Genomic DNA, 57,671 nt, shown 5'->3' with positions numbered 1-57,671 from the left:
CAGCATCAGTCCAGCCTTCATCCGCATCGTTGATGCCATCACCGTCGGAATCTGTTGAGCCATTGAGCGCAACTCGCTCGCTGATCACCGGAATAATAATATTGGCAATACTTGACAGCGCAGGGCTGCCATTGTCAGTAACCGTCACGGTTAAATCGATAGGTCCTAACGGTAAGCCAATCGCGCTGATACCAATCGCTTTACCATTTTCATCTTCAACAATAGTAATCCCTTCAGGAACCTCCCATTGAATAGTGTGAATATCGCCCGGATCGGTAATGTCTAGGTTAACCACCAAAATACCATCTTCAGGCGTGACGACCGCCGCAGGTGAACCGTCTACAAAGGTTGATAATCTCAGTTGTGGGGCTGCATTGGTTTCAACGATATCCAGCGTAATGTCAGGTTTCACCCCTACGTTATGGCGGTTATCTAAAGCCAGGGTTAGCGTGTCAACATTTTCGCCAAGTCCGTCGTCAGTCAAATCGATATCAATGGTTGCGGTGGCGCCAGAGGTTATAGTAAATGATTGTGCTGACAGCTCGTAGTCTTCACCTTCTGCGGTTCCGCTCACGGTAAAGTTATAAGTAGCAGGATACTCAGGCAATTCGCCATTTAAAATCAGGGTTACCGTAGCTACAGCACCTTCTTTCACCTGTACATCACGACTTAATGAAGCTTGCGGGTAAATATCGACAATCTGTTCAATCTCGCCCACATTGCCTTCAGCATCGACGGCTTTCCAGGTAAGAATATGCCGACCGGGTCTGAATTGTGTACCCTCTGCTTCCAGTCCAACTAATTCTGGCTTACAGCAGTCAGCATCCAGAGCACTGGTTACCGACACCTCAATCGCCTCTTCAATCATTTGCGCAGTAATACGGGTAAAGGTACCGGTGGCGTCGATTATAAAGGGCGCTACCGGGGCGAAGACCGGTCCACGCTCATCAGTGAAGGGGTCACTATTTTGCAAAAACTCTTCGCTGTTGATCGTGCCATCACCGTCTAAATCCTGACGACCATCACTGGCATCTAAGGAGTCAAATCCTTGCTCCGCTTCATAAGAATCTGGCATCCCATCGCCATCATCATCGGTGTCTGCATTATTGCCAATACCGTCGTTATCTGTGTCCAGCGTTTCTTTCGGATCTAATGGAAAGGCGTCCCGACGATCTTCAACATTATCGTTGTCATCATCCGTGTCGGCATTATTACCAATGCCATCGGCATCCGTATCAAGAGACTCGGTGGGATCTAGCGGGAACACATCGACCCTATCGGCCACTTTATCGCCATCATCATCGGTGTCTGCATTATTACCGATACCGTCGTTGTCAGTGTCCAGAGTTTCGGTAGGGTCTAACGGAAACGCATCCCGGCTATCTTCCACAGCATCATTATCATCGTTGGTGTCGGCATTATTGCCAATCCCATCCAGATCGGTATCCACCCATTCAGCAGCATCAAGGGGAAATGCATCTTCTGAATTCAGGAAACCATCACCGTCGGTATCCGGGTCGGTATTATCCGGCTCCCCATCACCGTCGGAGTCTTTGAGTACAAATAGCGCAAAGGTGGCGTCGACGGCGCTGCCATCCGGATCGCTCGCTGCTATCGTGACATTGAACCCACCCACATCGCCTGGCCCCGGGGTACCGGTTAGTGTGGCCCCATCAAAGCTAATCCAGGCCGGTAGTGCAGAGGTAACCTGCAGGGTCAGCACATCTTCTTCTATGTCGCTGAAGGCCGTATCAGGCACCGTGTAACTAAACGCCACCCCTTCGATAGCGTTTTGATCTTCAAGACCTTGATTGATTTCAGGGGTATCATTGACCGGTGCTACCCGAATCGCAAAGTCAGTAACTTCGGCAACAAAGCCACCAAAGCCATCGCTAAGGGTGAAGAAGAATGTATCAGTAGGATCTTCTGAGCCATCATGACGATATTCAACCACATTCATCTCATCAATATCCAGCTGCGTGAAGGAGTCACCTACATTTAACAGCGCATCATTTTTATATAAGGCGCCTGCTGCAGGAAGCTGGGTAATGGTGTAAACCAAGTCTACCGGCAGCTGCTCGTGGTCCATATAATGCAGTGAATTATGCATAAAAAACGCATTGCTGTTTTCGTTAACATCCAGACCCTCGAAGTGGTGTCGCATCGGGTTGGTATTGGTGCCGGTGATAGTCAGGGTATAGTCCTGAAAGACACTTTCACCGGCATCATCCTTGGCAATAACACGAATATCAAAGGTCCCCCGGTCGTACCAGTCATGCACATAGGTGAATGTCCGGTCGGCCGAATTCAATGAGATAAAGTCAGGTAGGGGAGCACCATCTGTCAGTTCGGCCGTAAACGTCAGACTATCGGCCTGCCCCTGGTTCATATCTTCATCAGAAAAGGAATTGGCCGCGAACTGATAAGTCGCCGGGCTGGTGGTAATGTCTGTGGTCTGATTAACAAGGGCAGCACCTGCTGTCGGAGCATCATTGGTATTGGTTACTGACAATCTGAATCCTGTTGAAGCGCTTTCGCCAGAAGTATCGGTAGCGGTAATAGTTACCTCATTGTCTCCTGGCGTCGTCGGCGTTCCGGAAATTTCCAGCGTATGACTGTCAAAGCTTACTCCATCTGGTAAATCTGTTACCACAATATCCAGAGCTTTGCCTTCCGGGTCGTTAAAAACGCTCCCCACATTGATTGTGGTCATTAGCTGATCTTCAGCAATATGGGTGTTAGGGATAGTATTGTTGACCGTAGGGGCCGTATTCGCGTTAATGTACAGGGTAAATTGTGCTGTGGCGGTCCCCCCTTTACCATCCTGGGCACTGACTAGTACCGTATGCTGACCAATCACCGATGTGGGGCCGGTAAAAGATTGCGAAGCCCCGTCAAAGGTAACCCCGGCGGGTAGCCCACTTACTGAATAACTTATTGTATCGCCGTCACTGTCGGTGAAAAAGTTGGTCGGTATGGCAAAGGAAAAGGGTTCTTTTTCCAAAAAGGTCTGATTGGACAAGGTGCCATTGGCTTGCGGGGCATCATTCGCCAGCGAACCCAGGGTCACACTGGTATTAAACAGGTTACTTTTTTGAGCTTCATCACTTAACACTAAAGATAAGGTGCGAAGGCCATCGGTAGGTGTAGCCGCTGTATTTTCATAGGTCAATGCCCGCACGAGCGCTTCAGCCGCATCTAACGAAGTACTACCGGTAAAGTCGATAACCAGCGGCCCTCCCGCACCATTTTGAGAGCTACTGATAGTCGCAAAATCAACGCCCTGATAAGCAATAGTTCCTGCAGGATCATTAACCAGGATTTCTCCTGGACCAGTACCCGCGCTGTCGACGCTGAGTATTTCATTCGCACCGTCAATTCTGGTGGTGTCGATTCGCAGTTTACCCCCTTGCAGGTCGGCGGAGTCGGCATCGGTAAGAAATCCATCACGCCCCACATCCACAAAGGTTCTGGCACCATCGAGTGAATAGGCCCCGTCACCAGGGTAGTAGGTCAGCTGTGGACCAAGCGGGTCTGGCACTACAAAGTTAATGGTCTGATACGCTTTAACCTTACCATTTTCTTCAATTTGAAATGTAATCGGGTAGGTACCAGAGGTCAGCCCATTCGCATCGAACTGATACTGCCCAGAGTCCAATGTAGAAAGGGCTAGATCCCCATTTTCGTTTCGGACATTACCCAAATTGGTACTGGTTACCGTCGAGCCGCTCACCTCGTCTATAGAAAAAAGCAACGGTGTATCTGGCGACACGATAGCAGTTTTTGTTTCCTGTGGAATATCTTCTGAAAATTCAAACTTCTCGGTAGCCGGGCCATTAATCAGATATAAAATGATGTCAAAGTGAGCTTTTGATTTTACAGACCCCGATGCGTCAACATCTTCAGCCACGAAACCGGCAGAATACAAGCCGGCAGTACGTGTGCCAGAGCCAGTCCAGGTGATTAAACCGGTGGTCTGGTCTATATCAATCCCCGGCGGATTGGCCGATGAACCGCCGCCTAGCTCTTCAAGACTCGCCAGCCGATACTTAATTTCATCTCCATTGGGGTCCACCACATTAGTTTGGTAGGTCCAGTTAGTTAACACACTGCCATCGCCATTTTGCTTAGGGACTTCAAAAACAATAGGTAAATCTAACCCTGCCTGCTTGTTACCCTCGCCGGTATACACCAGGGTCTGGATGTCCCATCGGCCATTCGCATTATTGTTTAATCCACCTATTCTGTTGCCACCGTCGTATTGGACCTGGTACGACACCGCAGGATCCACATCGTACATTTCAAATACCTGGGTCAACAGGTCATATTCACCATCAGCGTCCGGATCATTGATTGTTTTTAACACCGCCTGACTGGTTATTTCCACCGGGGTGATGGTGGCATTGGTAAGCTCTGCTCTTCCAGAAAGTTCTGACTTTCCCACAGCCCAGGCGGTGGTCATATACAAGCGCACATCATCTACCTGACCATCGCCGTCGGCATCTACCGGGATCCATTTGATGCCACCGCCCCGAAAATGGGAAAGATAACCGTTATATTGGGATAACAGTGATTGCTGGGCGAAAAGCCCTTCATCAATGTCGCCGACGGTGTACTCTAAAGTCCAGTTGGCTGCATATTTGTCACCACCCGTGGTATCAGAAGACGCCGCCACGTCAACCTGCATGGCATCGGCTAACTGCTTGACAAAATATTCACCCGAATCTGTTCTGGCAATGTCACAGCCATACAGTTTTACATCGGCCCCGGGGGCAAAGAATTGCTGCAATGCGCTCATTTTCGCCATGGAAGCGCTGTTTGCTTCAAGGATATCTGACCCCAGAAAAACCTGGCCGTCAGCCCCGTGGGAAATAAGGTGAAGATCACGTATTTGACCGCCGTTGGAGGCTAACGCAGACTGTAACTGCTCAATACCTGAAGTTTCTGAATTTAATATGACAGCTTGATGGCCATTTTTAACGGCGGTGGCATAAAGCCAGGCCGCATCAGGCGCGGTGCTGTCTATGACCACCAACGAATGCGATGCTTGCTGAGCACTTTGGCTAGCGTGGGCATTGAGTGAAAAACCTGCCAGTGCTAATGCAACAAAAGGGGCAGAACGAATACATTGCGAAGTCATACGAGCTACATCGATACGGGCTAGAATCATTTACACAATTACTTATTTTGCGAATAACTGCGCGAACCATAAGCGAGCCAGTAAAATAGTCTATTAGCCTTTTTGATAATTTGGGGGTCAAAGCTGATTTTCAGGCTTAAAGTGGATAGACAATATATTTTGCAAACCATTTGCAAAAATCCCTTAATAACAACAAGATAAAGACTACACCTGGGGCATTGGTAGGTGGTGAGAGCGCCCATTCTTGCAGAATGATCCGGCAGGTTTTTGGTTTTATACCTAAGTTCATAAATGCATAATCTTACATATCTTTTAGAAAAAAGTGCTTGCAATACGCTAAAAAAGACTTTGGTTTCTTTAAAAAAATAGGGGCTTTGGCGCAGCCTTTAATAACAGTATTTTGCTGACCACGGCCCGCAAACTGGAGTTTTACCGCTGGCCTCCCTTAGCATCAACTTGTGCCTTTTTCGAACGGCAAGGCGGTATTCATGACATTTCTATCTGTGCCAGTTACTACCTCAATCAGCCGGTCGCTGGCTTTGAAGGCGGGGGCGCTCAAATAAGAGATGCAGTGGGCGTGGGCAATTCGGAAGTTATGACTTTACTCATTGCTGATGGCTGCAGTGATTTTTTTTCTGGGAAAGAGACAGGATAGTAGAAACAAAAAAGCCCTCGCATTGCTGCAAGGGCTTCTAAGCATGGTGCCTCGACCCGGGATCGCAACGCGCGGGGCTACCGCAGGGACACGCCAGCGTGTTCCCAAAGCTAATAAAGCAACAGATACAAAAAAGCCCTCGCATTGCTGCAAGGGCTTCTAAGAATGGTGCCTCGACCCGGGTTCGCAACGCGCGGGGCTACCGCAGGGACACGCCATTATCTTCCCGGGTTTTTACAACCGTTAAGATCAAAAAAGCCCCGAACATTTCTGTTCAGGGCTCTTCGAATAATGGTGCCTCGACCCGGGATCGAACCAGGGACACGCGGATTTTCAATCCGCTGCTCTACCAACTGAGCTATCGAGGCAAAACTGGTTAGCGTTTTGGCATCACTGCCTCTCTCGCTGTGGGTGTGCATTAAACGGATTTCCGGCCTTCAAGTCAACCGTTTTTTTAAAAGTTTTTACCGTTTGCACACATTCTGTTCGATAGCGGCTATTTTGCTTATTTTTCAGGCGGAACATAGCCTTCAATGGTCGGTTCCTCACCCCGAAACAAAAACCCTTCCATTTGTTCTTCTAAAAATTTACGGGCATTCGGTTCCATCATATTGAGTTTATTTTCATTAATCAGCATGGTTTGCTTTTTTTGCCAGTCAGCCCAGGCTTCTTTAGAAATATTATCAAAGATACGTTTGCCCAGTTCGCCGGGGTAAAGCTGAAAATCCAGTCCTTCGGCTTCTTTGTTCAGGCGCTGACAATGTACGGTTCTGCTCATGGCGGATTCCTTTTAGGCGATTAAAGTGCGAATTTACAGCATACGCTGAATTTGTTCGATTATTTTCTTGGTGGGGGCGGCCAATCCTACTTCAACCGGTTCGTGTAAGGGGAACCAGCGCGATGAGCCGTCTTCTTTCACCTGATGGGCGTGGGTCTGCTGTGCTATCAACAGCACCGGGGTAATATCCAGATGAAAATGACTGAATGTATGTCTGAAGCTGTTCAGGGTGTGTTGATTAAAATCGCTAAGCCCGTATTGCTGCGCAATCACCTCAACCGGCTGCTCGGTTTCGATAAAGCCATACAAGCCCCCCATAAGCCCGATAGTGGTCGCTGTACCAAATAAATCTGGCCATCGGTCAGTAGCGCCACCAGGTTTGTGGTTTTCACCGGCTTGTCTTTTTTTGGTTTTTTGCCTGAATAGTCTGTTTGCTTGCCCTGAGCATAAGCCAGGCAATCGCTCTGTAGCGGACACTCATCACATTTTGGTCGGCTGCGGGTACACACCATCGCGCCCAAATCCATCATCGCCTGGGTATAATTTTTACAGCGCTGCTGCGGAAGGTTCTGTTCGGCTAGTGACCATAAGGTGTTTTCTACCGCTTTTTGGCCAGGCCACCCGTCTATGGCGTAATAACGCGCCAGCACGCGCTTGACGTTGCCATCTAAAATCGCGTGGCGCTGTTCACAGGCCAGCGACAGCACCGCGCCGGCGGTGGAACGACCAATTCCCGGCAACGCCATTACCTGCTCCAGGGTTTGCGGAAATTTACCATCGTGGTGTTCCACCATCGCTTTGGCCGCTTTGTGCAGATTGCGCGCCCGCGCATAATACCCCAGTCCCGTCCAGTGATGCAGAACCTCATCCACCGGCGCCCCGGCCAATGCCTGTACATCGGCAAAAGAGTCCATAAAGCGCTGATAGTAAGGGATAACCGTTGTGACCTGGGTTTGCTGGAGCATGATTTCCGATATCCACACGCGATACGGTGTGGCCTGCTGTTGCCAGGGCAGATGTTTCCGCCCGTGTTGGTCGTACCAATTGAGTACTCGGTTTGCAAAGGAGTCTGTCATTAAGCCATATCGTTGAGTCTGAAACGCTGATGGCTATGATATCATGCCTGTCTATTGTGTCAGGAGATATGGAGGGCGCGTGACAGACGCACCGGTTTTATTTTTACCAGGAATGTTATGTGATGAGCGAATCTGGCTGCCGGTCTGGCGGCAATTAGCCTTACCGCAACGCCGCTATGTGCCCTTGCAATGGGCCAGCAGTTTCGATGATATGCTGGCGCTTACCGGAGACCGGGTGCTGCCGGATGAAAAAGTCCATGTCATTGGCTTTTCTATGGGCGGTTATGTGGCCGCTACCTGGGCCCTGCAAAACCCGGGGCGGGTAGCGTCGCTCACCCTGATAGGCTATAACCCTGAAGGTCTGGGAACCGACGAATTGAAACGCCGCAAGGAGCTTGTTTCAGCCTTACAAAAAGGTCAGCCGGTCACGCAAACCCCGGCCTACACTGCGCAATTTGTGGCCCCTGATTTTGTGCAGGAGCCACTGGTCGCCGGCGTGATGCAACAGATGGCGCAGGATCTTGGCAGTAGCACACTACTGGCTCACATCCAAAGTACCACGCCCCGCCAGGATCTGACCCCACAGCTGCGACAAGCAGCCTTTCCCATTAACCTGATTGCGGCTCGTCAGGATCTTATTGCCCGGTATGAGCTTATCAGTGCCATTACCCCTAACCTGAATAATTGCACCTTATATTCAATTGAACAGGCTGCCCACATGATGCTGCTGGAGCGTCCTGATGAAGTAAGCTCTGCCCTGGGACAAATTCTGGCCTAAGCTAAGTGGCGCCGGCTAGATTACTCAGGCACTGCCCGCCACTGCCCCCATGCGCAGAGCAGGATAACTGCAATGTTCTTGCATTGTCCCGGCCAGGCTGGATAATGCGCTACATTCACACTTTTATGCCATCGTACAGTCATTATGGGTCAATACAAAAACGAACAGGAAGCCGCCGCTGCCGGGGTTTATGTCAGCAAAGTCAGAAGCTTTGTTAAGCGCGAAGGCCGCTTAACCCGGGGCCAGGCGAAAGCGCTGGAAGATCACTGGCCTACTATGGGCATCGAATACACCGGTGAGCCGATTGATTTGACCGAGGTTTTTGGCCGCGACGCCCCTGTGGTGCTGGAAATTGGTTTTGGTATGGGTAAGTCTCTGGTAGAGATGGCCGCCAACGCTCCTGAACAAAATTTTATCGGAATTGAAGTGCATCGACCTGGCGTAGGCGCGGCCCTGGCCGAAGCCGGCGAACGCGGGCTCACCAACCTGCGGGTGATGGAGCACGACGCGGTGGAAGTTCTTAAACACATGTTACCGCCTGGGTCTTTAAGTCGGCTGCAATTGTACTTTCCCGATCCCTGGCACAAAAAACGTCACCACAAACGGCGTATCGTGCAACCTGAATTTGTAGAGACGGTTCGCACCCGGCTGACCATGGGCGGCCATTTTCATATGGCCACTGACTGGGAAAACTATGCCCAGCATATGGCCGAAGTAATGAATCAGGCTGAAGGCTATACCAATACCGCTGAAAGCGGCGATTATGTGCCTCGCCCTGAATACCGCCCGATTACCAAATTCGAAGTACGCGGCCAAAAGCTTGGCCACGGCGTATGGGATCTGATTTACGAGCGTAACGCCTGATGTTAAGTGCACAAAGTCAGTTACTGGAAAGAAACCTCGAGCTGTTTGATGAAGGTGAGTGGTTACTTATTAACCCGGCGGATGCGTACTTTACCGATCTTCTTACCCACCGACCGCTAGCAATCCTGCATCAGTATTTTGATGTTTTTTCAGAAAGCGCCGGCTCGATTGCCGCCCAGTCACTTGATAGCCGCGATGTAGCCACAAGTGACGTAGGATTTTGTTTACAACAGCAAGTTGGTAAGCATTTACATTTGTTCACGCCCTTTGTGGACAAGAAAAAATCTTTTACCGATGTGCTTATTTATTTGCCTAAGGCCAAAGCACAGTTGGCGATGCTGCTACAAATGGCGGCCAGTGTGTTAACCCCGGGCGGACGCATTCATCTGGTGGGCGAAAATAAAGGCGGTATCAAAAGCGCAGATAAACTGACGCAGCGCTATGGTACTACCGAAAAAGTGGATTCTGCGCGTCATTGCAGCCTGCTCACCACCCATCTTGAAAACCCGGTGGCGTTTGCACCCACAGACTGGATTGAGTCCAATACCTTCACCATTGCTGACACCGAATTAGACGTCGTCTCCATGCCCGGCGTGTTCAGTCACAACGAACTGGACGACGGTACCGAACTGCTGCTGCACAAACTGCCCTCTTCCTTACGCAACAAGGTACTGGACTTTGCCTGTGGTGCCGGGGTAATCGGCGCGCATTTAAAACAACAGTATCCTCATTTTGATGTGACGCTGCTGGATGTCAGTGCCCTGGCGCTTTATTGCGCGGCGCGCACCCTGAAAGCCAATCAACTCACCGGCACCCTGATTGCAGCAAATGGTTTGCACGGGGTAGATAGCCAGTTTAATCATATAATCACTAACCCGCCCTTTCATACGGGGATAAAAACAGATTATAGTATCACTAAGCGCTTTATCAGTGACTCGCGCCGAATACTGGCAAAATCCGGCTCACTGTATATGGTTGCGAATCGTTTTCTTCCCTATCCTGGTTTACTGGCTGAGCAATTCTCGCAGGTACGCACATTAGCCCAGACCTCCCGATTTTCGGTTTATCTGGTGTTAGCTTAGCAGTTTGCTCCCGGCGCAGCCTGAATCAGATAAGGAAGAATAGCGAAAAAGTGAGCAGGTTTTCCTGCACCTTTAGTAACCCGGCTCAGTAATGTTGGGTTACTGTCGCTTTCCTGGTTGAGGTTTGTGTTGTGAAAATAATTTTTACGATTTCAGAGGTAGAAGAGCTGGTTAAAACCGGCGGACTGGCTGATGTGGGCAAGGCGCTGCCCCTGGCGTTAAAGGCAGCGGGCCACGACGTGGCAATTGTCATGCCCTACTATCAAAGTATCCGGCAACAGTTTGATTTAGCGACCGCCTGTCCTCAGCAAACCCTGTTTGCAGAAAGCACGGTGTATCATTTTGATATTCGGCAGCTCAACTGGAACGGTATTGATGTGTACTTTATCGATTATCCGCCTTATTTCGATCGCGCTGATCTGTACAGCAATACCTACGAAGCTTACTCTGACAATGGTGAGCGTTTCAGCTTTTTTTGTGGTGCTGCGTTAATGGCAATGCAGTCCCTGGCGTTAGCCCCGGATATTATACATTGTCATGACTGGCATACAGCGATGTTGCCGTTTTTGTTAAAGCACGACGGTACGGGTGAATTTGCCAATACCAAAAGTGTGTTCACCATCCATAATGCTGCCTTTCAGGGTGTGCACCGGCTGGAGACAATTCCTTTTTTACGTCACCACCGTGGGATCCTGTCGCAGGTTCATGGCGGTTACATCAATATGCTGCAAACCGGTATTGAGTTTGCCGATAAAATTACTACGGTGAGCCCCAATTACGCCCAGGAACTGCTGACCGACTTAGGCAGTCATGGGCTGCATCACCGTCTGGTCACCCGCCAGCAGGATTTATCTGGCATCCTGAACGGCTGCGACTATACCCAGTGGAATCCGGCTACCGATCCCTTTTTGCCAAAAAATTACAGCGCCGATGATGTTGGCCCTAAACAGCACTGCAAGCAGGTGTTACAGCACAAAACCGGCCTGGCCGAAAAATCCGGCACGCCCCTCATCGGCATGGTCTGCCGACTCACCGAGCAAAAAGGATTTGGTTATTTGTTACCGGTGTTAGATGAGTTGATGGACCACAATGTACAGCTGGTGATTGTAGGTACCGGTGATCCGAAAGTGTGTATGGATTTGGGCGAGTACGCCCAGAATCATCCGACTCAGTTTGCTTTTATTAATGGCTTTAGCACCGAGTATGCTCACCTGGTCGAAGCTGGTGCGGATTTCTTTTTGATGCCATCCCAGTTTGAGCCATGTGGATTGAATCAGATGTACAGCCTGGCTTATGGCACATTACCTATTGTGCGTGCCGTAGGGGGGCTTAAAGACACCGTTATCGACCCCAAGGACGATGCTGCTAATGCCACCGGATTTGTGTTCTCCCTGCCCTCGCCTGAAGGCTTGCTGGCCTGTATCCGCCGGGCGTTACTATTTTACTATGAGCATCCTGAACGCTTTCGGCAAATGCAGCAGCGGGCCATGCATACCCGGTTTACCTGGCAAACGGCTGCCAACGACTATCAGGCGTTGTATCAACAGCTATGGCCAGTCTGATTTACCGTAATCATTTATGCAGTCGCACGGCCCGGCCAGACCACTGACGAATGACAACTTCTACGCGGCGCTTTTCATTACGCTCACTGTTGGTGGTGCTGGGAATCGGTTTGTGTACGCTGACCCTGGTCATCACCGCCGCGGTAGCACTATGGCAGCAACAAAATGTCTACCGCAGTGCCCTCAGCGACTCGCTGATCACCCTGACCGAGCTGCTGGCTCAGTCGCTGCGCCCACAATTGCTCGAAGGCGCGCCGCTTGCTGTTGACCGCGCTTTATTGCCGGCCCGCCCCCCAACTTCAATTGAACAGTTGCATGTTTACGGCTATGCCACGGCGCAATCGCCAGGTCTGTCATACCTGGGCGGCTTTAAACCTGCTGGCCAGGCGCGCCCCACGCTAACCGCACCACAGTTGCGAGAACTTAAAACCCCCTCATTTAAAGACAATCGCATCTATCTTGTGCAACCGATTAAACATGATAATCATTATGTCGGGTATCTTTACGTTCAGGCTTCAATTCCGTCGCTGTTTGCCATCGCCGGCCAGACACTGCTATTTTTCACCATACTGCTGGTGTGTATGTTGCTGCTCAGTGCGCTATTGGCGTGGCGCTGTTATGCCATGGTGGCGCAGCCTATCACTGGCCTGACACAGTCGCTATGGCAAAAATTGAGATTGCGTCAATACCCCCCCCGCTTGACCCACCGGCTATCGGCGAGTTACAGCAGTTAACCGATGTTATCAACGCCCTGCTTATCCGCATGCAGGAGCTGGTCAATCAACAGGATGCTACCGAAGCTCAGCACAAGACATTAAACAGTCAGCTTGAAGAGATTGTCGAGCAGCGCACCCAGGCCCTGAAAAAAGCCAATCAGGAGCTCATTGAAACCTTAGAGAAATTACATCAGTACCAGCGCCAGGTGATTGAGAATGAAAAGATGGCCTCGCTGGGGGACATGGTGGCCGGGGTGGCCCACGAAGTGAACACCCCCATTGGGCTGGGTATCACCGCTTCTACCATGATGCTTGATGAACTACATCAGGTGCAGCAGGATTTTTCACAAAAAACCCTTAAAGCCAGCAGTCTGGGACAATTTTTAAGCAACAGCGAAGAAAACTTACAGCTTATTTATCGTAATTTACAACGCGGGGCTGAATTGGTAACCAGTTTTAAGCAGGTTGCCGTTGATCAATCGATTGAAACCCCGCGAACCTTTTGCGTTTCACAGTTAATTAATGAGATACTAGTGTCGCTGGGGCCGCGTTTGAAGCAACATCGTCATACTATTAACGTAATATGTGACCCTACCCTGATCGTTGAATCAAAAGCAGGCCCGATAAACCAAATTTTGATCAACCTGATCATCAATTCCGTAGTCCATGGCTTTGAACAAATCGAAGCCGGAACTATAGATATCACGGCTGAAATGAATTCAGCCCAGACACTAAAGATTGTATACCGGGACAATGGACAGGGAATTCCTGTAGACATACAAAGTCGCATATTCGACCCATTTGTCACAACTAAGTTAGGACAGGGCGGCTCAGGATTGGGCATGCATCTTGTATACAATCTGGTAACCCAGGCATTAAATGGTTCAATTACGCTTTCCAGCGACGCCGGAAATGGCGTGGAATTTGTTATCGTTTTTCCTGTCCAAAGTGTGAGATCAGGAAAATCACTGAATTAACCCAGGGTCAGCCCTTGTAATTTAGTTACAAATCCTTATACCGTAGGTCAGTATTTATTCGTTATTGACTTGCAAACAGCGCTACGAAGAATAAAATTTAACCAGATTATTGCTTAAACCGATTGTTAAAGAGTGTGAAACATCATGCAGACGCCAAATGTATTAATTGTTGAAGATGAAGTGGTAACCCGTACCACCTTAAAAAGCTTGTTTGAAGCTGAAGGCTATAATGTTTTTGAGGCCGAAAACGGTGATCAAATGCATGATTTTTTCGAAAACCACGCCATTAATCTGGTCATCATGGATATTAATCTGCCAGGTAAAAATGGTTTGATTCTGGCCCGTGAAGTGCGGGACCGTAAAAATGTGGGTCTGATTTTCCTGACCGGCCGTGATAACGATGTCGACCGTATTCTGGGCTTGGAAATTGGTGCGGATGATTATCTGACTAAGCCATTCAACCCCGCGAACTGACGATCCGGGCGCGTAATCTGCTGACCCGTACCACCAACACCGCCGAAGATGATGATCTGCCAAGCCGGGTAAGCTTTAACGGTTGGACCTTAGATGGCGACAGCCGTTCATTGATTTCTCCCAGCGGTAAAGAATTCCGTTTACCACGCAGTGAATTCAGAGCCCTGCATCTGTTTTTAAGTAACCCGGGTAAAATTCTGACCCGTGAACAGTTGATTATGGAAATGACCGGCCGTGAATTACGTCCTAACGACCGTACTGTGGATGTAACCATCCGTCGTATCCGCAAGCACTTTGAGTCGGATCCCAGTGATGAAGAGCTGATTGTGACGATTCACGGTGAAGGCTATCGTTTTTGCGGTACCGTAGATAGTTAAATTCTGCAGGCGCCGGCCTTACCGGTGCTGGTCACGGAACATAAAAAAACGCAGCCTTCTGGCTGCGTTTTTTGTTGGTAGCGGCGTCACACAATGATTAGTTACCCGCCACTTTCATATTGTCGATCAGCACCGAACCGGTTTGTACCCCGCCGCGCACATCGCGTTCGCTGCCGATGGCCCGAATATTGGCAAACATTTCTTTCAGATTTCCGGCTATAGTGATTTCATGCACCGGGTACTGAATAATTCCGTTTTCCACCCAAAAGCCGGCGGCACCACGGGAATAGTCACCGGTAACCGTACTCACGCCCTGTCCCATCAGCTCGGTAACCAGCAAGCCGGTATCCATTTCTGTTAGTAGCTGGGCATCGGTATGGCCGGTATCGCCTACAATCCAGTTATGAATACCGCCCGCATGACCGGTAGACTGGGTATTCATTTTTCGTGAAGAATAGGTGGTGAACAGATATTGCGCTAACCGTCCCTGGTCCACCATGGTGGCTTCTTTGGTCGCGACCCCTTCGGCATCAAAATTGGCACTGGCCAAACCGCCTTTCAAATGCGGTTGTTCCTGAATATTCAGCCACTGCGGGAAAATCTGCTCGCCCAGTTTGTCCAGCAAAAAACTGGAACGGCGATACAAACTTCCGCCACTGATGGCACTGACATAATGCCCAAACAAGGACGATGCCACATCTTTTTGCATGATCACCGGGACATTGGCGGTGTTGATTTTTTGGGCGCCCAGACGGGCTACCGTGGCCTTAGACGCTTCCTGGCCGACGCTGGCAGGACTATCCAGGCCATCAGGTCGGCGCGACACGGTATAGGCGTAGTCGCGCTGCATGTCATCGTCCTGCGCCCCAATCATCATACAACTTAAGCTGTACCGGCTGCTTGGGTAACCGGCGTTGATGCCATGGGTGTTACCATACACCCGCATCCCATGATTGGCGTTGTAGCTGGCCCCATCTGAATTCACAATACGCGGGTCATAGTCCAGCGCGGCAGTTTCGGTCTCGATGGCCAGACGCATCGCCTGCTGCGGATCCAGCTGTTGCGGATGATACAGGTCAAGATCCGGAAATTCGGTGGCCATTAGCTCAGCATCAGCCAGGCCGGTACAGGGGTCTTCGCTGGTGTAACGGGCGATATCAATGGCCTTTTCGACGGTCAGTGCCAGCGCCTGCTTGCTCAAGTCGGCGGTTGAAGCGCTGCCCTTATGTTTACCTACATAAACACTGATCCCAAGGCCACCATCGTTGGTGAACTCCACATTCTCGACTTCTTTCATACGCGATGACACAGCAATGCCTTGCACTTTCGACATACTGGCTTCGGCCTGGGTCGCGCCCTTGCCGGTTGCCATTTTCAGTACATCGTCTACCACGTTTTGAATTTCTGCGATTTGCTGTTCAATTTGCATAGTCAGTTTCGCTATCCCAGTCTGTGTGTCACAATTAGAAGTACTGACAGTGTAACACTTATGAGACCCAAATGAGCGACCACAAGCATCATTCGCCGCAAGATTCTTTTTCAAACTTTAAAGATATAAACGAAGATGAAGAGCCGCTAAGCAAAACCGAATTAAAACGCCAGTCTGCCCAGTTTCAAAAGCTTGGCGAACAACTGGTGAAACTGACTCCGGCTCACCTGGACACCATTCCTATGGATGAACAGCTGGAAGAAGCGGTGATGATAGCCCGCTCGGTAAATCGTAAAAAAGACGGATACCGACGCCAGCTTCAGTTCATTGGTAAATTATTGCGCCAACGCGATGTCGCGCCAATCACGCAGGCGCTGATGATGCTTACCCACCAGCATCAGGCGAATAATGCCGCGTTTCATGAACTGGAAAAAGCCCGGGATGATGTTGCTAAAAATGGTGACGAGGCCATTCAGCGTTTGGTAGAAGAGTATCCGGAGCTGGAACGTCAGAAACTGCGCCAGTACCATCGGCAAATAAAAAAAGAGCAGGAAAAAAACGCCGTCCCCAAAGCCTCTCGGGAATTGTTCCAGTATTTGAAGCAGGTGATCAGCGAGCGCTGAAACGTGCTTTTCGGACCATAAAAAAACCGCCGTGCAGTTACCTGCTACGGCGGTTTTTGGTAGATGCGGCTAATGATTTAAGCCGTACCACCTACTGTTAACTTATCGATTTTAAGGGTGGGCTGACCTACCCCTACCGGTACTGACTGACCATCTTTACCACATACGCCAACGCCGGGGTCGAGCTCAGCATCATTACCAATCATGGATATTTGCTGCATAACCTCAGGACCATTGCCAATCAGGGTCGCCCCTTTTACCGGTGCGGTGATTTTACCATTTTCAATCAGATACGCCTCGGCACTGGAAAATACAAATTTTCCTGAAGTAATATCCACCTGGCCGCCGGCAAAATTCGGCGCATAAATACCTTTATCGATGGTCTGGATGATTTCCTGAGGATCGTACTGCCCGCCCATCATATATGTGTTGGTCATCCGTGGCATCGGTAAATGCGCATAGGATTCACGACGACCATTTCCGGTGGGTTTCACTCCCATCAGCCGGGCATTCATCTTATCCTGCATATAACCGGTTAACACACCATCTTCAATCAGCACATTACGCTGGGTGGGGGTGCCTTCATCATCTACCGACAACGAGCCGCGACGATCCTGCATCGTACCATCGTCGATCACGGTTACGCCTTTTGCCGCCACCTGCTGGCCCATTTTACCGCTAAATGTCGAGGCACCTTTGCGGTTAAAGTCACCTTCTAAGCCATGGCCTACCGCTTCATGCAACAATACGCCCGGCCAGCCATTCCCTAATACCACCGGCATGGTGCCAGCAGGAGAGGCGATGGCCTGCATATTCACTCGGGCCATATGCAGCGCATCATCGGCCAGTTTTTTATACACCGGGCGACCATCTTTCTGCGTGGCAAAAAAGTCATAGGTATGGCGGCCACCAGCGCCAGCACTACCGCGTTCGCGACGATCGCCATTTTCTAACAATACTGAACAATTCAGACGTACCAGCGGCCGGACATCGGTGGCAAAGGTGCCATCTGAAGCCGCCACCAGAATTTCTTCGTAGACGCCACTGAGGCTGACCACAACCTGGTTGATACCCTGTTCCTGTTCACGAATATAGGCATCCACCGCTTTGAGTAATGCCACTTTTTCGGCTTCAACCATGCCCAGAATAGGGTTATCTTCATTGTATCGCGCCGGATAGCTTTGCTGCTGCAACCCGGTTACCTGATGGGTACCGCCGGCCGGGGCGATGGTGCGGGCGGCCTTGCACGCTTTTTCAAGGGCAGCCGGGCTGATTTCATCAGAATAGGCAAAGCCGGTCTTTTCGCCACTGATGGCGCGCACCCCCACACCACGTTCAATGTTGTAGCTACCTTCTTTGATGATGCCATCTTCCAGCACCCAGCTTTCATGCTGACTGGACTGAAAATACAAATCGGCATAATCGGTATCATGACGGTGGATCTGTCCCAGCGCCTGTTCCAGCGAAGAGATTTCCAGACCCGAATCGGTCAATAAGTGCCTTGCTACGTTATTTAACAAAATCGCTCCTGAATTGATTGTGTTGCGCCACCGGCATGTTCTGTTTTAACTGCTCGCGGTCGCTGATATTCACCACCGCGCTCACCAGACCCGGCTCAATGGGCCGTTCGGCCAGCGTATCGCCCCAGGGAGAATAAATCACACTGTGACCAAAGGTTTCCCGGTCGTTGGCATGATCGCCGGTCTGGTTCGGCGCCACCACAAAGCATTGCTTTTCTATGGCCCGGGCCCGCACCAGTGTATGCCAGTGGGCATTACCAGTATAGCGGGTAAAGGCGGCTGGCAGCACCAGAATATCGACATCGCCCATGGCGTTGAATAAGCCGGTAAAGCGTACATCATAACATACTGCCAGCCCAATGCGGCCAATGGGCGTGTCACACACTACGACTTTGTCCCCCGCCTGCGTATACCTGGATTCCTGATAACTGCCGGTCTTGTCCTTCACCGAGACATCAAAAAGATGAATTTTCTTATACTCATCAATAATTTCGCCATCGGGGCCCACCAGCAGGCAGGAGGCGGTAAATTTGTCGTCGGTGTCTGCCTGTAATGGAAATGTGCCGGTGACCAGATACACCCCGTATTGTTTGGCCATACGTTGCATCGCCTGGCCAATTTTACCGGTATACCGCGGCTCAGCAATCTCAAGCAGACTGCGATCGCGGGTGCCGAAACAGGCAAAGCATTCAGGTAACACCACCAGGGTGGGTTCCTGGGTGTCTAGCTGTGCCAGTTGCTGTTCAACAAAACGTAAGTTTACATCAACATCCGGTTCAGAGGTCATCTGAACGGCGACCAGATTTACCATATAGTTCCTCCAGTATCAGGATTAAAGTGCCGGCGGGCATTAAAAGTCTTCGAGTTTTGGGGTCTCATCCGTGGGCGTAGGGAGCTTGATATCTTTGCTGTCACGTCCCACCTCTTCAAATTTTGGCTTATCCCAGGTCCCGGTCACTTTGTAATTTACATTTGAGATAACCTTGGCCGAGGTCAGCATCTGATCCAGGGCCAGTGCGGCCAGCGCCGTGGTCGGCGTAGCTAAAAAATACACCAGCACCGGCAGATTCCCGGTTACATTCGGGGTAAACCCTACATTGTAATTAAGCTCCTGGGCCAACAGGTCGGTGTACCCTTTAATTTCAATCTCACCCGCCCCGCCATCAATGATGGTGTCGCTGGTGGCGGCTTTTCCCTGGTTCACACTCAGGGTACCGCGCATGTCATCATAGAAAAACCCTTTGGCAAAGACATCGCGAAAATCCAGGCTTAGTTTTCGCACCAGGGAATTCAGACTGAATAAGGTAAAGATACGCGAGCCCTGGTCGCTAAGCTCACTCAGATAGCCATCCGATAAACGCCACTGAATACCACCATCCAGGGTCGCCAAATCAAAATCTAAGGGTGACTGGGGCCAGCCCAGCGTAAATTTCATATCCGCGCCGGAGTCTTTGATTCCTGACTCTATGCCTAAATCTGCCAGTAAGCCGCCGATATTGTTGCTATCCAATGTGCCACTGAGCTGCGTATGGTCATTGTCGCTATGCCACTGCCCCCTGGCCTCCAGTAAGCCATGCTCGCTGTTGACCTGGAGTTGCTGAATGCGCATACCCGCCTCGCTGCGATCGACATTCAGGGTTATCTCACCCAGGGGCCGGTTCAGCACAATGCATTCTTTACAATGAAAATACACCGGCGGGAAGCTGGCGGTGTTAAAATCTGAAGCAGTTTCGGTGGCGCTGGCTTGTTCTTGCGTACCCGCTTCCTGAGCGGGGGTAGCGGCACTTTGCCATGTCGACAAATTGATATAATCCGCCTCAATTTTTATTCCCTGCTCCAGCCAGTTTTCGTACAGGGCTACCTGGGCTTTTAACTGTGTCGCATCGACCTTGATATCCCAGTTTAGATTGTTCTGTTTCGCGGTAATGTCCACCCGGTCGAACTGCTGGCCAGCGAGCTGCAGCGATGGCGTCTGAATAAACAGGCGCTCGGGCACGCCAAACAGTGGCAATCTGCCTGTGTCAGTCCCCGAACCGGGAGCCCCCCTGAATCAGCTGCTGGTGGTGGGGGCTTGTCAGCGCCGGAATTGAGCAATAGCTGCACCGTGTCATACCATTGATTGGCAGAGATTTCGGGCAAGGTCGCAGAGATACTGAAGCCCATACCCAAACCGTCAAAATCAGTGTTACCCAAGGCCAGGTGCGCCCGGGAAAACTGCATCTGCGCATGGGGCAGTATCCCGTCAAAAATCACTTCCTGCCCCAGCTTGGCATGAATGGTGGAAGCCTGTTGATCGCCCTGACTGGTAAGCGCCAGACGCATAATATCTGCTGTGCTTTTTGCCAGCGGCGCCGGTAAGCTTGAGTAAATCCCGGTGAGGTCAGACTGAATACTGGCACTGTAGGAAAAACCGCTATCGGGCAGTTGCAGCGTGACATTGCCCTGCCATGGGCTGTGGCCGCTGACATAGTCGTTAAACTCCGGATTAAGATAAGCCAGCAAGGGCTGCACCTGCCAGTCTCCGGCTACCCCGATATCGACCTGATAGGCGGTTTCATCCATGCCACCGGTGACATCCAGCGTCACCGGTTGGCCAAACAATTGTCCGGTAAGCCCGTCGGTATTGATGTTTTCGTTGATAAAGCGCACCTCACCCTGCGCTTCATCCAGTGTCAGGCCAACACTGGCGATATGTACATTATTCCCCTGCAACCTGGCCCTGCCGCTGGCCACCACCTTGTCACCCCCTAAGGGAATATCCAAATCCAGACTGGCCTGAACCGGGCCGCTAACCTGCACATGCTTATCCAGCACCATACCCAGCGAATTCTGTAAACCGCTGTTGACCATCAGGGTGGTTAATTGTTCGCCGGTACCCGCGCCCTGCGCCTTTATCAGCAAATGCGCGCCACTGGCAAGATGGGGGATACGAGCCTCTAAATTAGTCACTTCGATGCCATTGAGGCGGGCCGCAGGGCTGGTCATAGTCAGACTGTCGTTTTCAAACCACAATGCAATGTCGGCCTGAGTTAACGCAGGCCAGGTATCGGCAAATAAAAAGTCAGCCTGTTGCAGTTCAACCGCCGCCTGAAACACGCCTTCGTTATCATTGAACGGGAAATAGCGTGGCTGGCCATGCCACAGAATATTAGCCTGTGCTATATCACCGGCTCCGGTCAGCGCGCCGGTTAAATAAGCACTGGTGTTTTGTCCCATCAACGGGGCGGGGAACAATTTTGACGCTTGCTTAAGGGGCATGCCCTGCACCTGGGTCATGAGCGACAAATCGCTGGTTGCGGTATCCAGGCGCAAACTCTGAGACAAGGAAAACTGATCAGTATCCAGTTGCAGATCATCATAGCTGACCACCCAGCCGGCGGTCTCTTTTTGACTGCCGGGCGGACGGTAGATATAAATTCTGGCCCGCAGGTCATTCAGCGTAATATTATCCGGGAGCAGATTATCAGCATGTATCACCCCATCCCGGGCAAACACATTCACTACTCCCTGATTCTTCGACCAGTGGATACCCACATCAATCGCATCAACGCCGGGGATATTACCGTGCTGCTGCCAGCTTACATCAATCAGCTTGGCGGTCATTGCCAGACCAGTGGGACGTAACTGTAGCTGCAAGGTGGCCAGCTGACCTTTAGGATCCAGATCCCGGACATCATCATCAGCGGTGTCGCTGGTAAACAATGGCAGCAACACCAAAAACGGATTCACCGGGGTCGGCTTCATGGTGTTCAGAATCACCTCGCCGCCGGCATTCACCTGACCCACCAGGTCGGTGACCAGGCGCTGTTCATTCGACTCAATGATCAGTTCATCCAGCCGCAGCTGCCAGCGTTTACCCACCGGCAGGGCCTGCAGGCTGCCCCCACGGATGCCGGTACTCACACTGACTTCATCCTGCCCGCCCACTCTAACCGGCTGTCATCAAAACGGGCAAAAAAGGCACTGAACTGGCTATTATCAACTTCGGCCCACACTTCCAGATTGGCACGGCTTTCTTTTAATGGCCGCCGGGTTTCAATTAATGCTCCGGCCCAGGGCGAGATATCCATGTCTTTGGCTTTGGCATACATCACCCCGGTAAGACTGTCCTTGCGACCGGTCAGATCAATCTGAAATGATGCAGAATTGGTGGCCAGCTCGCGTACCTGCAAAGCGCCCGCGCCCTGGTGATGCTGTCCCTGATTGAGCCATTTCAAAGAAGTGACATCCACCACCTGGGTGGTGTCGTTGCGGGTAATTCTGACGGTACTATCGGTTACCAGAAAATGTTCGAGTTGTTCTAAGAACAGGCTGGTAAGGGCATTCTGGATAGACGGTTGGGAGCCATCGCCCTGCCCCAGACGGTCGGCATCTAGCTCCACCTCAAGGCCCGACAGGATAAACTGATTAGACGCCAGCTGTTGTTGCCACACAGAACGCCAGAAATCCAGTTCAATATCAATACTTTGAATATCCAGCCCAATAGGTGAACTGGCACTTTGCTGAAGACTGACATCCTTAAGTACCATGGTCGGGCCGGTTTTTTGCCAGTCAGCTTCTAACTGCCCAATGGTAAGGTTTACCGCGTAACGCTGACTCAGATAATCTTCAATATAAGACTTTTGTTGTTGCAGATGCGGCAACGCCACGCGCAAGCCACTAAGCAGCACCGCAAACAGCACCAGCATCACCGCCAGTACCAACCACAAGGCTTTGAGGCCCAGGGCTAGATAGTTGGAAAGCTTTTTCACACCCGCCCTATTACATCATTACGACGTCGTACTTATCCTGATTATACAAAGGCTCGGTTTGAACTTTGATTTGCTTTGACACAAATACCTCCAACTCCGCCAGCATATGAGACTCTTCGCCTAATAATGCTTCAGCAACGCTGGGAGAGGCATACACCACAAATTTGTCTGCATCGTAAGCCCGGTTGACCCGAACAATTTCCCGCATTATTTCAAAACAAATGGTTTCGATGGTTTTAACCGAGCCGCGTCCTTTACATACCGGACACTCACCACACAGTACATGCTCCAGACTTTCACGGGTGCGTTTACGGGTCATTTCAATCAACCCCAGCGATGTAAAGCCGTGAATATTAATTTTAGCGCGATCTTTACTGGTAGCCGTCTCCAGACTATGTAAGACACGGCGTTTGTGATCAGGTTCAACCATATCGATAAAGTCGATAAGAATCATACCGCCTAAATTGCGCAGTCGCAGTTGCCGGGCAATAGCCAGGGTGGCTTCGATATTGGTGTTAAATATGGTTTCTTCGAGATTACGGTGACCTACAAAAGCGCCGGTATTGATATCGATGGTGGTCATGGCTTCGGTTTGGTCGATAATCAGATAGCCGCCTGATTTAAGGTCTACCCGACGCTCTAGCGCACGTTGAACTTCATTTTCCACATCATAAAGATCAAATATCGGCCGCTCCCCACGATAGTAGTCCAGCTTATTATTCAGCTCGGGCACATACTCTTTGGTAAACTCGATAAGTTCCTGATACGACAGCTTGGAGTCAATCCGGATGCGATCAAGCTCGGTACCTACAAAATCGCGCAATACCCGCCGGGCCAACGGCAAGTCTTCGTACAAAACATTAGGCTTTTTCTTTTTCATACGCTGCTGAATTTTGTTCCACAGCCGACGCAGGAAAGCGGCATCCTGAGATAACTCAGTTTTGCTTACCCCTTCGGCCGCAGTGCGCAAAATAAAGCCACCCTCGTCATCACAAAACTCCTGCATCAGGGTTTTGAGTCGCTCACGCTCGGCTTCATCCTCGATACGTTGCGACACCCCTACATGGGTAACACTGGGCATAAACACCAGGTATCGGGAAGGAATGGTGATATCTGTGGTCAGGCGGGCGCCTTTCGTACCGATGGGGTCTTTGACGACCTGCACCACGATTTCCTGACCTTCGCGCACCAGCTCCCGGATGTCCTGCTTTTGCTGCAGGTGCGAGACCGACACTTCTCCCATCAGTTCGGTATGCACCACAATATCAGAGGCATGTAAGAAGGCGGCTTTTTCCAGGCCGATATCCACAAACGCAGCCTGCATACCCGGCAGCACACGACTCACCTTACCGCGGTACATGTTCCCCACCAGTCCTTTTCTGGTGTGCCGTTCGACATGAATTTCCTGCAAAATACCATTTTCTATCAATGCCACCCGTGACTCCGACGGGGTTACATTGATCAGTAGTTCTGCGCTCATACCGTCACTCCAAATTGTTGCAATAAACACCGGGTTTCGTACATGGGTAAACCAATCACACTGCTGACACTGCCATGTACCGCTTTAACAAACTGCCCGCCGATGCCCTGAATGGCATAACTGCCCGCTTTATCCGCAGGCTCGCCGGTTTCCCAGTAACGTTCCATATCAGCACGGGTAAGCGGAGCAAATTCGACCTGAGTGGTCACCATCAGTGTTTCGCGCTGATCATGACGGTAGGCACAGACTGCAGTCAGCACCTGATGGGTGTTTCCCGACAACCGACTCAGCGTAGCTATACTATCGTCTTTATCGATGGGTTTGCCCAGGCTTTGTCCTTCAAATTCGATTAGGGTGTCACTGGCCAGGATAACGGACTGTTGTGACTGCGCGGCGGACAGCCGACGCCAGGCTTCCGCCGCTTTTTGTCTGGCCAGCCGCATGACCATGGCCTGCGGTGTTTCGTCAGGTAAGGCCGACTCATCAATATCCACGGGCAAACACTGATGGGCGATGCCCATCTGGTCTAGCAAAGCTGTGCGTCGGGCCGAGGCTGACGCCAGAATTAGTGCAGGTGCCATGGCATTTCCTTGTAGGGTTATTCAGGTAATACTGAGTTGACGACGGGCCTTGCGCAGCAACCAGAACATCCAGGGCCACAATACCATGGACGATATCACCGGCCATAGGTAGGCAAACTGAAACGGGATATCGGTGAGCAGATGTTGTAGCCAAAACAGCATCAGATGATAAAACGAGCTAAGCAGCCCAATGACGATAGCCTGTTGCCATACCGAATAATTACGCAGCCGCTGATAATTGGCCGCCAGCACATACACCGCCAGGCTCAGGGCAAAACTGTGGATTCCCAGGGCGGTGCCCAATAATATATCCATCGCCAACCCGGTCAAAAAGGCGACGCCCACATTGACCCGGTGCGGCAGCGCCATTGACCAGTAAGCCAGTACAATCAATACCCAGTCAGGACGATACAAATCGGCCTGAATCGGCAGCGGCATAATTTGCAACACCAACGCAATCAGGATACTGATTATAATGGCAGAGTGGCGGGCTTTTATAAGCATAGACTAGTCTTCCTGTGGCCCGGCGGCCTGCCGCAATGCGCTGCCTTCAGGCTGACGAGGAGCGTCTTCAGGCCAAAGCAACAACAGGTATTTTAAGCGGTCGAGTTGCGCCAGCGGCCGGGCTTTGACCGTAGCAAAAGGCCGGCCTTCATCGTGCACCACGGTTTGAACCTGCGCCACCGGATAGCCTTCAGGAAAGACCTTGCCCAGGCCTGAAGACATCAGCATGTCGCCTTCCTGAATATCGACACTGTGGGGTACATGTTCTAAAAACAATTCATCCATAGAGCCGTTGCCGCTGGCAATAAACCGAATATTGTTGCGTACCGAACGAACCGGGATGGCATGGGTAACATCCGAAATCAGCATAACCCGGCTATTGGTACTGCCCACTTCCATGACCTGGCCTACCACCCCCCGATCGTCCAGCACCGACTGCGACCGATACACCCCGTCAATGGCCCCTTTATTAATCACAATTTGCTGGCTGAATGGATTGTTGTCCACGGCCATCAGTTCGACCACCATCTTGTGCACCTTAGGCTCCACGGGCACATCCAGCAGCTTACGCAGTTGATCATTTTGCGCCTGCAAGATATCAAATTGCTGCAAGCGCTCACGCATTTTCAGATTCTGGTCAATCAGGCGATTATTTTCAGCCACCAACGCCTGGCGCGAGGTCAGGCGCTGGGCGCTGAAGTTCAGGACCACGCTGGGTAAGTTCGCCAGGTACTGTAGCGGACTCATGATGGAGTTGAGATAGACCCGGGTAGACTGAAAAGCCGCAAGTTTATGGTCGGCAAAGATCAACAAAACCGACAGGGCCAGGGCCAGCGCCAGTCGGTTGTTCAAAGACGGTCCGCGGGTAAATATAGTATCCATGAGGGAGTTCAGGTTAACGCCCGAAGGCGTCATCCTGTGGCTATTCGTAGGTGAACAGGTCGCCGCCGTGCAGGTCAATCATATCGAATGCCTTACCGCCGCCACGTGCCACACAGGTCAAGGGATCATCAGCAATCACTACCGGAATGCCGGTTTCTTCCATTAATAGCCGGTCCAGATCTTTAAGCAGGGCACCCCCCCCGTCAACACCATGCCGCGCTCGGAAATATCCGACGCCAGTTCGGGCGGCGATTGTTCCAAGGCCACCATAACCGCTGACACAATCCCGGTAAGCGGTTCTTGCAGCGCTTCCAGAATTTCATTGGAATTGAGGGTAAATCCGCGCGGTACGCCTTCTGCCAGATTCCGGCCCCGCACTTCAATTTCACGCACTTCCTCACCAGGATAGGCCGCACCAATTTCATGCTTGATGCGTTCGGCGGTGGCTTCACCAATCAGGGAGCCAAAGTTACGACGGACATAATTGATGATGGCTTCATCAAACTTGTCACCCCCGATACGAACCGACGACGAATACACCACCCCGTTCAAGGAGATAATTGCCACCTCGGTGGTACCGCCACCAATATCCACCACCATCGAACCGGTGGCTTCGGAGACCGGCAGACCAGCCCCAATCGCGGCGGCCATGGGTTCATCAATCAGGTAGACTTCACGCGCGCCGGCACCCAGGGCCGATTCACGGATGGCCCGGCGCTCAACCTGAGTCGACCCGCAAGGGACACAGACCAGCACCCGGGGGCTGGGCCGCAAAAAGTTGTTGTCATGCACCTGCTTGATAAAGTGCTGAAGCATTTTTTCAGTCACAAAAAAGTCGGCAATTACGCCGTCTTTCATTGGCCGGATAGCACGGATATTCCCTGGCGTACGACCAAGCATACGTTTGGCTTCAGCACCGACGGCGGCGACACTTTTTGGCCCGCCGGCACGCTCCTGGCGAATTGCTACTACTGAGGGCTCATTAAGTACAATGCCCTGATCCTTAACATAGATCAGCGTGTTAGCTGTTCCGAGGTCGATGGACAAATCGTTCGAAAACATGCCCCGAAGCTTTTTAAACATGAAATGCTCATTCCTGTAACTGTATGCTGGGCACCTGGTTCGGGTGAGGATTTTTAGCGCCAGCTAAGAAGAAGATATCGATTGTTACACTTTAACAACGGGGGCAGGTTTGGGCAAGTGAACACCTGCGCTAAGCATCGCATTTGCCCGTGTTTTTTGTTTGCTCAGTCGTTTTGATTATTTACCGCCAGCACAATGTTCAAAAAACATACAGCACCTCCCCCCACTCAGCTTTCAAAGCTGACCTTACCGGTATCGATAACATAATAAAACGCACTGCCGCGACTATACCCAAAACGACACACGGCACTGGTCTGGGAGGCGTCATTGCCGGCTGTCTGGTATTCGGCCCGAATTTTAAAGCCTTCGACCTGCAATTCGGTATTGGTTAACACCCGCCACAAACGCTCACAATAAGATTGCTTATCGGTAACTCGCGGCAGCCCGCTGGCCCCGACCTGCACCGGCTTGCGCCCGACTTCCTGACCGTTGGCGTTATAATGAATCAGCATAATCGCCGCCGGCTTGCCTTCGACCTGCCACTGGTAGCGGGTACGGGTAGCGCTGGTTTGCATCTTTTGTGACAGTGCTTTTAATTTTTGTTGCCTGAGATTCGGCTCGGTGGTGTTCAGATACGTCATCATCACCAGCAACATACCAACAAAGGTAACCACGAACACAATATTAAGCCAGAAACGCCGGCGCTCAGGTTGGGTGCTTTTCATTTTCACACACTCTTATGGTGAACCTAATAAGTTATCGAGTAAATCGGGCGCACACGGGCTGTATACACCAGAGTCTGTTTCTATATTAGTGACCATTTCTTTTATAAAAGCAAATAAGGGTTATTTTTGCAGACGGATAACTCCCCAATACCGATGATCTTTTTCTGTCACCTGCCACCCCTTGCGCTGTAAATAACGCACCAGAAAGCGGTTGGTGAGGGCGTGCGCAAAAATACAGATTTTGGATTCACTGGCCGCCCGGGCGTCCAGCATGTCGGCGGCCTGCCGGATACGCTCGCGGGCCTGCGCAAATGACTCAAACGGACCGGGGCGGCCTAAACACCACAGCAGCCGGTTAAGATACACCCAGCTCCAGGCTTTAAGCGTTAACGGTAGCCGATAGCGGGGGATTTGCATCTCGTCCAGCAGCCGGTGATGCTCCTTCACGGGGCGTTCGCTGTAACGGGCGGCCGATAGCTTTGCCCGGCGCAGACTGCTGGTCATAATATAATACTGACTAAGATCGCGCTGACACCAGGGCCAGCTTTGGTCGTGCAAGGGCGCCCGGTTGTAATTACGCACCCACCGCGAAAAGCCTGCACTGGATACCCGGCCGTTATGTTCAGATGCTGGCCGGCCATGCCGAATCAGTAGAATTTCCTTTTTTTGCTGCATCGGGGCCCGTATAGGTAGTTTATACTGACGGCAAACTTACCTTACCCCAGGTCACATGCAAACCACTTTGCCGCTTCGAAATCATGGTGATGTACCGTATTACCTGAACTATTCTCAACCGGGATCGGGCGCTCAACAACATAATATACAGCTGTGGCACCGCTTTAATCATGCTGAGCCTGACCAGCGTCCGGCCTTGTTGCAGCAGGCATTCAGCCTCTCCTCGGCGGTTTTTATTGAGCCTGCTTTTTTTTGCCAGACTCCTCATAATGTCCGCCTGGGGCAGGCGGTATTTATTAATCACAATACGGTGTTGCTGGGCGAGCAGAGGCTGGAAATTGGGGACGGCGTCCTGATTGGGCCCAATTGTATCATTACAGGGGCTCCACTGGCCGGCCATCCTGTCTCCGAGGCACCGGTTAAGATTGGCCCGGACGTTTGGATTGGCGCCAATGTGCTGATTTTACCGGGCAGTGACATCGGCCAGCAAGCCATTATCGGGGCAGGCAGTGTGGTGAGCGGCCCGGTGGCCGCTGGTACCACCTTTTATAACGCTGAAGTTGCGGGCCGCTAATCCACTCTATTGTCTCAGTGCCGCCGGTATCAGCTCGATCAGTTGCGCGGCGCCGGCCAGTGAGGGGTGGTTATCATCAAAGTACAATGCCTCCTGCTCTTTTACTGCATAACACGAGTCTTCATCACACCAGGCCTGTGCGGGGCGTAAGAACTTTACATTGTCGGGGTATTGGGCCTGGTTAAAATGCGCCAGAATAAAGGCATTACGCTGCTCGTAGTAGTCCCGGGTGGTACCGATAATGCGCTGAGGGCTGGCGCCGCTGATATGGGCGCGGGCCAGTAAGCCTGACACCGGTTTTTTTATCTCTGGCACCGGCAACATTACAAATACGGTTTGTTTGGCCTTGGCCAGGGTGTTGATGGTGGCATCCAGTGAACGCAAAATTCGCTGCGCCCGGGGCTTGTTCTCAATCGCCGGTACCTTAGGGTAAGTGGGGGCATGGTCGCCCGCCAGGGCCCATGAGTAGCGGTGATTAATCAGTACATGCTGAATCCGGTTATCATCGACAATCGCCTTCACCGCCTCTTTATACCAGCGGGTACAACGGCTGCTACCGGCCGGCTGTAATAACGAGGGGGAACAACCGGAAAAGCTGAAATGTTTTAACCCTTTATCGCCTGGCTCTAGCTGCCGACCCAGCGCATAGGCCAGCTCCACAGTGTGACTGTCTCCAAACACCGCCCAACGGATGTCTTTCCCAAAATACTCACACGCCTTAGCCGGGTTCTGATATTCATCAATATGACACAGATCCCGTTTAGGGCTGGCCGCCACTGAATTTAGTGCCTGTTGCATCGGCGCCGAAAAGCGGCCGCTCAGCCCCTGATAACTGACTATGGTGAGGCCCATCACTACCACCAGTGCACCCAGCCATAACGGCTTAGCCCGCCATACCTCAGACAGCTGCTGGTAGCGCTGCCACTTAATATTTTCAATATACCGATAACTGACAAATCCCAGTAGCACACAAAGTGCCATGCCCGGGATCCACCAATAAGCAATGTCATAGCGATAGCCCAACACTACCACCGGCCAGTGCCACAAATAAATCGAATATGACCAGCGGCCCAGGGCCTGGAATACCGCATTATTAGTCAAACGGCTATCCTGGCGCGCCGCGATTAATACCAGATAGGTGCCGGCTACCGGGATGAGCGCAATGTAGCCCGGCCAGCTGACCGTCTCATCCACCAGCGCATAAGCCACCACAATCAGCCCAATTCCCACCAGATTAAACAAGCGGCTGTATTTTTGATTTTGGGGTAGCGGGTATAAAAATGCGAGCCCGCCAAATAACAGCTCCCAGGCACGAGCCGCCAGCAGGTAATACGAGGCGCTGGGCCAAATTACGGAGGTAAGCGCACTGTAAACAAACAGGCCAACGGTTAGCAGTACTATGCCACGGCGGATTGCGTTGAGCCCACCCAGCTTGCCTAGCGCCAGCAACACCAGCGGATACAGCAAATAGAATTGCCATTCCACCGCCAGCGACCAGGTATGCAATAACCATTTCTGGTGGGACGCGGCATCAAAGTAACCGGCTTCCTGCCAGTACATAAAATTAGAGATAAAGGTGACACTGCCCCAAGCATGTTTGCCCAGTGCCGTATACTCTTCTGGCAACAGAATAAGCCAGCCCACTACCAGTAAGACCAGACACAACACCGCCAGGGCCGGTACAATACGGTTGGCCCGCGCCAGATAAAACTTCAGCAACCCAAACCGGTTATCATCAATGGCCCGGACCACAATACTGGTCATCAAAAAGCCCGATATCACAAAAAAGACATCGACCCCGGCAAAGCCTCCGGGCAGCCACTGTGGATTAAAGTGAAACAGCACCACTGCGATGACTGCAATGGCCCGTAAGCCGTTAATATCGTATCGAAAATTCAAAGTGCTTCACGCTGTAATTTGTCAGACATATTGGTCTGTGACTACCTAACATTACTTTTTGTTCATAATGGTATGATACAGCCGTTGGCCCGGGCGGGATTAGTCCGGGCGTGAAACGCCGCCTCGGGCTTATTGGTGATCGGCTACAGGTAACTGAATATTGCGTCCGACTTTCAGGCCTAACAGCGCCTGGGTAATACTAAACGCCACGCAGATAAACAAAGCCAGCTGCCAGGCGCCTACCCAGTCGTATACCGCGCCTAGTGCAAATGGCCCCGTGGCCGCGACACAGTAACCGGTGGTCTGTGCGGCGCTGGATAATGAGGAGGCTTGTTGGCTGGTGCGGGTACGCAAACCGATAAATGATAATGCCAGAATAAAGTTTGCCCCAATGGCAAAGCCTAATACCGCGGCCCACAGATAAGCCAGATCAGGCAGCAGCATAACCCCGGCAAAGCCGGCCAGATTCAGAGCGGTCATAAAAACCGATAATCCTCGCTGATCATGCAAGCGTTTCATGGCCGGGACGATGACAAATCCCGGCAAGGCACTGGCAAACTGGAAGATACCATGAATATTGCCAGCCTCGGCTTCTGAGAAGCCAGCTTCGCTGACAATAGCGGGCAGCCAGCTAACCACTGAATAGTACAAAAAGGCATTGCAGCCAAAAAAACCACAAAGCTGCCAGGTTAAGCGATGCCTGAAAATTGCTTTGCCCGCCCCCTGGTGCGGTCCTTCATCGGCCCCGCGGCGCCTGGTGCCTTTTAACTGGTTTAACCATAACAATGCCGAGACAACCGGCAGGCTGACCATGGCCAGCAAGGCAAACTCCCAGTCTGGGCCACCCTGTGCTAGGGGGATCACCGCCGCCGACCAGGCGGCCGCCATAATGCCCATCGCCAGCACATAGGAAGAGGTTAGCAGGGCAATATGATTGGGAAAGCGCAGTTTGACCACCCCGGGCAACAGCACATTGCCAGCCGCAATACCGGCGCCAATCAGGATGGTACCGCCAAATAAGCCATAAAGTCCGCCAATAGAGCGCACCAATACCCCCACGGCGATGGCAATCAGAGCCAGAAACAAGGTACGTTCAATGCCAAAGCGTCGGGATAAGGCAGGGACCAATGGCGATACCAACATGAACACTAACAGAGGCAAGGTGATTAACATACCCACGGTGGAGGCACTCAAGCTCAGGGCCTCCTGAATGGCCACCATCAATGGCGCCACACCGGTAAAAGGCGCACGTAAATTGGCCGCAATCAGCATGACCCCGGCAAACAGCATAAATGGAAAAGCAGTGGAAAAAGACGAACGCGCACTCATAGAATTGTTTTATCACACCAGAACATAGCAAGGCGCGTATTGTACTGGTTTACATCAAAGCTGCATCTTTTTGTCGACCGGACCTTCAGTCAACTCGACAGGACAGTCACTAGTGGACGCAGTGAACCGCCACTCAGGACCTGGGTTCCAGTAGGATGAGAACTGGACACCCACCCGCAACGCTGTACCAATAAAAAACCCCGGACTGCGCCGGGGTTTTGAAGGTTACTTTTTACAATCCGATAAATTGTCAGCCTCAGGCTCTATCCGCACATCCGAAATAGTCAGCCTGGTATCAGCATCTGCTGATAATGACAGGACTTTGAAAACTTCATCAAACTTCATACCGGCGTCTGTCAGACACTGGGTAGGAATAGTGACCGTTTGCCATTCAGTGGTCGCCTGGCTGTAATCGGATAAGGCGACTTCACCTTTACAGCTATCACCACATTGCATTGACACCGCAACCTCAGATGCCGCGCTTTGTTTTTGAACATCCAGCACCAGGGCTGACTGCTTGCTGGTATAGTCACGAAGATCTTCAGGAAATTGTGCACCAAAGCTTACGGTGGCGGCCTGCTTCCAGTCGATGGCCAGCGCATCTTCCTGGACATTACGATCCGTGGTACGAATCTCAACACTTGGTGTGGACAGAGTATTACTGTTCATCACCTGCTGACCTTCCGAACCTTCAACCGTTAGCTGCCAGGGTTTTTGAATACTGCGAACAAAAACAGGATGAGTCATCACCAATTCATCACCGGCACTGGCCTGCTCCGAAAGTGGCTGGGTCAGCGGATCCTGCTCACCATAAGCCAGACCATAGCCATACGGGAACAGCGGGGTCTGACCATCGCCCTTGTTAACGGTTTGAGTGGGGGTGGCAGGCCACGAGAAAGACAGTTCCCCCTGCATTGGGTAACGGGCCTCTCCCTGGGCATCGGTGAACAACACATCCGCCACACCATGACCCTCGGTGCCTGGCAGCCAGGCGACAACAAAGGCATCACTGGCGTTCAGTTCAGGATTAACCCACAACGGCCGGCCGGTAATAAACACCGACACCACCGGAATGTTTTGTTCCTGCAATGACTTCAATAATTCCAAATCTTGTTTATCACCACGCTGATATTCCAGGTTCGACAAGTCCCCATTACCTTCGGCATACGGGTTTTCCCCGAATACCACCACGGCCACATCAGGGCGGGTTTCAAAGCTGCCGTCTACAGACAACTCGGTGCTGCCGCCTTGCTCGCTTACAGTCTGTTCAATACCCTGGTAAATTGAAGTGGCACCAGGAAAATCACTGTTCTGGTTGCCGGTTCCCTGCCAGGTTATGCTCCAGCCACCGGCTTGTTTGCCGATATTATCAGCGGCATCGCCAGCCACCAGAATGTGCTGGTCAGCATCCAGCGGTAACAGGTTTTCCTGGTTTTTCAGCATCACCAATGATTTGCGAACGGCTTCACGGGCAATGGCGCGGTGTTCCGGGGCGCCAATCAGTTCCGATTTGGCCGATAATGAACGGTTGGCTGGTGAGGGCAGGTCAAACAGCCCTACCCGCACTTTTACCCGTAGCACGCGGCGCACCGCATCATTCAGACGTTCTTTGGATATTTCTCCGCTTTTGACCTGGGCGATGGTGTTTTCCATCAATGGCTTCCAGGCGTCGGTGGGCACCATATACACATCCAAACCGGCATTAATAGCCTGTGGGCAGCTTTCATTGGTACAGCCTTCAATCTGGCCGTGACCATTCCAGTCGCCTACCACAAAGCCATCAAAGCCCATCTTTTCTTTTAAAACGTCGGTAAGTAAATACTTACTGCCGTGAATTTTGTCGCCCTTCCAGCTATTAAAAGACGCCATAACCGATTGTGAACCGGCATTTAACCCTTCAACATAGCCCTGACCATGAATTTCAAACAGCGTTTTTTCATCTGCAATATTGTTACCCTGATCATCCCCCTCCTGGGTGCCGCCATCACCGATAAAGTGCTTTACGGTAGAGATAACATGGGCATCGTCAATGTTGCCGTCGCTGATATCACCTTGTAAGCCGGTGACAATCGCCCGGGCGTATTCGCCCACCACTTGCGGATCTTCAGAATAAGACTCGTAGGTGCGCCCCCAGCGGTCATCACGAGCGGTCGCCACCGTTGGCGCAAAAATCCAGTCGATGCCGGTTGCACGCACTTCTTTGGCGGTGACCTCAGCAATCTTTTCAACCAGACTGGCATCGCGCATCGCCCCTAAACCGATATTGTGCGGGAATAACGTGGCCCCAATCACATTGTTGTGACCATGCACCGCGTCGGTTCCCCACATCGTGGGAATGACCGAGCCATCAAGTGAGTCATCTACCGAGGCCTGGTACATATCTTCGGCCAGTGTCACCCAGTCTTCCATGGAAGCTTGTTTGTCACCATTGGGGAAGGAACCGCCCCCATTCAGATAAGAGCCGAACCCATAACGACGCATGTCTTCAACCGTGATATCGCGGATTTCCGGTTGCATCAGCTGGGCCACTTTCTGTTCCAGCGTCATGGCACTCATGATCTCATCCACCCGCTGCTCAACTTCGGCGCTGTTGGCGGTATCGAAGCGAATTTCCGGCCAGTAGTCAGGCACGGAAACCGTCTTGTCGGCGGTTTCTGCTGGCTCAGGTTGTTGCTGGCTGGTGCTTTGCTGACAGCCGCTTAATGCTAAGGCTACCGCAACAAAGCCTAATGAACGCGTAAACGCTTTTTTCATGAGTGGTTCTCCTTGGTGACAACCGGTTTGGAGCCTACCAGACCGTAGTAGGCAATATAAAGGTAACAAATTACGGGCAATAAAAAGGATAGTTGTAAACCCAGGGTATCGGCCAGTGCGCCTTGCGCCAGGGGTACAATAGCACCGCCGACAATAGCCAGGCACAGCATACCTGAACCCTGCGCGGTCTGCGGTCCAAGCCCCTTCAGGGCCAGACTGAAGATGGTGGGGAACATAATGGAGTTGCATAAACCTACTGCCAGGATGCTCCACATGGCCAGTAACCCATCGCTGGACACTGACAGGATGATCAAACCGCAGGATACTGCGCTGTTAAACGCCAATAGTTTTCCTGGTGAAACTTTTTGCATGACGACAGCGCCGATAAACCGGCCTACCATCGCCCCGCCCCAGTAATAGGCAATATATTTTGCGGCCTGGCTCTCGCCCATGCCCATGACATTTTCCAGGCCCAGATAATTTACCAGAAAGCTGCCGATGGCGACTTCGGCGCCCACATAAGTAAACAGACCGATAACGCCCAAGGCCAGATGGCGATGTTTAAGCACCGAACTGTCGGTGCTGGTGGGCAATGCTGAGTCGTCTTTGGGTGGGGTCGGCATGGCGATTTTCAGCATCACTACGGCGATAACCAATAATGTTGCTGCCAGGGCCAGATACGGCAGAATAACCGAGTCGGCCCGGGTCTCTACGACCTCGCCGTGAGAGGAAAACAACAACATGCCACCAATAATCGGCGCTACAGTGGTTCCTAAGGAGTTGAATGCCTGGGTCATGGTCAACCGGCTAGAGGCGGTATCCGGATCGCCCATAACAGTCACCAGCGGGTTGGCCGCTACCTGCAGTACGGTCACCCCGCTGGCTAATACAAATAAGGAGGCCAGGAACATACTGTACTGCGCAAACAGTGCCGAAGGAATAAACATCACACAGCCAATGGCCGCCGTGGTCAACCCCACGGCGATGCCTTTTTGATAGCCAATTTTACTGACCAGCTTACCGGCCGGTATCGACACCAGAAAGTAAGCACCAAAAAAGCAGAACTGAACCAGCATAGCCTGGGTGTAGCTTAAGGCAAATAACGACTTGAGGTGCGGAATAAGCACATCGTTCATGGCGGTAATGAAGCCCCACATAAAAAACAGTGAGGTTAATGCCCACAAGGCAAATCGCGTAGTCGACGGCTGCGCAGGCGCGGCGGTCTGGGCCTGAATGCTCATATAGTTGCTGCCTCTGTAATGAATAATGTAACCGACCCAGAAACAATATTGTCACAGGCTTATGTACATTCTGATTATGGGTGTTAATGGCGTGTAGGCAGTATAGTGTGACTCGTCCAAAATGCAAGCGCTTACATTTTGCAGTGTTAATTTTTTGGTTATTTGAACCAACCTTAAAAAAATTAAGTAACAACCTCGCTCAAAGTCGTTTCGGTGGGCTGTTGTATACATAACAATCAGTTGAAAGCGGCGTCAGCCCTGACATGAGTGAACATTAATTAAACAGCAAGAAGTGGCGAAATCTCACTTTGTGAACTATATAATAGCTGCTCAATTCCTTACCACTTAAGGGTTAACAAATTAAAAACACTTGCATTACATATAACATCTTCGTAAAGTATTATGAAAGCGCTTACAGAATTATTTCATCAGGCTCGTAAGCGTTTTTTTATATCTGCGTCGCGAACATGAAACCTTCAATAATAAGAGTCGGGCTTTAAAAACAGCAGTAAGTCTGGCTTGGTTGAATTGATTCAACCGCTTATGAAGGCGCTTCATAGTTGGCGATGTTATTCATAAGGCTGGGGAAACCAATGAAAACACACACATTCTCAAAAACACGAATTGCATCGTGTCTGTCGTTAGTGATGGGCGCGGTCGCCTCTTACCCTGCACTGGCCCAAGAAACTGAAGAAAAAGATATTCAGGCTGGTAACTTCGAAGTTATCGAAGTAAGCGGGATTCGCGAAAGTCTGACCAAATCGATGCTGACCAAAAAAGCCGCATCAGGCGTGGTTGATGCTATCTCTGCTGAAGATATAGGTAAATTTCCGGATACCAACCTGGCGGAGTCGCTACAACGTATCACCGGTGTTGCCATCGACCGTAGCAATGGCGAAGGTAGCCGCATTACCGTCCGTGGTTTTGGTCCTGATTACAACCTGGTGACGTTGAATGGTCGTCAGATGCCGGCGGCGAATATTGAAGCCACCAGTGCTTCATCCTCACGCTCTTATGATTTTGGCAACCTGGCTTCAGAAGGCGTAGCTGCGGTTGAAGTGTACAAAACCAGTCTGGCTAATCAGCCGACCGGCGGTATCGGTTCTACAGTGAACCTGGTAACCGCAAAGCCACTAAGTAATCCCGGTAAAAAAGCCAGTGTTGGCTTAAAAGGCGTCATCGACAACTCCACGGAAACCGGTGATAGCATTACCCCGGAAGTTTCAGGTATTTACAGCCAGACATTTAATGACGATAAGTTTGGTGTGCAGATTATCGGTTCCTATCAGGAGCGTGACAGTGGTTCTGCTCAGGCTGAAACCGGCAATGGCTGGTACACCATCAGAGGTGATGGTGGCGACTGGGGTTCCCTGCCTCGTGATGGCAGCTTTACCGGCCTGCCGGGTGAAAATGACCTGTACGCAGTACCTCGTAACTTGGCCTATAACTTTAACGAAGTTCGCCGGACCCGCACCAATGGTCAGCTGACCTTACAATATCGTCCAGTGGATGATGTAACCGCCACCCTGGATTACACCTATTCAGAGCTGGAAACCCAAACCATGCGTCAGCAATTGTCGACCTGGTTTAACGGCGTTCCGGCTTATGGCGCCTATACCGAAGGTACCAATGAACCGGGCTCAGTTATCGGACCATTGATTTATGCTGATAATACCTGTTGTGATGTGGGCCTGGGTACCAGCGATTACACCACCGTTAATGAAAACAAATCACTGGGTGCCAACATTGAATGGCTGGCCTCTGATAATCTGACTTTAGAGCTGGATTTCCACACCTCAACTGCCGAAGCCGGTCCTGAAAATGACCTGGGCAGCAACAACGTGGTCAGTGCGGTCCAGTTTGAACGTGCTCAAACCGAAGTGGATTATACCCAAGACTTCCCAGTGATGGACATTCGTTTCGCCGAGGGCGTAAATGGCCTGGATCCGGCGCTGATGAGTACCTCAGGTAGCTCATTCCGAAACAGCTTTATGAAGTCTGAGATTGACCAGCTACAATTTCGCGGTAACTATTATTTAGATGAAGGTATCATCACCAGCATCGATTTTGGTTTATCGGGCATCGAAGTGAAAAACCGCTCTGCTTACTCGGTAGCGCAACGTGATACCTGGGGTGGTTATGGCACAGCGGAAGATTATCCGGATGATATTTTCCTGCAACAGGATCTTCCTGGTCGCTTTGATGACACCTTAGGCAGCAATGCCGCCGAAATGGAACCATTTTATTATGCGTCCAGCATGGGTGATTTGATCAGTGCGATATCATCGATTGCGGCAGCCAATGACGAAACCATCAGTCCTTGTGGCACTGAATTGTGTATGGATCCTAATTTTACCACTGACCGTGAAATCGTTGAGACCCAGTGGGCTGCGTACGCTCAGGCAAATATGCAGTTTGATATTGGTGATATGCCGGCCTGGTTATCGGTGGGTGCTCGCTACGAAGACACAGAGGTGGATTCTGAAGCAAGAATCCCAGTAGTAGATTACTTACGCTGGTCAGGGGAAAACGAATTTTCAATTGTGGAAGTTCAGGGCGCGTCTGACTTCACCTCAATGAAAGGTGGCTACGATCATTTTCTTCCGTCCGTGGATTTCAAGTTGGAATTGGTTGAAGACTGGTTTGTGCGTGCGTCTTATAGTGAAACCATTACACGACCTGGCTATGCCGATCTTCAGGGTGGTTTGACCTTAAACCTGGGCGCTAGATTTGATGGTGGTTTTGCTCAACTTGGAAACCCTAACCTGCAACCCTTCGAGTCGACCAATATCGATATTTCAACCGAGTATTATTATGGCGAAGGCAGCTATGTCTCAGTTGGTTACTTTGATAAGAAAGTAGACAACTTTATCGGTGTAAAGACGTTTGTTGATACTCCATTTGATGTATCCACTCCGGTTGGTGGGCCGCGTTATAATGAAGCCATCGCCGAGGTAGGTGACGAGGCCGCAGCAATTCGCCAGTACTTCTTCGACCAGGGCTATACCAACGAAGCCGGCGAAATTGTGGGCATCGATGGCGAAGATCCCGTGCTACCGATCACCATCAATCAGTCTGTTAATTCCGATACCAGTCGCTCGGTAGACGGCATGGAGTTTGCGGTACAGCATTTATTTGGCGACAGCGGCTTTGGTACCGTGATCAACTACACCATGGTGGATGGTGATGTTGAATATGACAACTACAGCACCGAAACCCAGTTTGTATTGCTGGGGCTAAGCGACACGGCCAATGCGGTGTTGTTCTATGAAATGGACGGCTGGGAAGTCCGTGCTGCCTGGAACTGGCGTGATAAGTTCTTATCAGCCACGGTAGATGGTAACGGTAACCAGAACCCGACCTACGTGGAAGCCTACGATCAGCTGGATGTGAATGTGCGTTATCAGGTGAATGATCAGCTAGAGGTATTTGTGGAAGGCATTAATGTCACCGGCGAATACCAGCGTGCACACGCCCGTCACCCTAACATGGTGGTCAATATTACCGACCAGGAACCCCGTTATAATATCGGCTTGCGTTACAATTTCTGGTAGGCTGTTAAACGGATTTATTTCCTTCAATACCGCGGGGCCATCGCTGGCCGCGCGGTATTTATCCTGAAAAAAATCATTTTAAACAAACGGCTGCATAGTCGCGGCGGTTTCTTTAAAATTGTTTTTTCTTTTCTTGGCGCTTGCCGAGAGCGTTGACAGGGCAAATGTGGTGCACCAAAACTCCCCGGCAATACAGTCTGTAGTCATTATGGGCGGCGGCGCGGCCGGCTGGTTGACCGCCGCTATCCTCGCCGCTTCTGCCGCGGTCAAATCGCGCAACGTGCGCATCACTTTGGTTGAATCGCCGAATGTGGGTATTTTAGGCGTGGGTGAAGGCACCTGGCCGACCATGCGCGACACCTTGCGAAAAATTGGTCTTGATGAAGCCACGGTGATTCGTCAGTGCGATGCATCCTTTAAGCAAGGTACCTGCTTTAAACAGTGGCGGCATACCAACGGCAACGACACCTACTATCATCCATTCGATCTTCCCGCCGGTATGTTCGACACCGACCCTATGGCCTGGTGGGCGAACCATCGCGAACAAGGCTCATTTGCTGAGATGTTTACCGCTCATCCGGTACTCAGTGAGGCGGGTAAAGCGCCTAAACAACCCCAAACCCCTGATTATGCGGCAGTGGCCAATTATGGCTATCATCTGGATGCACATAAATTTGCCGATGTGCTAAAGCAACATTGTCAGCAGCACCTCGGCGTAAAACTCGTCACCATGCATGTTGGCCAGATTGTGACGAATAACTCAGGGCAGATTGAGGCACTGGCCGACAATACCCAGGCCATCGCCGGCGACCTGTTTATTGATTGCAGTGGCTTTTCGGCCCAGTTGATTGGCCAGCATTATCAGGTGGAATTGCACAACCAGTCCGGTGTATTGCCCAACGACAGCGCCCTGGCGGTGCAGGCTTGTTATGCTGAGCCTCACACCGCCATTGCCTCCAACACCCACTCTACCGCCCATGCCAATGGCTGGTTGTGGGATATTGCCCTGCCCATCGCAAAGGCGTCGGCTGTGTTTATAGTAGCCAGTATTGTGATGAGGCCACCGCCAGAGCCACCTTGCTGGATTATCTTGAGCGCGATCCCACGACCGCCCCGGTAGAAGAAAGCAGCATTCGAAAATTATCATTTACGCCAGGCTATCGACTCACGCCCTGGGTTAAAAACTGTGTCGCCATTGGCGGCTCGGCCGGTTTTCTGGAACCTTTGGAAGCATCCGCGCTGGTCATGATAGAGTTGGCTGCCGCCAAGCTGGCGAGCCAACTGCCGGCCTGTCATAACGATCTGGCGCCACTGGCACGTCAGTTTAACCAGTCGATGGTGGCAAAATGGCAGCGGGTCATCGACTTTCTGAAACTGCATTATGTGTTAAGCGAACGGCGTGATAGCGCCTACTGGCGTGCGGTTAGCCAATATAGCAGCGCGTCTGAGCAGCTCAATGACTGGCTGTGTTTATGGCAACATCGTAGCCCCACCCTGCATGACTTTTGTTATCAGGATGAAATTTTTCCGCTGGCCAGTTATTGGTTTATTTTGTGTGGTATGGGATTTACCCCGAAAAATCCACCGGCGGCGGACTCCCAGGCTCAGGCCTGGGTGCAGAAAAATCGCCAGCGAAGCCGCCAGTTATTGTCAGGTCTGCCTGATAACCGGCAGCTTATCGACCATATTAAACAGCGCTGAGGCAAAGGCCGGCAGCACTAAGGAGTAATGATGGCAAATCATGTATTGCTGAACAATGTTGAGCACAAGAATCTTAAAATTAAGCCTGAGCTGGTAGCCCAACCCTATCAGCAGGCCATGTGTATTCCGGTGTATCCTGCCGAAGCCCGGCTGGCCCAGGCCCACTACCCTTTACTGTTTGCCCGTAACGAACAGGGTGCCTACCAACTGGTGGCCCTTACCGGCGTGGAAAACGGTGAAAATGTGTATGTTAAGGACGGGCAGTGGGATGCCCCTTACCGACCTCTGGTGGTAGAAAAGGGACCCTTTTTGATTGGCCGTAATACCCCAGACAGCGAACAACTGTCGATTCATGTCGACCTGGATCATCCTAGCGTCAGCGAAGAAAGTGGCGAACCGGTATTTTTATCCCATGGGGGTAATACCGACTATATCGATCATATCGGTAATATTTTGAGCACGTTGCATGAAAATCAGCCCAAGCATCAGCTGCTGGTGGACCTGTGTGACGAGCTGCAACTGATTGAATCCATGGTGCTGGATATTGAGCAGCCGGGGCAGAGTCCCCACCGCTTATCGGGCTTTTTCACGATTAATGAAGAAGCCCTGGCGGCCTTAGGGGGCGAACAGCTTAATTTACTGCACGAACAGGGGCTGCTGGAAATTGTGTATATGTTGCTGGCATCTCAGGCACAAATTAACACCCTGATGCAACGCCGCGCCGACCGTCGGGAAACCTGATATGAGCCAGCCGGTTGTGCGTGAAGTCTGCCCCGCCGCCAAGGATTTATTACCGGCACTGCGGGCCTGGGATAGCCCAAGAGTGTTACCGGGGTTGGTGAGCCACTGGCCGGTGGTTCAGGCCGCGCATACCAGTAATCAGGCATTGGTCACCTATTTAAAACAATTTGACGCCAGCAAGCAGGTGGATTGTATGCACCTGCCTTTTGCCGAAGACGGCAGAATGTTTTACAACCGCACCATGACCGGCTTTAATTTTTCCCGCCATCGGGCGCCGTTTAGCCAGGTGCTGGATGAACTGTTACAGCGGGCTGAGCACATCCATCCCGACTCGTTGTATATTGGTTCCACCAGCGTTGACACCTGCCTGCCCGGTTTTTTGCAAGACAATAACCTGGCACTGGCCGAAGCCGATCCCCTGGCAACCTTGTGGATAGGCAACAAAAGTCGTATTGCCGCCCATTACGATGTTCCTGACAACATTATTTGTGTGACCGCAGGCAAGCGTAAAGTCACCCTGTTTGCGCCCGAGCAGGTGAAGAATCTGTATATCGGGCCGCTGCATCTGACCCCCGCCGGGCAGGCCATCAGTATGGTGGACTTTGCCGCACCTGATTTTCAGCGGTTTCCACGCTTTGCGCAAGCGCTGAACAATGCCTATACGGTTGAGCTGCACCCCGGCGATGCGTTATATATTCCGTCAATGTGGTGGCATCATATTGAAGGTACGGAAGCGGTGAATATGCTGGTTAATTTCTGGTGGCGCGATGTCCCGGCCTTTATCGGTCGCAGCGAAAATACGCTATATCATGCGCTACTCACCCTGGCCCAGTTACCCGCTCACGAGCGCAAGGCTTGGCAGGCGCTGTTTGATCATTATGTGTTCAATCACGAGCCTGACCAATATCACTACATTGAAGAGCACGCCCGGGGGCCTTTAGGTACGCTTGACGAAGCCACCATCCGGCAATTCAAAGCCTGGCTGGTCAATCATTTAAAGCACTAACATTCCAGAGACACTTATTATGGCTAAAACAGACAAGATTCCGCGTATTGTGATTGCCGGAGGTGGCACGGCAGGCTGGATGGCGGCCGCCGCCTTCACCCGGGTTCTGGGCAAAAAGGTTGATGTTACGTTAATTGAAAGTTCCCAGATTGGCACTGTCGGCGTGGGAGAAGCCACCATCCCCACCCTGGTGTTTTTCCATAAGCTGCTAAAGATCAGCGAACAGGAATTTATGCGCGCCACCAACGCCACCTTCAAGCTGGGGATTAATTTTGAAAATTGGAAACAGCGGGAGCATAGTTATCTGCATGCCTTTGGCGTGACCGGCAAAGATTGTTGGGCCGCTGGGTTTCAGCATTTTTGGCTGCGTGGGTTACAAGAAGGTCTGAGCACCGACTTTGGTGATTATTGTTTGGAACGCCAGGCTGCTGAGGCGCATCGTTTTGCGCACCTGCCCAATAATGGGCTAAATTATGCGTATCACATCGATGCTGCCAGTTATGCCAGGTTTTTGCGCGAGCTGGCGGAAAAGGAAGGTCTGCGGCGAATTGATGCAAAAATTGAGGACGTCAAATTGCGGCCCGGCGATGGTCATATTGAACAGTTGATCCTGGATGATGGTCAGCACATCGAAGGAGACATGTTCATCGACTGTACCGGCTTTCAGGGCTTGCTGATTGAAAAGGCGATGCATACCGGTTATGAAGACTGGTCACACTGGCTGCCGTGCGACAGCGCGGTAGCGGTACAAACTGAAGCCACCCAGGAACCGCTACCGTATACCCGCTGCATTGCTCACGACGCAGGCTGGCAATGGCGTATCCCGTTGCAGCACCGGGTCGGTAATGGCATGGTATTTTGCAGCCAATATACCAGCGATGACGCTATGAAGCAGACCTTGCTCAATAATGTTGAAGGGAAGGTGCTGAACGATCCCAAAGTCATTCATTTTCGCACTGGCCGACGCCGTAAGCAGTGGAACCGGAATTGTCTGGCCCTGGGGCTGGCCAGTGGTTTTCTGGAGCCGCTGGAGTCCACCAGCATTCATCTTATTCAGCAAGGAATTGTGCGTTTCTTACGAATGTTTCCGGTGGATGGTGACATTATCGAGCAGGATGTGGTCGAGTACAATCGGCAGGCTGATTTTGATATAGAACATATTCGCGACTTTATCATTTTGCATTATCATGTCACCGAACGAACCGATACTCCGTTCTGGCGCCATTGCCGCCAAATGGATGTGCCCGACAGTTTAAGACACCGTATTGATTTGTTTACCGAAACGGGCAGAGTGTTTCGGGAAGGCAGTGAGCTGTTCGATGACTCATGGCAGCAGGTGATGATTGGTCAGGGCCTTATGCCCAAACGGTATCACCCGCTGGTAGACACCATGAGTAAAGCCGAACTGGAAACCCTGCTGAATCAGATAAAACAGCAGATCACCCGCACGGTCGATAAGCTTCCCGGGCATCAGCAGTATTTAAACCGTTTTTGTAATTAACTCTACAGACTGGGGTGTAGCCGCCTTGCGGGCGGCTATGACTCAGCTAGCAGCATAACAAGGAATATGTTGTCAGTATCAGGCTAACCTTCACGCCAGACCTGTTACTGACATCCGCACTATGATGGTAACAATCAAACAGGTAAGTGAGCTGGCCGGAGTGTCATCAGCAACGGTCTCCCGGGTTATCAATAACGCCGATACCGTAAAAGAAAAAACCCGAAAGCTGGTGCTCAATGCCATGGCCGAGCTGGGCTATCGCCACAATACTATCGCCGCTTCCCTGGCGTCGAATAAAACCAATACCGTGGGCATGGTGGTGCCGGAACTACACGGTTCTTTTTTCGGGGCGATGATGAGTGGCTCAGAGCAGGTGCTCAGAAAAGCCAGCAAACATATGTTTGTGGTCGCCGGACACAGTGACGATACCATGGAACGTCAGGAGATAGACGCGCTGCTAAGCCGGCGCTGCGATGCGCTGATTTTACATGTGGAGGCCGTCAGCGATGAATATCTTATTGGTCTGGCGAAGCAAAATGTGCCCATTGTCGTGGTGAACCGTTATATCGAAGCTATTGGCGATAAGTGCATCAGTCTGAACAACCATTTGGGCGGTTATCTGGCAACCCAACACCTGCTGGACCTGGGTCATCGTCATATTGCCTGTATTACCGGCGCGCTGTTTAAAGCTGATGGGGTAAATCGTCTGGCCGGCCATAAACAGGCATTAACAAAGGCCGGCATTAAGGTTGATGAACGTTTAATTGAAGAAGGCAGTTTTCAGGCCCATACCGGGGAAACCTGTATGGAAACCATTCTGGCGCGCCAGATTCCGTTCACCGGAGTAGTCTGTGGCAATGATGAAATGGCCACCGGCGCCATCAATGTCCTGCGCAGCCATGGTTTACGGGTGCCTGAGGATATTTCCGTGGTGGGTTACGACAATATTGACTATGCCAGTTACCTTACGCCCAAACTGACCACCATTGACTATCCCGTGAGAGATATTGGCCAGATGGCCGCCAACTGGATCCTGAACCAGGCCTATGGTGATGGAGCCCAGTCATTAACCCCCGTGCTTACCCCAAAACTCATTACCCGGGGCACCACCCGCTCAATCTGATTCCCCCTTTTGTCCTTAAGCTTTCTTGCGCCTGGTTTTAGGTGGCGCAAGAAAATCTTATATAAAAGCGCTCCCTTTTCGACCTTGCTCCGTAGGTACTCCAGTCTGCCCTCGAATCGATAGGTTTTGTGCGATTGGGACTGCTGCATTAGCAACCGGATCAACACCCAGTACCGCAAAACACTTAAATAGACATTCTAGGCGCATTAATTTTAATAACAAATCATGGGGTTCGCATGCAGGAAGAAAATCCGCGAGGAAAACTCAACCCACCGGTGTTTTACGCCGCCACCGCGTTTATTGCCGTGCTGGTGGCCTTTTCGACATTATTTTCTAAGCAGGCCGAAAGTACGTTTCAGCTGGTGCAGGATACGATTGTTACCAATGGTAGCTGGTTCTATGTACTCACCGTTGGCATCATACTTATCACGGTAATTTACCTGGGTCTTTCCCGCTACGGAGAGCTCAAGCTAGGGCCCGACCACTCTACGCCTGATTATAGCTATGTAAGCTGGATTGCCATGCTATTTTCGGCCGGGATGGGCATAGGACTGATGTTCTTTGGCGTGGCCGAACCGGTGATGCACTTTATGAACCCCCGCTAGGGGATCCGGAAACAATCAGTGCGGCCCGCGAGGCCATGAAAATCACCTTTTTCCACTGGGGTCTGCACGCCTGGGCAATCTACGCTATCGTGGCACTGATTCTGGCCTTTTTCAGTTACCGCCACGGCCTACCGCTCACCTTACGATCGGCTTTATATCCTTTAATTGGCGACAAAATTTACGGCCCAATCGGCCACGTTGTCGATGTTTTTGCCGTCATTGGTACGGTTTTCGGGGTTGCCACTTCGCTGGGCTTTGGCGTTAAGCAGGTAAATTCCGGTCTTAATTATTTGTTTGAGGTTCCCGTGGGCACCTTAAGCCAGGTTGTCCTGATTGGCATTGTCACCATGCTGGCCATTGTGTCAGTGACCACGGGTCTTGATAAAGGCATTCGGCGCTTATCAGAGCTAAACATGGGGCTGGCGGTTATATTGCTGTTAGTGGTCCTCATCGGTGGCCCAACCGTGTATTTACTGCAGGCATTTGTGCAGAATACCGGCGCGTATGTTGCTGATATCGTAAACATCACCTTTAATCTGTTTGCCTACGAGAAAACTGACTGGCTGGGTGGCTGGACCATCTTCTACTGGGGTTGGTGGATGTCCTGGGCACCGTTTGTAGGGCTGTTTATTGCACGGGTATCAAGAGGCCGGACATTGCGTGAATTTGCCATGGGTGTACTGTTCATTCCCAGTGGCTTCACACTGCTATGGATGACGGTGTTTGGAAATTCCGCCATTGATTTGATTATGAATCAGGGTAAAGCCGCACTGGCAGAGGCCGTCTCCAATGATGTAGCGATTTCATTGTTCGCCTTTTTGGAAAACTTCCCGCTGTCCACATTTTTATCGGGTATTGCGACCCTGATGGTTATCGTATTCTTTGTAACGTCATCAGACTCTGGTTCCATGGTCGTGGATATGCTGTGTTCAAATGGTAATGACAACACACCATTATGGCAGCGTATTTTCTGGGCCAGCACCGAAGGTGTGGTAGCTGCAGTATTACTTATGGCGGGTGGTTTAGGCGCGCTGCAAACTATGGCCATCGCCAGTGCTCTGCCTTTTGCAATCGTATTGCTGATTGCCACCTACGGGCTGTTAAAAGCATTACGGGTAGACATTGTGAAGCGTGAAAGTCTGCATTTGAATGTGAGCCCGGTGGTCATAGGCCACAATGATAAAGCCACGTGGGAAAACCGCCTGGCCAGCATACTGGACTACCCCAATAAGAAGAATGTGAATAACTTCATCAACTCGGTGGTAAAAAGCGCGATGGAACGGGTCGTGGCTCAGCTTAAAGAGCATAATGTAGAAGCACGATTTGAAGAAGTTCAAAATGGCCGGGTGGTGTTTACCATCGACTTTGAGGACCAGTTCGACTTCCATTATGAAGTACGCCGTTATTCGTATGATCTTCCCGACCATGTTGCCGAAGACGACGATAATGACGAAGCTGATGAGCAATATTATCGTGCCGAAGTACATCTGCGTGAAGGTGGGCAGGACTACGATATTATGGGCTGGCCGGAAGAAGCGGTCATCAATGATATTGTAGAGCATTATCAAAAACATCTGCACTTCTTACATTCACTAAGATAAGCGGTTATTTAACCCTGCTATTCAAAAGCCCTGACACTGTCGGGGCTTTTTATTGCCTGCGAAATGGGGAATATGCTGCTTGATGTCATTATTGCCGATAGCTGTCAGATACATGCAGGTGAGCCATAGCTAAGCGTGCCAGGCCGCTTTCTTTCATATGCGGTCAGCACCCGTCTTAGCCGAGCATTAAACCATCTTCTAGGCCCTCGCAAAAAAGCTGGTGCAAGCTAATCACTGAACCGTTAAAAGCTGGTTTAGGGTGTGCTCTGGGCGGCGAAGCTTACTTTCAACAACCTGTTTGATTCGGCTTGCAAACTCTGACGAAGTCCATTTTTTAGTAAGGAACAAAAATAATTCACTTCCTTTCTGACCGTCTTTTTTATTGCCTTTTTCAGCTTGATTACGAAACTCCAGCCACAAAGAATAAATGTTCTTTTCGCCCTTTTCCCGTAACTGTTGGTCAATCGCCTGATGAATAAGAAAACCACAGCTATAGTATAAGTCAAAGCGCCCCTTAGCAGCCGCCTGCGCGAGCGGAAAATCAATCAACCCTTTACCGCATTCGGCTTTAAACCTATCTACCTTAGTAGTTACATAGGCCTGTTTATCAGGATACAGTTCCAGCAAAACTAACGCAGCCAGCCACTCTGCATGACCTTCATGTAGCCAGGCTTCATGGCTTTTTCCATAACTATTTTCTTTGCTGCCTCTTTGATATAAGTGCGCAACTTCATGGGCGAAAAACCAAAGCGTATTGTTGAGGAAGGTATTATCTTTTACCTTTTTATCCAGCTTAGCTAAATTCCAGTGCATAAAGATTTGGTCAGACAGGGTACCGCCTTGGGAGGAGTGTCCATCAATATTGGCATAAGAAGCAAAAAGCGTGGGTTTGACGCCTTCAAGCTTTCCTAATCTCTGCTCAAAGTAATTCATCAGTTTAGGGATATCAGAATTTAATGAGCTCTGTATTTTTTCCGGCAGACCACGGTCAATGATCGCTACCACATTTTGCGTTTCCACTGGCTGCTGGGTGCCGACATAGATATTCATACCGTCATCACCGTCTATCCAGCTAGCCGTTCCTGTAAGCACTTCCCCACGCACGAGCATATGCTCACCCTCGGGTATCTGCATAGAAAAAAGCCACTGATTAACCTTGGTGTCGCATACATCAATACAGGCAAACAACCGCCCGGTGTAGATAAGCACGCCGCCATCCGAGTAGGGTGAAAAGGGCGCATAATCTTTCGCAAGATGCTTATAGGTGGGCGTTAATTGTAAGCTGACTTGCTCAAACTCAGAGCCATCTTTTTTAACCAGATATTCCTTATTTTCAAGCAGTACTATCTCAAAATCTGGATTGATGGGCCGCCAGCGTGGTATACGGGATGCATCAGGGTTTCTGTTAAAGCTCAAACGAGAAGCGGGTTTGCCGGTTTTATACGTCACTGTCCATATTCCTTCATTGGATTTTACGATAGAAATATCGACCAGTGACTCCTTTGTCGCTCCTGCTGAAAAGCTCAGATACAACAATAAGACACCCATAATGGTTTTCAAAACCCGCTCCTTTCGCTCACTCTCCTAGATCCATCCTATGTATGCTGTATGGGCACCGCGGTACACCATCACGCGCTTATCCAGGCATCTTTATTATATACACAGGTTGTGTAAATCTATTTATACCCTATTTTCTTATGTATAAAAAAAGAGCCTGTAAAAACAGGCTCTTATCGATTTTTCTATATCACTAATTTATTAACCAGGATCTAGAACGGGATATCATCATCAAAGTCAAAATCAGGCTCTGCCATCGGAGGCTTAGGCTGACCGCCGCCCTGATTGCCCTGCGCTGGCGCATTTTGGGGACGATTTTGACCGCCACCCTGTTGGCCGCCCTGGTTGCTATAACCCTGGTTTTGCTGAGGCTGCTGTTGGTAGCCGCCCTGATTGCCCTGATTATTTTGAGGGCGCTGCTGGTAACCGCCACCGCCGGCATTACCACCTTCGTTACGTCCGCCCAGCATTTGCATTTGATCGACAATGATTTCAGTCGTGTAACGGTCCTGACCTTGCTGGTCCTGCCATTTACGGGTCTGCAGTTTGCCTTCCACGTAAATTTGCGAACCTTTTTTCAGGTATTCACCGGCAACTTCGGCAAGCCGGCGATACATAGTCAAACGATGCCATTCCGTGCGTTCCTGCACCTGGCCTTGCTGATCTTTCCAGCTTTCGCTGGTGGCCAGACTAAGGTTGGCTACGGCATTACCGTTAGGCATGTATCTAACTTCGGGGTCTGTACCAAGGTTTCCAACCAGGATCACCTTGTTTACGCCTCTACTTGCCATCGATATCTCCTGTTAATGTCTTTTGTGCTGCAAGCGTGTTTTGCTGATGGCCCGTGGCAAACTCAGTTTTTACACGGACAATTCGGCTGTATTCGATTTTTTAAAGCCAACCATTATAACGAAAAATTACGCGCTGTAGATGAAAATTGTTGCGCTGAGTGTCAGCTTACTGATTTTCAAGCTTAATAAAAAGAAGGGAATAAAACTGCTGGGCTATAGATCAGAAAACAGCTCAGACAATAACTGACCGTACAACGTTTTGAAAAGAGACTTAAAAACCACGATGAAAAACAACACGCTGCCCACCCCGCGCGGGGCAACCAGCGTATTGTCAGGTTTGCTATCAGAACTGGTATTGAACGCTCAGACGGGCATTTACCGGCTCGCCGGTGCCTATATTGTTAGCGTTATGGGCTGACGGGAAATATTCTTCGTCAAACACATTCTCAACATTCAGCTGAACCTGCATGTTCTCACTGTAGTCATAATAAACCGCGGCATCTACCCGCCAGAAATCAGGCAGTTCCACGTCATTGTTCAGTGTGGCGTATTGTTCAGATTGATACAACACACCCAGGCCTACACGCCAGTCATTGGTCAGTGAGTACTGGTTCCACAAGGTAAACTTATGCTCTGGCAGTTGCGCTAAATCGCGGTTCGCGATGTCACCATCCACTACCCGGCCCAGCTCTTCGCCATCTAAGTTGCTGTAGCCTGCATTAATTTCCCATTGCCTGGTAAGCTGTCCCACCATCTGAACTTCAAAACCGGTGGTCTCAGTACCTGTCAGAATAGAACGTTCCGGATTGTTTGGATCCTGAGTCGCGCCATTTTCACGCTCTACCTCGAACACTGCCGCATTGATGCTCAGGGCATCGTTGATGTTCCACTTAACCCCTACTTCGCGGTTTTCAAACTCTTCAGCATCCAGCGCCTGGGACGTCAGTGATAATGACAGGAACTGATCGCCCGAGCGCGGCAGGAAAGATTTACTGTAGCTGGCGTACAATGAAATGTTATCCATTGGCTTGTAAATCACCCCTAGACGCGGGGAAACTTCGGTATCGGAGCTGCTCAGCAAACCATTGTTACCGTCCTGGCTGCCATTGGCGGCTTCAATTTTGTCTGCCACATCAATATCAAAATTGTCATAGCGCAGCCCGGCTACCACCATCCACTGTTCTGTCAGTTCAATCTCATCCTGCACAAACAATGAGGTAAACATAACCTCAGAGGCACGATCACGGACCGGATCAGTAAGGGTCATGGCCGGAATATCCAGCGGGTTGCTGAACATAAAGGTGACCTGGTCATCCTGCGTTTGTGCAAAGAAGACATCACGGCGTGCATTTTCAGTGTCCTGGTCGCCATACTCAGCGCCCATCAGCAAAGTGTGGGCTACCCCAAAGCCTTCCAGCTGACCCACCAGGTTAACCTGGAACAGAGTATTCTGACGTGAAGTGGTATCTTTATAGCCATCCAGTGTCACGGTGCCTGCAGTGTCATCAAAGTTGACCGGGTACAGGTTTTGATACAGCTTATCGTAATCCGCATATTGCAGCGTAGCATTGCTGGTCCAGGTGCTGTTGATTCGATGCTCAACACGTAACTTGGCGATATGCGCTTCCAATGTAGTATTGTTGAAGCCAGGCTTACCAAAGTAAGTGTCCTGGGCATTCATTAATGGCTCGCCATTTAACGAAGGCACACCCCGGTCTACCACCCGGTCATCATCCACATACTCATAAGAGGCACGCAACATTGTATTGTTATCAAGCTGCCAGCTATAGGTGGGATTCAGGGCAAAGCGTTCGCCATCTTTAAAGTCACGGTGATTGTCGATAGCGTCGAATACACCATTAAACCGAAATGCCTGACCGTTACCAGTCACCATATTGGTGTCCACACTTACCGAGCCTGCTGAAAACGTGTCGATGCCCGCGCTTAGTTCAGTGAAGTCTTTATCAATCTCTGCAACCTTGGTCACGCGGTTAACCACGCCACCGCCGCCACCGCGGCCAAATAGCAATGCATTGGCGCCGCGTAATACTTCAACACGCTCTAAGTTATAGAGGGGGCGAAAATACTGCACATCATCTCGTAACCCATCCACAAAAAAGTCTGCCGTGGTGTTTTGCCCACGAATAGTAATCTGGTCCCGGTGGTCTTCACCAAGGCCAATGCTTACCCCAGGGGTGTACTGCATCACGTCAGCCACGCTGAACAGGGCTTGTTCGTTAATCTGCTCTTCACTGATTACCGATACCGATTGAGGTACATTAATCAGTAATGTTGGTGTTTTTACAGAGTCAGCAACTTGCTGGCCAAAAAAGGCGCCACGTACCGTGATACGCTCAAGATCAGATTCTTTGGGGGCAGAGTCAGCTTGCGCATAGGCGCTGCTCAATGTCAGAGCCATACCAACCGCAATGGATAATGTGTGCTTTTTCACTGGTGTCCTCTAAAATTTTTATATGAGAATGATAAGAATTATTATTCGCGATGGATGATAAACACATTCTTTCGCATTGAAAAGGCTTCACCCCAAATTAAATAAGAATAATTATCATTCATAGCTTAGATGCGCTTTCTGTGCAGCGTTTCATCCGCGCCCGATAAGCGCATGGAGGAATGGCGCATGGAGGAATGGGGCATGGAGAAGGTGGGGCAGAATGTTCGCTCGCTATAACCACGAAGGTTGAGGGAGGGTTTGGCTACGCCAATAAAAAACGCCGCCCTAAGGCGACGTTTTTGTTATCAGTGCACAAGGTGTTTTACCACCAGGTCGCATAGAAGGCGATAAGAATTGCCACCACCGCAAAAGCCGATATATTGAAGCTGGTTCGAGTGCCAAATTCCACTTCGTTGACATTCACCGCCCGTGGATTATCTCCTTCGCCCTGAATCAAAGAGATAGCAATCGCCAGCCCTGAGCACAGTAAAAAGACAATGCCGACCCGGTCGATAAAGGGGATATCCGGCAAGAAAACCCAGAACACTAAGCTAAAGATAAACGAGCCCAGCGCTGCCACCAAGCCGCCGGTGGCGGTGGTTTTTTTCCAGAACATACCAAGAATAAACAACGCCACAATGCCTGGGGTAAAGAAGCCGGTGAATTCCTGAATGTACTGAAACGCCTGATCAAAGTTTCCTAACAGTGGCTTGGCCACCACCATCGCAATAATCAATGACACAAAGCTGACAATCCGTCCGACCATAACATAGTGTTGCTGGCTCTCATCGGGTTTACGATCCCGATAAATATCCATGGTGAAGATGGTCGACACACTGTTGGTCATGGAGGCCAGCGACGAGACTATCGCGGCAACCAGGGCGGCAAAAATCAAGCCTTTAAGCCCCACAGGCATCAGTGTCATCATTGAGGGATAGGCCTGATCGGCTTTGTCCAGATCCGGTGACAGAATCACTGCAGCAATACCCGGAAGTACCACAATCAATGGCATCATCAGCTTTAAAAATGCGGCAAAGGCGATGCCTTTCTGGGCTTCGGCAAGATCTTTTGCCGCCAGGGTGCGCTGAATAATGTACTGATTAAAGCCCCAGTAAGACAGATTCATGATCCACATGCCGCCTATCAACACTGAAATCCCTGGCAAACTGTCATAGTGCGGACTGTCTTCAGATAAGATCATATCGAATTTTTCGGGCAGACGATTGGTCAGGTCAACAAAGCCCTGCCAGGCCCCGTTACCGTCGCTGATCATATTTAAGGTGGTATACGATAAGAACAATCCGCCAATGACCAGCAGCACAACCTGAATAATGTCGGTCATAGCCACCGCTTTTAATCCACCATACAGTGAATACGCCAGCGAGAAGGCCCCTAAGAAAATCATTCCCCAAATCAAATCCACACCCGCGATGGTATTAATGGCCAGTGCGCCAAGCCATAAAACCGCGGTGAGATTGACAAAGATGTATACGCCGATCCAGAAAATCGCCATGACTTTACGAACACGGTGGTCATAGCGCTGCTCCAGAAACTGGGGCATGGTGTAAATTTTGTGCTTTAGAAATATCGGCAAAAAGAATTTGCCCACAATAATCAGCGTCAGCGCGGCCATCCATTCATACGAGGCAATCGCTAACCCAATCTGATAACCAGAACCGGACATGCCTATGATTTGTTCAGCTGAAATATTCGCCGCGATCAATGACGCACCAATGGCCCACCATGGCAGGCTTGAGCCGGCCAGAAAGTAATCGTTTGTATCTTTTTCGTGGCCTTTCTTCTCGCGCGAAACCCAGCCTGCAATACCAATTAGTGCGATAACGTAAATTACGAATACCGCGAGATCTAACGTCTCGATTTTCATAGTGCACCCAACATTTTTGTTGTTTTATTCTTTCAGTTTAGCCTGTCGCGATCAGGCAAAAGCCCCCCGCACTGCTGAGCATACATAGATAGTTGGTGTCAGCCCAGTTTGATTATGATAAAAGTTATTAACAGTATCCGACACCTTTTCTACCATATTTTTTGGAATTAATGCTACTACGCAGCCTCCAAAGCCGCCGCCGGTCATTCTGACCCCGCCTTTATCACCGATAACACCCGCAATAATATCCACCAGATAATCGATTTGCGGTACGGTGATTTCAAAGTCATCACGCATCGAGGCATGGGACTGAGCCATCGCCTCACTGACTTTTGCTATGTCCGCGGCCTGTAATGCCGTGAACATGGTCTGGGTTCGGCTATTTTCAGTAATCACGTGGCGGGCCCGGCGATATACATTATCAGACATTTCACTGCGGCTTTGCTCCAGTCCGGCCAATGAGGCATGGCGCAGACTTTTCACCTTGAGGGTACTGGCAGCTTGCTCACACTGGGCTCTGCGGGTGTTGTATTCACTATCCACCAGCCCTCGTTTTACATTGGAGTTGATGATCACAATTGCCAGTTCTTCGGGTAGCGGGGTATGCCGGAATGTCAGCGACTCGCAATCCAGCAGCATCGCCTGGTCTTCACGACCCAACGCACTGATCAACTGATCCATGATGCCACACGAACAACCCACAAAGTCATTTTCGGCCTGCTGCCCCAGTAACGCCGCCTGCACCCCTTCCAACGACAAACCATAGGCCTCACTAAAGGCACGCAAAATCGCAATTTCAAATGAGGCAGAGGAGCTCAGGCCGGCGCCCTGGGGCACATTACCGGTAATCATCAGGTTCATACCGCCGATATGCGGATGTGCCTGTTGCAGCATTTTTACCACACCGCGCACATAATTCGCCCAGCCGTCTTGCTCATCAAACCGAATGTCATCCAGCCTAAATGTATTTTCACTGGCCCCGATATCCATGGCCACTGCGACCACCTGTCGGTCACTGCGAGGGGTAGCAGCTATCCAGGTGCCAAAATTTATCGCCGCCGGAAACACGAAGCCCTCGTTGTAGTCGGTGTGTTCACCAATCAGATTAACCCGGCCGGGGGCATGCACCAGGTGCGCTGGCTCGATGCTGAAATGGGTTAAAAAGGCCTTTTGTAAATCGTGGTTATTGAGCATCAGCGCCAGTCTCCTTGTAATGCATCGCAGGTAAAGCTTTTAGCCGGGCCGCGGCCTGCTCGGGGGTAAGATCCCGCTGGGCTTCAGCCAGCATTTCATAGCCCACCATAAATTTTTTCACCGTTGCCGAGCGCAGCAACGGAGGGAAAAAATGAGCATGGAGCCCCCAGGGCAAATGTTCGGTCCCATCAGCCGGGGCACTATGCCACCCCATTGAGTAGGGAAACGAGGTTTTAAACAGATTGTCGTAGCATATCGTTATCTGCCCGATGATATCTGCCAGGCTTTGCTGCTGCACAACGCTCAGGGCGGTCAGCGAAGCAGCTTCGAAACGGGGTAATAATAAGATCTCGAATGGCCAGGCAGCCCAATAAGGAACAATTGCCGCCCAGTCTTCATTAAGCCGCACCACCCGTTCATCGGCGTCAACTTCCCGCTTCACGTAGTCGGCCAGCAGGCTACGCTGATGCCGGGCAAAGTATTGCTCAAACTGCGTTTGTTTCTTCTGTGCCTGGGTGGGCAGATGGGTTTGCGCCCATACCTGCCCATGGGGATGAGGGTTTGAACAGCCCATTACCGCCCTTTGTTTTCAAATATCTGTACCCACTGGTATTGTTGCGACAGCTCACGGGCCTGGCTGACCCAGGTCTGCACCACGGCCAGGCGCTGGTTATGCGTAAGCTCAGGCAAGGATTTACTATGGTCGGCAGAAAAACATATAACCCGGCTGCACCCTTGTTCGGCGTGCATGCAAAAGAGCGGATCATCATTTTGCGCCGGCGGGGTGTCTTGCTGTAACGCGGCAAAATCATTGTTGAATACAAACGTGGTGTCATACTCAGGATTATGTTCACCATTAATACGGGTGTTGCCCGGACACAGGTAGCAGGTTGCATCGTAAGCGGGTGACTCGGCCTGGTCGGTAGTTTCAGACTGGCCCTGCCACGGCCGTTTGGCCCGGTGCGGCGAAACCAGCACCCATTCGTCCAGTAGGGGGTTGTATCGACGATGCGGATGTTCGGTAGGATCAAAGGTGGTGGTCATAGCACTCTCTTATTTTGTTCCGAGGTATCACCCGGTGACACCATTTTTTGCCAATTACCCGCAACCAGCAGGGTAAACGATTAACCTTGCAGCCAGTAAAGCACCCGTGTCACTACGATGAGGCGCCAAATCCAGCTGGCCCCGGGAGTTATCGGGTACTGAATTTGTAAACGATACGGCTTTGGTATTGCTCGCCCGGGCGTAACACCGGGTTAGGAAATCCGGATTGATTCGGTGCATCCGGAAACTGTTGCGGCTCCAGGGCCAGGGCATCCCTATCGCAATAATGACGCCCCTGTTTACCCGGGGCACTGCCCGACAAATAATTGGCCGAATAAAACTGCACCCCGGGGCTGGTAGTAAACAGCTCCATGGTACGGCCCGAGA

Annotated in this window: 36 protein-coding genes, 1 tRNA gene and 7 pseudogenes (2 of these 44 running past the window's edge); 16 read left to right on the top strand and 28 right to left on the bottom strand. The window is 50.9% G+C overall.

Going from position 1 to position 57,671, the window contains the following annotated elements; translation table 11 throughout:
• From IT774_RS00855 to mutY, 4 genes and pseudogenes are all read right to left on the bottom strand, one after another.
• Positions 1 to 5,140, bottom strand: partial view of a putative Ig domain-containing protein gene (locus IT774_RS00855; protein ID WP_195810941.1) — the 5' portion only. 1,301 nt of this gene lie to the left of the window's left edge; 5,140 of the gene's 6,441 nt are visible here — the first part of the coding sequence; it begins with the start codon at positions 5,138 to 5,140; its stop codon lies off the left edge, out of view.
• A 947-nt stretch (positions 5,141 to 6,087) separates the two neighbouring features.
• Positions 6,088 to 6,163 (bottom strand) — tRNA-Phe (locus IT774_RS00850).
• A gap of 137 nt (positions 6,164 to 6,300) precedes the next feature.
• A complete protein-coding gene (locus IT774_RS00845) occupies positions 6,301 to 6,573 on the bottom strand; it encodes an oxidative damage protection protein (RefSeq protein ID WP_195810940.1) in 273 nt (90 codons plus the stop codon).
• Positions 6,574 to 6,606: 33 nt separating this feature from the next.
• A pseudogene (mutY, locus tag IT774_RS00840) lies at positions 6,607 to 7,649 on the bottom strand (A/G-specific adenine glycosylase).
• 79 nt (positions 7,650 to 7,728) lie between these two features.
• On the opposite strand from mutY, the gene IT774_RS00835 reads away from it, so the two are divergent.
• The 7 genes and pseudogenes from IT774_RS00835 (at position 7,729) to arcA (ending at position 14,479) form a co-directional block, all read left to right on the top strand.
• Positions 7,729 to 8,427, top strand: a complete 699-nt coding sequence (locus tag IT774_RS00835; protein WP_232365058.1) for an alpha/beta fold hydrolase — start codon at positions 7,729 to 7,731, stop codon at positions 8,425 to 8,427.
• A gap of 144 nt (positions 8,428 to 8,571) precedes the next feature.
• Complete coding sequence (gene trmB, locus IT774_RS00830; protein ID WP_195810938.1) at positions 8,572 to 9,291, top strand: tRNA (guanosine(46)-N7)-methyltransferase TrmB; 720 nt, start codon at positions 8,572 to 8,574, stop codon at positions 9,289 to 9,291.
• Entirely contained in the window at positions 9,291 to 10,373 is a 1,083-nt protein-coding gene (locus IT774_RS00825; protein ID WP_232365057.1) for a methyltransferase, read from the top strand. Before trmB ends, IT774_RS00825 begins: the two co-directional genes overlap by 1 nt.
• Before the next feature lie 131 nt (positions 10,374 to 10,504).
• Entirely contained in the window at positions 10,505 to 11,935 is a 1,431-nt protein-coding gene (gene glgA / locus IT774_RS00820) for a glycogen synthase GlgA (RefSeq protein ID WP_195810937.1), read from the top strand.
• Positions 11,936 to 11,985: 50 nt separating this feature from the next.
• Positions 11,986 to 12,669 carry a hypothetical protein gene (locus IT774_RS00815; RefSeq protein WP_195810936.1) on the top strand — a complete coding sequence of 228 codons (684 nt, stop codon included), beginning with the start codon at positions 11,986 to 11,988 and terminating at the stop codon, positions 12,667 to 12,669.
• Positions 12,670 to 12,761: 92 nt separating this feature from the next.
• A pseudogene (locus tag IT774_RS00810) lies at positions 12,762 to 13,628 on the top strand (sensor histidine kinase); the annotation flags it as partial.
• A gap of 144 nt (positions 13,629 to 13,772) precedes the next feature.
• Positions 13,773 to 14,479: pseudogene (gene arcA, locus IT774_RS00805) on the top strand (two-component system response regulator ArcA).
• A gap of 97 nt (positions 14,480 to 14,576) precedes the next feature.
• Here arcA and pmbA read toward each other — a convergent pair.
• Positions 14,577 to 15,908, bottom strand: coding sequence for a metalloprotease PmbA (pmbA, locus tag IT774_RS00800; protein ID WP_195810934.1), 1,332 nt, complete (start codon positions 15,906 to 15,908; stop codon positions 14,577 to 14,579).
• 71 nt (positions 15,909 to 15,979) lie between these two features.
• Here pmbA and yjgA point away from each other — a divergent pair, with 71 nt between their 5' ends.
• Complete coding sequence (gene yjgA / locus IT774_RS00795; RefSeq protein ID WP_195810933.1) at positions 15,980 to 16,531, top strand: ribosome biogenesis factor YjgA; 552 nt, start codon at positions 15,980 to 15,982, stop codon at positions 16,529 to 16,531.
• Positions 16,532 to 16,608: 77 nt separating this feature from the next.
• Here the strand turns inward: yjgA and tldD are convergent, their stop codons facing one another.
• The 12 genes and pseudogenes from tldD to IT774_RS00735 all read right to left on the bottom strand — a co-directional run bounded on the left by tldD (position 16,609) and on the right by IT774_RS00735 (position 28,732).
• Positions 16,609 to 18,051 (bottom strand): metalloprotease TldD, encoded by a 1,443-nt coding sequence (gene tldD, locus IT774_RS00790; RefSeq protein ID WP_195810932.1) that lies wholly within the window; start codon positions 18,049 to 18,051, stop codon positions 16,609 to 16,611.
• The gene (locus tag IT774_RS00785) at positions 18,041 to 18,862 is read right to left on the bottom strand and encodes a carbon-nitrogen hydrolase family protein (protein ID WP_195810931.1); all 822 of its coding nucleotides are present in this window, start codon (positions 18,860 to 18,862) and stop codon (positions 18,041 to 18,043) included. The genes tldD and IT774_RS00785 overlap by 11 nt, the downstream gene beginning before the upstream one ends.
• A gap of 39 nt (positions 18,863 to 18,901) precedes the next feature.
• On the bottom strand, positions 18,902 to 20,047 hold the full coding sequence (locus tag IT774_RS00780; protein WP_456300155.1) for a YhdP family phospholipid transporter: 1,146 nt from the start codon (positions 20,045 to 20,047) through the stop codon (positions 18,902 to 18,904).
• Positions 19,954 to 21,954 carry a YhdP family phospholipid transporter gene (locus IT774_RS00775; RefSeq protein ID WP_195810929.1) on the bottom strand — a complete coding sequence of 667 codons (2,001 nt, stop codon included), beginning with the start codon at positions 21,952 to 21,954 and terminating at the stop codon, positions 19,954 to 19,956. Before IT774_RS00775 ends, IT774_RS00780 begins: the two co-directional genes overlap by 94 nt.
• Entirely contained in the window at positions 21,951 to 22,802 is an 852-nt protein-coding gene (locus IT774_RS00770) for a YhdP family protein (protein ID WP_195810928.1), read from the bottom strand. The genes IT774_RS00775 and IT774_RS00770 overlap by 4 nt, the downstream gene beginning before the upstream one ends.
• Before the next feature lie 10 nt (positions 22,803 to 22,812).
• On the bottom strand, positions 22,813 to 24,282 hold the full coding sequence (rng, locus tag IT774_RS00765; protein WP_195810927.1) for a ribonuclease G: 1,470 nt from the start codon (positions 24,280 to 24,282) through the stop codon (positions 22,813 to 22,815).
• Complete coding sequence (locus IT774_RS00760; protein ID WP_195810926.1) at positions 24,279 to 24,863, bottom strand: Maf family protein; 585 nt, start codon at positions 24,861 to 24,863, stop codon at positions 24,279 to 24,281. The genes rng and IT774_RS00760 overlap by 4 nt, the downstream gene beginning before the upstream one ends.
• 21 nt (positions 24,864 to 24,884) lie before the next feature.
• Positions 24,885 to 25,367 carry a rod shape-determining protein MreD gene (gene mreD / locus IT774_RS00755; RefSeq protein ID WP_408641193.1) on the bottom strand — a complete coding sequence of 161 codons (483 nt, stop codon included), beginning with the start codon at positions 25,365 to 25,367 and terminating at the stop codon, positions 24,885 to 24,887.
• A 3-nt stretch (positions 25,368 to 25,370) separates the two neighbouring features.
• Positions 25,371 to 26,249: a rod shape-determining protein MreC gene (gene mreC, locus IT774_RS00750; protein ID WP_195810925.1), complete on the bottom strand. Its 879-nt coding sequence runs from the start codon at positions 26,247 to 26,249 to the stop codon at positions 25,371 to 25,373.
• Between the two features lie 40 nt (positions 26,250 to 26,289).
• Positions 26,290 to 27,332, bottom strand: a pseudogene (locus tag IT774_RS00745) (rod shape-determining protein).
• A 227-nt stretch (positions 27,333 to 27,559) separates the two neighbouring features.
• The gene (locus IT774_RS00740; protein ID WP_195810924.1) at positions 27,560 to 28,057 is read right to left on the bottom strand and encodes a hypothetical protein; all 498 of its coding nucleotides are present in this window, start codon (positions 28,055 to 28,057) and stop codon (positions 27,560 to 27,562) included.
• Positions 28,058 to 28,177: 120 nt separating this feature from the next.
• On the bottom strand, positions 28,178 to 28,732 hold the full coding sequence (locus IT774_RS00735; protein WP_195810923.1) for a histidine phosphatase family protein: 555 nt from the start codon (positions 28,730 to 28,732) through the stop codon (positions 28,178 to 28,180).
• 55 nt (positions 28,733 to 28,787) lie between these two features.
• Here IT774_RS00735 and IT774_RS00730 point away from each other — a divergent pair, with 55 nt between their 5' ends.
• A complete protein-coding gene (locus IT774_RS00730) occupies positions 28,788 to 29,306 on the top strand; it encodes a DapH/DapD/GlmU-related protein (protein ID WP_195810922.1) in 519 nt (172 codons plus the stop codon).
• 6 nt (positions 29,307 to 29,312) lie between these two features.
• On the opposite strand, the gene IT774_RS00725 is transcribed toward IT774_RS00730, so the two are convergent.
• From IT774_RS00725 to IT774_RS00710, 4 genes are all read right to left on the bottom strand, one after another.
• Positions 29,313 to 31,205, bottom strand: coding sequence for an acyltransferase family protein (locus IT774_RS00725; protein ID WP_195810921.1), 1,893 nt, complete (start codon positions 31,203 to 31,205; stop codon positions 29,313 to 29,315).
• 129 nt (positions 31,206 to 31,334) lie between these two features.
• Positions 31,335 to 32,534 carry an MFS transporter gene (locus IT774_RS00720; RefSeq protein ID WP_195810920.1) on the bottom strand — a complete coding sequence of 400 codons (1,200 nt, stop codon included), beginning with the start codon at positions 32,532 to 32,534 and terminating at the stop codon, positions 31,335 to 31,337.
• A 225-nt stretch (positions 32,535 to 32,759) separates the two neighbouring features.
• Complete coding sequence (locus tag IT774_RS00715; protein ID WP_195810919.1) at positions 32,760 to 35,288, bottom strand: glycoside hydrolase family 3 protein; 2,529 nt, start codon at positions 35,286 to 35,288, stop codon at positions 32,760 to 32,762.
• Positions 35,285 to 36,529: a sugar MFS transporter gene (locus IT774_RS00710; protein ID WP_195810918.1), complete on the bottom strand. Its 1,245-nt coding sequence runs from the start codon at positions 36,527 to 36,529 to the stop codon at positions 35,285 to 35,287. Before IT774_RS00710 ends, IT774_RS00715 begins: the two co-directional genes overlap by 4 nt.
• A gap of 593 nt (positions 36,530 to 37,122) precedes the next feature.
• Here IT774_RS00710 and IT774_RS00705 point away from each other — a divergent pair.
• From IT774_RS00705 to IT774_RS00675, 7 genes and pseudogenes are all read left to right on the top strand, one after another.
• On the top strand, positions 37,123 to 40,083 hold the full coding sequence (locus IT774_RS00705; protein WP_195810917.1) for a TonB-dependent receptor: 2,961 nt from the start codon (positions 37,123 to 37,125) through the stop codon (positions 40,081 to 40,083).
• Between the two features lie 208 nt (positions 40,084 to 40,291).
• Positions 40,292 to 41,784: pseudogene (locus tag IT774_RS00700) on the top strand (tryptophan halogenase family protein).
• Positions 41,785 to 41,811: 27 nt separating this feature from the next.
• A complete protein-coding gene (locus IT774_RS00695) occupies positions 41,812 to 42,525 on the top strand; it encodes a SapC family protein (protein ID WP_195810916.1) in 714 nt (237 codons plus the stop codon).
• Between the two features lies 1 nt (position 42,526).
• Positions 42,527 to 43,531 carry a cupin-like domain-containing protein gene (locus IT774_RS00690; protein WP_195810915.1) on the top strand — a complete coding sequence of 335 codons (1,005 nt, stop codon included), beginning with the start codon at positions 42,527 to 42,529 and terminating at the stop codon, positions 43,529 to 43,531.
• Between the two features lie 19 nt (positions 43,532 to 43,550).
• Positions 43,551 to 45,032 carry a tryptophan halogenase family protein gene (locus IT774_RS00685; protein WP_195810914.1) on the top strand — a complete coding sequence of 494 codons (1,482 nt, stop codon included), beginning with the start codon at positions 43,551 to 43,553 and terminating at the stop codon, positions 45,030 to 45,032.
• A 124-nt stretch (positions 45,033 to 45,156) separates the two neighbouring features.
• Positions 45,157 to 46,155 carry a LacI family DNA-binding transcriptional regulator gene (locus IT774_RS00680; RefSeq protein WP_195812159.1) on the top strand — a complete coding sequence of 333 codons (999 nt, stop codon included), beginning with the start codon at positions 45,157 to 45,159 and terminating at the stop codon, positions 46,153 to 46,155.
• A 236-nt stretch (positions 46,156 to 46,391) separates the two neighbouring features.
• Positions 46,392 to 48,361, top strand: a pseudogene (locus tag IT774_RS00675) (BCCT family transporter).
• A gap of 231 nt (positions 48,362 to 48,592) precedes the next feature.
• On the opposite strand, the gene IT774_RS00670 reads toward IT774_RS00675, so the two are convergent.
• From IT774_RS00670 to IT774_RS00640, 7 genes and pseudogenes are all read right to left on the bottom strand, one after another.
• Positions 48,593 to 49,921: a hypothetical protein gene (locus IT774_RS00670; protein ID WP_195810913.1), complete on the bottom strand. Its 1,329-nt coding sequence runs from the start codon at positions 49,919 to 49,921 to the stop codon at positions 48,593 to 48,595.
• A gap of 209 nt (positions 49,922 to 50,130) precedes the next feature.
• Positions 50,131 to 50,709, bottom strand: a complete 579-nt coding sequence (locus IT774_RS00665; protein WP_195810912.1) for a single-stranded DNA-binding protein — start codon at positions 50,707 to 50,709, stop codon at positions 50,131 to 50,133.
• A gap of 343 nt (positions 50,710 to 51,052) precedes the next feature.
• Positions 51,053 to 53,161 (bottom strand): TonB-dependent receptor, encoded by a 2,109-nt coding sequence (locus IT774_RS00660; protein WP_232365055.1) that lies wholly within the window; start codon positions 53,159 to 53,161, stop codon positions 51,053 to 51,055.
• Positions 53,162 to 53,483: 322 nt separating this feature from the next.
• Positions 53,484 to 55,046, bottom strand: a complete 1,563-nt coding sequence (locus tag IT774_RS00655; RefSeq protein WP_195810911.1) for a sodium/sugar symporter — start codon at positions 55,044 to 55,046, stop codon at positions 53,484 to 53,486.
• Positions 55,047 to 55,097: 51 nt separating this feature from the next.
• Positions 55,098 to 56,240, bottom strand: coding sequence for a galactokinase (galK, locus tag IT774_RS00650; protein ID WP_195810910.1), 1,143 nt, complete (start codon positions 56,238 to 56,240; stop codon positions 55,098 to 55,100).
• Positions 56,230 to 57,284 (bottom strand): annotated as a pseudogene (locus tag IT774_RS00645) (UDP-glucose--hexose-1-phosphate uridylyltransferase). The gene galK and the pseudogene IT774_RS00645 overlap by 11 nt, the downstream one beginning before the upstream one ends.
• A 148-nt stretch (positions 57,285 to 57,432) precedes the next feature.
• Positions 57,433 to 57,671 carry the final stretch of an aldose epimerase family protein gene (locus IT774_RS00640; protein WP_195810909.1) on the bottom strand. Its footprint extends 853 nt past the window's final position, so only the last 239 of its 1,092 coding nucleotides appear in the window; its start codon lies beyond the right edge, outside the window — the gene reads right to left on this strand; it ends in the stop codon at positions 57,433 to 57,435.

The organism is Salinimonas marina (assembly GCF_015644725.1).
Taxonomy (GTDB): domain Bacteria; phylum Pseudomonadota; class Gammaproteobacteria; order Enterobacterales; family Alteromonadaceae; genus Alteromonas.
The sequence above is the reverse complement of the archived record's forward strand: the minus strand, read 5'-3'. Positions and strand labels throughout refer to the sequence as shown.

What these genes read in the sequence shown, in the direction of transcription:
- IT774_RS00845 (WP_195810940.1), bottom strand. Translation starts at nt 6,573, where the DNA reads ATGAGCAGAACCGTACATTGTCAGCGCCTGAACAAAGAAGCCGAAGGA.
- trmB (WP_195810938.1), top strand. Translation starts at nt 8,572, where the DNA reads ATGGGTCAATACAAAAACGAACAGGAAGCCGCCGCTGCCGGGGTTTAT.
- IT774_RS00825 (WP_232365057.1), top strand. Translation starts at nt 9,291, where the DNA reads ATGTTAAGTGCACAAAGTCAGTTACTGGAAAGAAACCTCGAGCTGTTT.
- IT774_RS00815 (WP_195810936.1), top strand. Translation starts at nt 11,986, where the DNA reads ATGACAACTTCTACGCGGCGCTTTTCATTACGCTCACTGTTGGTGGTG.
- pmbA (WP_195810934.1), bottom strand. Translation starts at nt 15,908, where the DNA reads ATGCAAATTGAACAGCAAATCGCAGAAATTCAAAACGTGGTAGACGAT.
- yjgA (WP_195810933.1), top strand. Translation starts at nt 15,980, where the DNA reads ATGAGCGACCACAAGCATCATTCGCCGCAAGATTCTTTTTCAAACTTT.
- IT774_RS00785 (WP_195810931.1), bottom strand. Translation starts at nt 18,862, where the DNA reads ATGGTAAATCTGGTCGCCGTTCAGATGACCTCTGAACCGGATGTTGAT.
- rng (WP_195810927.1), bottom strand. Translation starts at nt 24,282, where the DNA reads ATGAGCGCAGAACTACTGATCAATGTAACCCCGTCGGAGTCACGGGTG.
- IT774_RS00760 (WP_195810926.1), bottom strand. Translation starts at nt 24,863, where the DNA reads ATGGCACCTGCACTAATTCTGGCGTCAGCCTCGGCCCGACGCACAGCT.
- mreD (WP_408641193.1), bottom strand. Translation starts at nt 25,367, where the DNA reads ATGCTTATAAAAGCCCGCCACTCTGCCATTATAATCAGTATCCTGATT.
- mreC (WP_195810925.1), bottom strand. Translation starts at nt 26,249, where the DNA reads ATGGATACTATATTTACCCGCGGACCGTCTTTGAACAACCGACTGGCG.
- IT774_RS00740 (WP_195810924.1), bottom strand. Translation starts at nt 28,057, where the DNA reads ATGAAAAGCACCCAACCTGAGCGCCGGCGTTTCTGGCTTAATATTGTG.
- IT774_RS00735 (WP_195810923.1), bottom strand. Translation starts at nt 28,732, where the DNA reads ATGCAGCAAAAAAAGGAAATTCTACTGATTCGGCATGGCCGGCCAGCA.
- IT774_RS00730 (WP_195810922.1), top strand. Translation starts at nt 28,788, where the DNA reads ATGCAAACCACTTTGCCGCTTCGAAATCATGGTGATGTACCGTATTAC.
- IT774_RS00720 (WP_195810920.1), bottom strand. Translation starts at nt 32,534, where the DNA reads ATGAGTGCGCGTTCGTCTTTTTCCACTGCTTTTCCATTTATGCTGTTT.
- IT774_RS00715 (WP_195810919.1), bottom strand. Translation starts at nt 35,288, where the DNA reads ATGAAAAAAGCGTTTACGCGTTCATTAGGCTTTGTTGCGGTAGCCTTA.
- IT774_RS00710 (WP_195810918.1), bottom strand. Translation starts at nt 36,529, where the DNA reads ATGAGCATTCAGGCCCAGACCGCCGCGCCTGCGCAGCCGTCGACTACG.
- IT774_RS00705 (WP_195810917.1), top strand. Translation starts at nt 37,123, where the DNA reads ATGAAAACACACACATTCTCAAAAACACGAATTGCATCGTGTCTGTCG.
- IT774_RS00695 (WP_195810916.1), top strand. Translation starts at nt 41,812, where the DNA reads ATGATGGCAAATCATGTATTGCTGAACAATGTTGAGCACAAGAATCTT.
- IT774_RS00690 (WP_195810915.1), top strand. Translation starts at nt 42,527, where the DNA reads ATGAGCCAGCCGGTTGTGCGTGAAGTCTGCCCCGCCGCCAAGGATTTA.
- IT774_RS00685 (WP_195810914.1), top strand. Translation starts at nt 43,551, where the DNA reads ATGGCTAAAACAGACAAGATTCCGCGTATTGTGATTGCCGGAGGTGGC.
- IT774_RS00680 (WP_195812159.1), top strand. Translation starts at nt 45,157, where the DNA reads ATGGTAACAATCAAACAGGTAAGTGAGCTGGCCGGAGTGTCATCAGCA.
- IT774_RS00665 (WP_195810912.1), bottom strand. Translation starts at nt 50,709, where the DNA reads ATGGCAAGTAGAGGCGTAAACAAGGTGATCCTGGTTGGAAACCTTGGT.
- IT774_RS00655 (WP_195810911.1), bottom strand. Translation starts at nt 55,046, where the DNA reads ATGAAAATCGAGACGTTAGATCTCGCGGTATTCGTAATTTACGTTATC.
- galK (WP_195810910.1), bottom strand. Translation starts at nt 56,240, where the DNA reads ATGCTCAATAACCACGATTTACAAAAGGCCTTTTTAACCCATTTCAGC.